This window comes from Desulfuromonas acetexigens (assembly GCF_900111775.1).
Taxonomy (GTDB): Bacteria; Desulfobacterota; Desulfuromonadia; order Desulfuromonadales; family Trichloromonadaceae; genus Trichloromonas; species Trichloromonas acetexigens.
Map to the genome: position 1 here is coordinate 1 of NZ_FOJJ01000009.1, position 57301 is coordinate 57301.

The window sequence follows — 57301 nt, forward strand, 5'->3', positions numbered from 1 at the left end:
CTGCTTTGCCAATTGGGAACTTACGACCCCTTGTTACCAAGACGCCGCTCCCTTGAGCTACCGGGGTGAACGGACAACTCCCCGGACGGGACTTAAACCCGTTAGATATTCAACTGTTACTGCGTACTGACAGATTTATTTTCAAGCCAAATTCCGCCACATAAACTTGCACCACCACCAATCCCTCGTCAAGTCGGGAATCCATGTAATATTCCCACTTTTTTCTCTTACCCCTTCCGCCACCACCGCTCCGGCACCGTCTCCTTCCACCCCAGTTTTTCAATCACCGCCGCGAAGCTGTCTTCGAGAGGCGCGGTGATGCGGAGCGGTTGGCCGGTTACGGGGTGGGGGAGGGTGATTTCGACGGCGGCGAGGAGCAGGCGGTGGCAGGCGTAGGTTTCACGGAAGAACCGGTTGTGTCGCCCTTCGCCATGCTTGGTGTCACCGATGAGGGGGTGGAAGAGGTGCTTGAAGTGGCGGCGCAGCTGGTGCTTGCGCCCGGTTTTCGGCCGCGCCTCGACCAGGCTGTAGCGGCTGCTGGGGTAGCGGCCGACGGGGCAGGGGAGTTCGACCGTGGCGAGGCGACGGAATTCGGTGACCGCCGGCTGCGGCCCCTTGTCGGGTCGGGCCAACCGGTCGCTGTGCCGGTCGAGTTCCTCGGTCAGGGGATAATCAATGACCCCCTCTTCTGGGGGAATCCCCCGGACCACGGCGAGATAGGTCTTCTCCACCGCTCCAGCGGCGAAGGCCTCGCCCATCCGTCGGGCGACATCGGGGTTGAGGGCGAGCAACAGCACCCCGGAGGTCGGCCGGGCGAGGCGATGGACCGGGTAGACCCATTGCCCCAGTTGATCGCGCACCAGCTGCAGGGCGAAGCGGGTTTCACGCCGGTCGATTTCGCTGCGATGGACGAGGAGACCGGACGGTTTGTTGACCGCCACCAGATGCTCATCCCGATAGAGAATTTCCAGCCTTTCTCCGGAATCGTCCGTTAGGGAGGGTGGGGTTCGGATCACTTTGTACCGATTTTCAGCGTTCATTATCGCCTGTCAAAGTTTCCGGAGGGGCCCGTCTATCGCCGGCAGACCTGCCGCTAGCAGACGTAAATAGAGGAGGGGGGCTTACGCTCAGCCGGCGAAGAGCTGGATGAAGATTTCGAAGAGCTTGCGGTCGAGGTCCGAGGTGAACTGCTGGTACATGATCTTGAAGGCGTCGAAGGTCGATTTGCGCTGGTGGTAGGGGCGGTCGGCGGTCAAGGCCTCGTAGACATCCGCCAGCCGGCAGATGCGGGCGTAAGGGTGGATGTCATCCCCGGTCAGGGCATTAGGGTAGCCCTTGCCGTCATCCCGCTCATGGTGCTGAAGGGCGATAATCTTCGCCTCTTCGGTGAGCAGCCCGCTTTCGGCGAGCATAATATGACCGTCGTCCGGATGTTTGTTGACGATTTGGCGTTCGCTTTCGGTCAAAGCTCCCGGCTTGTTGAGGATCTCGATGGGAATCCGGCATTTACCGAGATCGTGGAGGAAAAACCCGGGACCTAATGTTTCCATCTTTTTCATTGAGTCGCTACCGAAAAAGATTTTCGCCAGGGCGACGCCGTAAATCCCCACATTGGTGCAGTGGGTGTAGGTCGAATGGTCGTAGGCGGTGAGACGGATCAAGTGCCGGGTGGCGCTGTCGTCGGTCATGATCAGGCTGACCGTCGGCAGAATCGCCTCCTGGGCCTGACGAACGAAGGGAGCCCGGGGTTCATCGAAGGCCCAGCGGAGAATTTCCTGACAGGAGGCGTGGACCGCCTGGGCCTTCTTTTCTGAGCTGGTATGGGGATCGCGAACAACGGAAATCAGCGAATTTTTCAGGAAGTCGAAATAGACCGGGCTGTCTCCTTCCTGAATGTATAGGTAGTTCAGGCCATGGGTCAGCAGTCGTTCACGTACAACGCGATCGACGGGGAGACGGCGCTGGGAAAAGAGCACGAAACGGTTATGGCCCGTTCTGCGATAGAGATCGCACGGCGTGACCATCTCCGGGTCGAGACACCGCAGATCAACAGGGTACCATCCCTGTTCGCTCACCGGAGGAAGGGACGAATGTTCGGTGGAAGGGGTCAGGGGTGTCGGCTGTTCCTGCAATAGAGCCTCGCAAAGTTCAAGAGCTGGGATCTTTATACCGCTCAACATTTTACCTTACCCGATGAAAGAAAATCCAGCTTCCTCCGATTGCATAGCCCAATGGACCCGCGCACAAACAAAAAAACGGCGCTCACAGGGAACGCCGCTTGCCATACTTATATTCAGCGAAGCGTCTCAGACGTCGCCGACTTGGTGTAAAATCGAACCTTCGAACGGACGCCCCTCTTTCTGCGCCATACTCTGGATCAGCTGCTGACCGCCAAAAGCGGCGGTTTTTGTCACCAGGGTTTCCGCCAGCTCTCCATCCCGGGCCTTGAATGCTTCAAGCAGCTTGCGATGCTCCTGCACCGAGACTTCCATCCGCCCCGGCAAGCTCAGGGAAGCCATGCGCAGACGATTAAACTTGAGCAGAAGCTGGCTGATCAATTCCAACAGCTTATCATTCCCCGAGGCGCGAATAAACGCTTCATGAAAGTCGCTGTGAACCCGGAAAAAATTTTTGACATCCCCCTCGCGGGCGAGCTTTTCCAGGCGGTCATTGATCGTTTCCAGCCGCTCAATATCCCGGTCGCTAAGCTTGTCGGCGGCCATTCTCGCCGCATAACCTTCAAGCACGCTCTTGATGGCGTAGAACTCCTCCACATCCCGTTCCGACAGGGAAGCGACGACCGCGCCCTTGCGGGGGATAACGGTCAGGTAGCCTTCCGATTCCAACTGGCGGAAGGCTTCCCGGATCGGCGTGCGGCTGATGCCAAAACGCTCTGCTAATTCCGGCTCCGCAACCTTCTCCCCCGGCTTCAGGGAACCTTTAAGTATCGCTTCACGGATCGTTTCGAGAATCTTTTCCCGTAAAGTCAAATGACTGTCGACGAGTTTCTTTCGCACCGAAATACTCCCATCCCCCTGATGAGTTGTCCTTCATCCCCAGCGAATTGTATACAGTATACATTTTATGTCAAGTTTTTTCCGGGAAGAGGTTTGGTTTGTTATGTTTTTTCTCAGTCTTATCCATATCTTCTGAAAGAGTAAATTGTGGGGAGAGATTTATTGATAACCGAATCACTCGCAGAAGAGAGAGAAAGGTTACGACATGAATAAAAAAAGGCGACCCCGGAGAGTCGCCTTATTTCTAAGTTATCAACAAGTGCCTTTTTAACGTCCTTGCCGCCCGGCAACCTGAATACGGATCAGGGCACGCTCCAGAGCGGCCTGCATGACCAAGAAATCCTTATCCTCGGAAGAGAGCTTGCGCAGTGCTTCCTCCGCACGGCCCAAGGCGGCCCGGGCCCGTTCGAGATCAATCTCGTCCGCAGGCTCGGCGGTTTCTACCAGGACGGTCACCTTGTCGTCTTCAACTTCCACATAACCCCAGTTCACGGCCAGATGAAAGACTTCACCGCCACGACGGTACGACAGTTCGCCAATCTTAAGAGTCGTAAGCAGGGGAGTATGCCCGGGAAGAATGCCGAATTCGCCCAGCGTGCCGGGGGCCGTGACCTCATCGACTTCCTCGGAGAGGGCCTTTTTATAGGGGGTGACCAATTCGAGTCTGAGCTTTTCTGCCATTACGAACATCCTTTACCGGAGTGGCGGGGCTTGACGCCCCGCCGCAACAACATCTATCAGGCCGCCAGTTGCTTAGCCTTTTCCAGAGCTTCCTCGATGGTACCAACCATGTAGAAAGCCTGCTCGGGGATGTCGTCGTACTTACCGGCGACGATTTCCTGGAAGCCCTGGATGGTATCCTTGAGCTCCACGTACTTGCCCGGGGAGCCGGTAAAGACCTCGGCAACATGGAAGGGCTGCGAGAGGAAACGCTGAATCTTCCGAGCGCGGGAGACGACCAGCTTATCTTCCTCGGAGAGCTCGTCCATGCCGAGGATGGCAATGATATCCTGCAAGTCCTTGTAACGCTGGAGAACATACTGAACGTCGCGAGCGACCTTGTAATGTTCCTCACCGACCACCTGAGGATCGAGAATCCGGCTGGTGGAGTCAAGCGGGTCGACGGCGGGGTAAATACCCAGCTCGGCAATTTGACGGGAAAGAACGGTCGTGGCGTCGAGGTGGGCAAAGGCCGTGGCCGGCGCCGGGTCGGTCAAGTCGTCAGCAGGAACGTAGATCGCCTGAACCGAGGTAATCGAACCCTTGTTCGTCGTGGTGATCCGCTCCTGCAGCTCGCCCATCTCGGTGGAGAGGGTCGGCTGATAACCAACGGCCGAAGGAATACGGCCGAGCAGAGCCGAAACTTCCGAACCAGCTTGGGTAAAACGGAAGATGTTATCGATAAAGAGGAGCACGTCCTGGCCCTCTTCATCACGGAAATACTCGGCTACGGTCAGAGCCGAAAGGGCGACGCGGGCACGGGCTCCGGGGGGCTCGTTCATCTGGCCATAGATCAGGGCAGCCTTATCGAGAACGCCCGAATCCTTCATTTCGTGCCAGAGGTCGTTCCCTTCGCGGGTCCGCTCGCCAACGCCGGCAAAAACCGAGAAACCGCCGTGCTGTTTGGCGATGTTGTGAATCAGTTCCATAATCAGAACGGTCTTGCCTACGCCGGCGCCGCCGAAGAGGCCGATTTTACCGCCACGGGCGTAAGGAGCGAGGAGGTCAACGACCTTGATACCGGTCTCGAAGGCCTGAACGCTCACCGACTGATCAACAAACTCGGGAGTAGGACGATGAATTTCCCACTCGACTTCAGCGCCGACCGGGCCCGCTTCGTCCACCGGCTCGCCGATGACATTGAGAATACGGCCAAGGGTCTTGCGACCAACCGGCATAACGATCTGCTTACCGGTATCGAGAACCTCCTGCCCACGGACCAAACCGTCGGTGGAATCCATGGCGATGGCGCGCACCGTGTTCTCCCCGAGGTGCTGAGCGACTTCGACCACCAGATTCCACTCCTGGTCGCCAAGGGCGGGATTGGTTACCTTGAGGGCATAGTAGATTTCCGGAAGTTTGCCGGCTTCGAATTCCACGTCGATGACGGGACCGATAACCTGAGTAATTTTTCCTTTATTCATGATGAACCGTTCCTCCTTTATCACACCGGAGCCCGGTGCGAAAGATCGTTCGAATTAATTCTTGACCGATTCCGCTCCGGAAATAATCTCCATGAGCTCCTTGGTGATGGCTGCCTGCCGCGCGCGATTGTATTGCAGGGTCAACTTGCCGATCATTTCCTTGGCGTTCTTGCTGGCACTGTCCATAGCGCTCATGCGGGCGCCATGTTCCGATGCCACAGACTCAAGGAGAGCACGGAAGATCTGCACTTCGACGTTTTTTGGCAGCAACTGCTCCAGGACTGCGCCTCGATTCGGCTCATAAAGATACTGAGTCATCTGCGTCCCCTCGGCAACTTCGCGGGGAATGATCGGCAGCAACTGGGCGGTCGTGACCACCTGGGAAATGGCGCTACGAAAGGCATTGTAGATGAGGTAAACGGCGTCATATTGTTCTGTTACATAGCCGTCAACGATCTCTTGCCCAAGCAAGGATGCCGTTCCGAAGGAGGTGGCCCCGGAGATGTTTTCGTATACCTTACCGATATTGAGGCCTGGGCGATGCTTGAGATATTCCTTGCCCTTGCGGCCGATAACCATCAGGTCGTAGGCTTCGAAGCCGTCTTCGTTCTTACGGACAAAGCGCTCTGCGGTTTTGCAGATGTTCGCGTTGAAACCTCCACACAGCCCTCGATCCGCCGTCAGGATCACAACCAGTGCCCGCCGTTTGCCCCGGGAGAAAAGCAGGGGATGGGCTTCCGCTTCCTCTCTGGCAGCCAGACTGGAAAGGACTTCCAGCATCTTGTCAGCATAAGGCCGGGAGGCAACCACCGCATCCTGGGCGCGCCGCAGTTTCGCGGCCGAGACCATTTTCATGGCCTTGGTGATCTGCTGGGTATTTTTGACCGAGCCGATCCGTTTTTTTATGTCCTTCAGACTTGGCATCTGTCTAACCTTTGGCTGGCGATAATTTACGCTACAAACTGACCCTTAAATTCGTCGAGAGCCGCTTTGATACGTACGTCAAGGTCAGCATCGATGGCTTTCTTCTCGCCGAGGTCGGTGATCAGTTGGCCGTGATTGGCTTCGAGGAAGGTCAACAGTTCCTGCTCGTAACGCTGAATGTCGGTCGTCGGATACTCATCAACATAACCATTATTGGCAGCGTAAATCGCCAGAACCTGCTTCGCCACCGGCAGCGGTTGGTACTGCCCCTGCTTGAGAATCTCAACCAGACGGGCACCACGATTGAGCTGACGCTGGGTGGCGGCATCGAGGTCGGAACCAAACTGGGCAAAAGCGGCCATCTCACGATACTGAGCAAGGGCCAGACGCAGAGTACCGGCGACCTGTTTCATCGCTTTTACTTGGGCGCTGCCGCCGACACGGGAGACGGAGAGGCCGACGTTGATCGCCGGACGCACACCCGAGTAGAAGAGGTCGGTTTCCAGGAAGATCTGACCGTCAGTGATGGAGATAACGTTGGTCGGGATGTAGGCGGAAACGTCACCGGCCTGGGTCTCGATAATCGGCAGCGCGGTCAGAGAACCGGCGCCAAGCTCGTCGTTGAGCTTCGCGGCACGCTCCAGCAGACGGCTGTGCAGGTAGAAGACGTCACCGGGATAGGCTTCACGTCCCGGCGGACGACGCAGCAGCAGGGAAAGCTGGCGATAGGCCACCGCCTGCTTGGACAGGTCATCGTAGATGATCAGGGCATGACGACCGCTGTCGCGGAAAAATTCGCCCATGGTAACGCCGGTGTAAGGCGAGATGAACTGCAGCGGGGCAGGGTCGGAAGCAGTCGCGGCAACAACAATAGTGTAATCCATAGCGCCGTGCTTCTTGAGCTTGTCGACAACCTGGGCAACGGTCGATCGCTTCTGACCGATGGCGACATAAATACAAATGACGCCATTGCCTTTCTGGTTGATGATGGTGTCGATGGCGACGGCGGTCTTGCCGGTCTGACGGTCGCCGATGATCAGCTCGCGCTGCCCGCGGCCGATCGGCACCATGGCATCGATCGCCTTGAGACCGGTCTGCATCGGCTCATGGACCGATTTACGAGCGACGATGCCGGGAGCCTTGATCTCTACCTGACGGTAATCCTTGGATTTGATCTCGCCCTTGCCGTCGATGGCAATACCAATGCCGTTGACCACCCGGCCAATCAGGGCCTCACCAACGGGAACCTGAACGATACGCTCGGTTCTCTTGACGGTGTCCCCTTCCTTGATGTGATGGGCCTCACCGAGGATGGCTGCACCGACATTGTCTTCTTCCAGGTTGAGAACCATGCCCATGATGCCGCCGGGGAACTCCAGCAGCTCGCCGGCCATGGCCTTGTCCAGACCATGGATACGGGCAATACCGTCACCGACGGAGATAATGGTTCCGGTTTCGCTGACCTCGACTTCGCGACCGAAGTTTTCGATCTGCTTCTTGATAATCGCGCTGATTTCTTCTGCCTTGATTTCCATTATCCTTCTCACCCCTTCTTTAAGGTATCTTCAATCCGCTTAAGCTGGGTCTTAATACTTCCGTCGAATATTTTACCGCCAACCTGGGCCTGCAACCCGCCGATCAGCGCTGAGCGTACACTTACCGTCAGTTCCACCTGCTTGCCGGTCTTCTCTTCCAGACCGGAGGCAATGGCCTTGCGCTGGTTCTGGTTGAGCTTGGAAGCCGAAGTGATGTGCGCCCGCAGGATGCCGGAAATTTCATCGGCAAAGTCGCGGTACTGGGTTTCGATCTGCGGCAACAGACGCAGCCGACCTTTGGCTAACAGCAACCCGAGAAATTTACGCATTCCCTCCGACAGCTGGAGTTTGGCACCCAGGTCGGACAGAATCGCGTTCTTCTTTTCCACGGGGAAGGAAGGGCTGTCCAGGATCAGGCGAAGCTGTTTCTCCCGCACGAGGAGATCCTTGAAATCGGCCAGTTCCTTACCATAGCCCTCTACCATCTTCTGCTCGGACCCCAGGGTCACCAGGGCCTTGGCATACCTCTTGGTAATCGCGCTGACGCTCAATGTAGTTCTCCCACCTTCTTCATGTATTCATCAACGAGACGATTCTGGTCGTTGCTGTTGAAGTTCTTTTTCAGCAGCTCCTCCGCTACCTTCAGCGCCATGTCGCTGGCTTCCCGCTGCAACTCGATGCGGGCCTTGGCGACTTCAAGGGCGGCGGACTTCTTCGCTTCTTCCTCAATTTTGAGGGCCATTTCGCGGGCGTTGGCGAGGATGCGTTCCCGCTCCAGTTCCCCTTCGCGCTTAATAGCTGCATAGATGTCATCAATTTCCGCCGAAGCCTTGGTCAACTTGTCGTCGTACTCGGCGAACTTCGCTTCAGCCTTTTCCTGGGCAGCCTTGGCTTCGGCGAGAGATTTTTCGATCCCTTCCTTCCGCCCGGACAAACCCTTGCGTATCGGCTTGGTGACAAAGTAAGCCAGCAGTCCGAAGGTGACCGCGAAATTGAACAGGCGGTAGAGAAAATCCTTGAGCAGCACGCCGCTATCGACATGGTGCCCTTCACCTCCAGCGGCGAGCACCGTGCTGGCCGTCGCCACCATCAGGATACCGGCAAGGATGCCGGTCAGCTTCGTCTTCATGCGAACCCCCTTGACGTTCATTTACACCGCCCTCCCAAGAATCTTGGAGGCGATCTGCGAAGCCAGGGCATTCGCTTCCTTTTTCAGTATCTTACCAGCGGCATCGGCTTCACCGGCAACCCGGGTCTTGATCTCTTGAAGCTGTGCGGCAGCCTTGTTCTGTGCCTGCCCGAGTATCGTCGCCTCGTCGGCAGCTGCTGCTTTGCGCATTTCTGCCCGCTCTTCATTCCCTTTGACCTTGGCGGCCTGCAGCTGCTGCTGATACCGCTCCATCTTCTCATTGATCGAAGCTTCCAGCTCCTTGGCCCGGGCGTGAGAGCCATCAATGGTTTCACGGCGGCGATTGAGCATGCCGCGCAGCGGGCGGTAGAGAATGAAGTTCAGCGCCGCCATCAGGATGAAGAAGTTGGCGAACTGAAGCCAGATTGTCCAATCGACTTTGATCACTGCACACCCCTTGTTTTTAGCCTTGAGATAAAGAAGCCGGTTCGGAACTCAATCTATCGAACCGGTTGATTAAAAATCCAGCTTAGCCAGGAAGTAAAACAGGGCATTGCTATCACAGTAGATCCTGGACTGTCAAGCCCCTTTGCTGGGCCCCTGCGGCTTTTTTGGCTTTTTCTTAGATAGAAATGCCGGGAAGACCACAGCGCGGCAGGGATCAGGATCCGTTCGCGGCGTCAGTGGGGCTCATGGACAAAGTCCCATTGAGAACAACCCCTGCCTCCACCATCAAGACGGGGGTTTCAAGGGATCCGTCGATCTGGGCCGGCGCCCGCAGCTCCGCCTTGTTCAGCACCTTAATATTTCCCTGTAGTTTGCCACTGACGATCAGCGTTCCAACAGAGATTTCTCCTTGAATATCCGCCCCGGGGCCGATGATGAGGATGTCCCGTGATTGGATCTCGCCCCGAAAAACGCCGTCGATACGAACGATTTCATCGAACACCAACTTGCCTTCGAACTGGCTCCCCGGACCCAGGAAGGCTTTAATATCACTTTTTTCCACGGGATTTTCCTTACGCATACGTTCTCTGTCCTTCCCGATCTTCAACACAAAAAGCTCCTCAGGCGACCCCGAGAAATTCCAGCAACCGATTCAGCTCTTCCGGGGAGTAAAAGGCGATTTCAATCTTCCCTCCCTTGCCCCGAGTGTTGATTTTCACCTGGGTTCCCAAAGTCTTTTTCAGTTCGCTTTCAAGATGCTGCAACTGCGGATTACCCGGAGGCTTTTTCCGCGCCTTGACGGGAATGCCAAAACTTTTAATCTTTTTTACCAGGGCTTCCGTTTCACGTACCGACAGAGCTTTCTGCACGACTTGGTCTCGGGCTTCGAGCAAATCCTCATCATTTTCCAGGGAGAGCAGGGCGCGGGCATGGCCCATGCTCAACCGTGCGTGCATGACATCCTCCCGCACCCCTTCCGGAAGTCTCAGCAGACGCAGGGAATTGGCGACGGTAGAACGGTCCTTACCGACACGCCGAGCCATTTCCTCCTGGGAAAAATCGAAATTTTCCATCAGGTTACGGTAGGCTTCGGCCTCTTCAATGGGGTTCAGGTCTTCCCGTTGGATGTTTTCGATGAGCGCCATCTCCAGCGCCCAATCCTCGGAAACATCCTGAATAACAACGGGAATTTCCCGCAGACCAGCTTTTTGCGAGGCCCGCCAGCGGCGTTCACCAGCGATGATCTGGTAATGGTCGTCGACCTGGCGAACAACCAAAGGCTGAATCACACCTTTTTCCCGGATCGAGGCGACCAGTTCGGCCATCTTTTCATCATTGAAGGTTTTTCGGGGCTGTTGGCCATGCGGTCGTAATTCCTCGATTGGACAGAGGAAATACTTCCGCCCCTCCTGGGTAGCAGAATTCAAGAGGGCGCCGATGCCTTTTCCGAGCGCGGGTCGTTTTGCCATATCAATGTCCTGCTTCGATGATTTCCTTGGCCAGTTCCAGATAGGCCTGCGCCCCCCGCGAGGCGATGTCGTAGAGCAACACCGGCAGTCCGTGGCTCGGAGCCTCGGAAAGGCGTACATTGCGGGGAATGACCGAGGTGAAAACCTGATCGCCAAAATGGGTACGAATTTCTTCGCTGACCTGATGGGAAAGGTTGTTGCGGCCATCAAACATGGTCAGAAGGATGCCCAGAACCTTGAGTTCAGGATTGAGTTGCTTTTGAATCAGCCGGATGGTCTTCATCAACTGACTCAGCCCCTCCATGGCGTAGAACTCACACTGCAGGGGGATCAGCACCGAGTCGGCGGCGGTCAGAGCGTTGACGGTCAGCAGGCCGAGGGAAGGGGGGCAATCGATGATAATGTAATCGTACTCGGCGCTAATCTGGCCCAATACCTCGCGCAACTTCCCTTCGCGGGCAAAGGCCGAGACGAGTTCGATCTCCGCGCCGATCAGATCGGTATTAGAAGGCAGGATATCGAGATGTTCGAGGTTGGAGCGAACCCGTACCTCCTGAGCGGAAGCATCCCCGAGCAGGGCGTGGTAGACAGTCAATTCCTGGCTACACTTATCGATACCGACACCGCTGCAGGCATTGGCCTGGGGATCCATATCAACGAGCAGGGTCCGTTTTTCCGCGGCGGCGAGAGAAGCAGCCAGATTGACAGCAGTGGTCGTCTTGCCCACTCCCCCTTTCTGGTTAGCAACCGCGATGATTTGAGCCATAGAGTTTTCTCCTTGGGCTGGGCCAGAACGCAGAACTTACCATAACCCCCTTATTCAGCAAAGAAAAAACTGTTTTATAGCGATCACTTCGAGGCCATCAGAAGATATGGGACAGCATCAAACATTCGACACTATATATTGTAGCCTTTTCTGGAAAAACAATCTCTCTCCATGTCATTTCTAATCCGCGATCTTAAATCCGCCGAAAAAGAAGCAATTGCCGCTCTCCGGCTCCGAGCGGCAAAGAAAAACGATGCATCACATCGAACTCCAACCCGAGATCACGTAAGCGCGTCTCCTGCCCGCGTAGCTCGCGTTCCCCTTCGGGTCCCTTCATTGCAATCAGGCGTCCTCCTTCTGTGAGGCAGGGACGAGCGAGAAGGGCAAAATCCGCGATTGAGGCAAAAGCCCGGGAGATGACCACATCAAACCCATCGCCAAAGCCACTCCACCGGGGCAATTCCTCAACGCGCAGATGCAGGGAAACACAGAGGTCAAGCCCCAACTGGCGAACGACATGACGCTGGAAGTTGATTTTTTTACCCACGGCATCTACCGTCACCACTTCCCGTACGGGATCGACAATAGCCAAAGGCAGCCCTGGGAAACCTCCCCCCGAGCCAACATCGAGGAGGCGTTCTCCAGATTGCAAAAGAGGAAAAACAGAAAGGGAGTCTAGCAGATGCTTAACAATGACCTCCTCCAACGAACGGATAGAGGTCAGATTGACCTTTTCATTCCAACGCAGCAACTCCTTGCCGAGCCAGAGAAGCCGTTCGCACACCTCCGACGGAAGGTCCAGCTCAAGGTCTCGCAGACCATTCTTCAGCAGGGAAAGCTCATCAACCACGGCGCAACCAAACACTGAGGATCGCGATCGCCGCAGGGGTGATACCGGGAATCCGCGCCGCTTGTCCCAAGGTCTTCGGCCGCCCCCGATGAAGTTTTTCCCGGACCTCAGCGGTGATTCCGGGGATTTTCAAATAGTCGAATTCTTCGGGAATAGCAACCGATTCTGTCTTGCGATATCGCGCAACTTCATCCTCTTGCCGCTTGATATAGCCAGCGTACTTCGTGGCGATCTCCAATTGCTCCAACACCTCAGCGGACATTTCCGCCAACCGCCCATCGAGTTGAGCCAGAGATTGTATGGTTATTTCCGGGCGGCGCAACAATTCCCCGAAGGCGGCGCCGTTCTTCAGATCAGCCAATCCCAACCGCTCCATAGAGTCCCGGTCGGAAGACGTGATCCGAGCCTCCCGTAAAACCCCTTCTCCCCGGGCCACACCTTCCATTTTCTCGCAGTAGGTTTGCCAGCGCTCCTCACTGATCAGTCCCAGTGTTCGCCCTATCGGGGTCAATCGTTGGTCGGCATTATCCTCTCGCAACAAGAGCCGGTATTCCGCCCGCGAGGTAAACATTCGGTAGGGCTCATTGGTGCCGCAATTCACCAGATCATCGATCATCACCCCGGTATAGCCCTGATCGCGCCCAATAATCATTGGCGCTTCCCCTTTGATCTTTAACGCCGCGTTGACTCCGGCGACCAATCCCTGGGCTGCCGCCTCCTCATAACCGGAAGTCCCGTTGATCTGGCCGGCATGGAAGAGATTTTCGACCGCCTTCGTTTCCAAACTGGGATACAACTCCATCGGGTCAACAAAATCGTATTCGATGGCATAGCCAGGGCGCATCATCTCGACATGCTCGAGACCGGGTATGGAGCGCAGATAAGACTGCTGCACATCGGGGGGAAGGGAGGTCGAAACGCCATTGGGATAAATCTCCCCGCAATCAAGCCCCTCTGGTTCGAGAAAAACCTGATGACGATCCTTTTCCGGAAAACGCACCACCTTATCCTCAATAGAGGGGCAGTAACGCGCGCCTACGCCTTCAATCACTCCGCTGTAGAGAGGAGAGCGATCCAATCCACCGCGGATCAATTCGTGGGTCCGCTCATTGGTATAGGTGATGTAACAGGGAACCTGCTTCTGGGTTATTTTTTTATTCTGATAGGAGAAAGGCCGGGGCTCGGCATCACCGTGTTGCGCTTCCAACTGTGAGAAATCGATAGTTCGGCGGTCCAGTCGTGCCGGCGTTCCGGTTTTGAGACGACCGACGTTTAAACCGAGCGAACGGAGACAATCGGAAAGCCCCTCGGACGCCGGTTCACCCGCCCGTCCACCAGGATAATTATGCAAGCCGACATGAATCAGTCCCCGCATAAAGGTGCCGGTCGTTAATACCACCGCGTCCCCGCAGAAAATCAAACCTTCCCGAGTTTCTACTCCGGTTACACGATTATTTTCAACGATCAACCTCGTAACTACACCATGCTTCAAATCAAGCAATGGATAGCTTTCTACTCGCCCTTTCATTCGCGCAGCGTAAAGTCTGCGATCCGCCTGCGCCCGCGAAGAACGTACTGCCGGACCCTTCCGGGTATTCAGGATGCGAAACTGGATTCCCGTGGCATCGATATTCAGCCCCATCTCGCCCCCCAGAGCATCCACTTCCTTGACCAGATGACCCTTCCCCAGGCCTCCTATAGCCGGGTTACAGGACATCTGCCCCACTGCGTCGAGGCTCATATTCAACAGCAACGTCTTACACCCCAAACGCGCCGCCGCCAATGCCGCCTCACATCCTGCGTGACCGGCCCCAACAACAATGACCTGATATTTTCCAATTCCCGCCGCCATTTTATTCTCCTGCTGCAAGAGCATGTTTCACGTGAAACATTTTACTTTCCAATGCAAAATCTTGAGAAAATTCGGTCGAGTATATCATCTGGTGTCGTCTTTCCGAGGATCTCAGCAAGGGCATCTAGGGCTTCGCGCAGTTCCAAAGCAGGAAACTCAGGAGACAGTCCTTCGGATAGTGCGGATTGGAAGCGCATCAGCGATTCACGAGTTCTTAACAAAGAATCACGGTGACGTCGGTCGGAAAAAACCACTTCCTGCGCCAGGTCACCCTGGACTGACCCACCCAACAAAGTAACGATGGAATTACGCAAAAGAGAAAGACCATCACCGGAACGGCAAGAAAGAAAAACCGTAGGCAAAGCGGTCCAGTCATGGGGCAAGGAAGATTGGGGGAGGTCCGTCTTATTACAAACCAAAAGGGTTTTGTAATCACTGCAGGCCCTGAGGGCGAGCCGATCCTGTTCATCGAGAGGACGGCTACCATCGACCACCAATAAAATCAGGTCAGCGGATGCGACCTTGGCGCGGGCGCGGGCGATGCCCTCAACTTCGACGGGATCATCGCTATCCCGTACGCCGGCCGTATCGATCAGACGAAGAGGTATGCCACCAAGAACAAAATTTTCTTCTATAGTATCCCGGGTCGTTCCAGGAATATCGGTGACGATCGCTCGTGACTCACCAAGAAGAAGGTTCAGTAGAGAACTTTTACCGACATTCGGTTTTCCCAGAATGAGGACGGACAAGCCCTCCCGCATAATCCGGCCCATATCAAAATGTTCGAGAAAATCTTCAATCTGAGCGAGAAGGGAACGGGACTCTTCTTCAAGAAAAGAAAACTCAGCAAATTCGATATCCTCTTCCGGGAAATCGACAAGAGATTCGACATGGGACAAAAGATCGGCAAGACGATCCGACATCTCCGCAACGATACGGGAAATTCGCCCATCTAACTGGGCAAGGGCAACCCTGCCGGCCGACTCAGAGCGCGCACGGATTATATCAATCACCGCCTCCGCCTGAGAAAGATCGAGGCGCCCGTTGAGAAAAGACCGCTGGGTAAATTCACCCGGGCGGGCAAGACGAGCGCCGACTTCAAGAAAGGCATCAACGATCTGGCGAATAATCACCATACCGCCATGACAATGAACCTCAACCACGTCTTCGCGGGTAAAGGAATGAGGGGCGCGCATAACTACCGCCATCACTTCATCGATAATTTGTCCACCGGCTGCGCGAAGATGTCCGAGGTAAAGGCGATGAGAAAGGCGCTTTAGAGTTGGACGAACAGCACAAAAGAGTTGATCAAGATAAGCCTCGGCGGAAGGGCCAGATAAACGCACGATGCCAATCGCCCCTTCACCGGGAGCTGTCGCAACTGCAACAATCGTTTCAGCGGATCGCATCATCTTTGCTTCACAGGGATGGAGTAACAATTAAAGAAGAATTTCCGCAGTACAAACCCAAAGGCCCGGAAAATCCGGGCCTGGGTTGAAAAAAGAAAATTCAAAAAAACCTAAACAGAAGGTTTTTTATGAATAATATACTGCTGAAGAATCGTCAAAAGGTTATTCACCAACCAATAAAGAACCAGACCGGAAGGGAAGTTAAGGAACAGAAAAGTAAAGATGATCGGCATCAGCATGAAAATTTTGGCCTGGGTCGGATCCATGGTACTGGGGGTCAACTTCTGCTGGATAAACATAGTCGCCCCCATGATCAAAGGCGTGACATAATAAGGATCTTTCAGAGAAAGGTCAGTAATCCACAGAGCAAAAGGAGCCTGACGCAACTCAATAGCATCCATCAAAACTTTATAAAGAGCAAAAAAGACGGGAATCTGGACTACCATCGGAAGACAACCGCCCAAAGGATTGACCCGATGCGTCTTATATAATTCCATTAATTCTCGATTTTGTCGCTCTCGATCATTCTTGAATTTTTCTCGTATTTTCTGCATTTCTGGCTGTAATTTCTGCATATCCTTCATAGAAGCGTAGGACTTATGCGTTAAAGGCCAAAATAACAGTTTGATGATCAACGTCAGCAGGATAATTGAGACGCCATAATTACCGAAAAAAGAATAGAAGAATTTAAGTACATAGAGTAAAGGCTTGGCTATCGGAGTAAAAAAACCAAAGTCGATCGCCTTGGCTAAATCATAATTAACCTCATTGAGGATATCGAGATCACGAGGGCCAAAATAAAGAAGGAAATCTTGACTCAGGGTCTGTCCTACAGATAAATCACCGGACGTCGATTCGAAGATATTACGAACATTGCCGTTTACCTGATCAACTTGAACCTTGGCGACAGAATTGGAAAGTGGCACCACCGCTTGAATGAAATATTTACTCTCGAAGGCACTCCATTTCACTCCGTCAGCATACTGAAGAGGTTCTTTAAGCAAGTCATCGGGATCGTCTGTTTTAATGTCATCGTCAACAAAAGTAACCGGTCCGACAAAAGTAAAGCTGTCAGGTTTACTCTCTTTACTCCAGGGTGTAGACAGGGCAAGGCTGCTGCGGCCGCGCAACGGTTGTGACGAATTATTAATGATCACAACCTGAAGTTGAAAAGGATACTGATTTCCAGAAAACGAATAGATCTTTTCTAAACGCAGCCCATCAGCACGTTGGTGAAAAAAACGAATCCGTCCTTCTTCATCACCGGAAAGGGACAATGTATCACTGGATAAATCGAGATAAAAAAGAAGGTCTTCAGAAAAACCAAAGCCTTCCATACCTGAAGAAATCAGCGTTGGAGTGCCTTCAACCAAAGAAACTTGTGTAGCATCTGGCTCATTTTTCTCGCGATAGTCTTTTGTAACAAAGGAGATCAGAGTTGCGCCGCGGGAAGAAAAAACGGCGCGGTAAAGATCATTTTCAACAACAATCTCACGGGCAAGAGCGGTTTCACCAGGGCTAACAACTGGTGATTTGACCGGTGGCAGGAATGCAGTTTCGAGGGATTTTGAATCAGGGGGTTCTAATGCTTCAGTCGTGGAAGTTTCCTGCTGAACAGTTTCCGTATTGGGAGGAGCCGGGGTCATAAAAAAACTGAAACCGAACCAAACGGCCAGCATCAGCATCAACGCGATAAGGGTATTCTTGTTTTCCATGCCAGGACTCCACGATAGGAAAAATTACTCAACCGGATCGTAACCACCAGGATGATAGGGATGACAACGACAAAAACGTCGGATTGACAGAATTAAGCCTTTGCCTAATCCATATTTATCTATGGCCTGAAAAGCGTAATCAGAACAACTTGGATAAAAACGACAGGTAGGGGCCTTGAGAGGGGAGATAAAGCGGCGATAAATCGTAATCAAATTGAGAGTGAATTTTTTGAACATGAGTAGTCCGCCATATCAACCTGTCAACAGATGTTTGATTTCAGACTGAACTTCCTCATAAGTAAGAGAGGTAGAACCTTTTTTGGCAATTATAGAAAAATCTACAGGATGTTTTAAGACTGGATAATTCGTGCGAAAAACTTCCCGTAACAAACGCTTAACGCGATTACGTTGAACGGCCCCACCAACTTTGCGACTAGCGGTTATCCCTAGCCTGGTGGGGCCGAGCTTATTTTCCAAAATGATAACTATAAAATGATCCGTATGATATTTTTTCCCCCGATTCCAGGTATCATTGAATTCCTTCCGTCGTCTTAAGCGATAAACGGAAGGAAATTTGAGGGTTTCCAATATCGAATTTACCAAAAAATTATTTTACTGGGATACTGACGACCAACCGCTTACGACCCTTGGCCCGGCGACGTTTAATAACGATTCTTCCATTGGCAGTCTGCATACGTTTGCGGAAACCATGGGTACGTTTTCTTTTTACATTACTAGGCTGATAAGTGCGTTTCATATCTCTACTCCTTGATTGCTGATTCGTTCCACAAGAGGCGAATTATTAAACACAGAGAAGGGCTAAAGTCAAGAAAATAAAACATTCTAAATTGATTAGAAAACCGTCTCCAGCAACGCTTCCCACAACGAGAGTAAACCGGCCAGCCAAAAATGGGTTGCAAAAACGCTGCTGCTCTGTTACTTTTGAAACCTCTTGGAAAAAATTAAAATTTTTGTAAATTACTGTTTTGAAAGAAAAAAATAACATATCAACAGTTGTGAACAATTCTGTGGATATTTTCAAGAAAAGAAATCATGCCAAAGAATAAGTACTGGCAGGATTGCCTGTCCACGCTGGAAAAAAAAATATCACCACAAAATTTTTCGACCTGGATCAGACCTATCCGTTTAAAAGATATAACGGGAAATCTGGTACATCTCGTGGTGCCGAATAGATTTATCCGAGATTGGATTAACGAAAACTATCAGGAAATAATTGAAGACACAATAAGTCAGTTAATTAATGATAAGTGTCGGATCAAATTCGAGATATCAGCCACAAATACCATCCCGGAAAATGAAATTACTGAGAAAGATTCTATAGTTAAAGCCATTAAAAAAACAGATATTACTAGTGCCGAAACGGAGAAAAAAAACTCCGGTCTTTATTTGAACGATAAATACACATTTGAAGATTTTGTACCAGGTTCATCGAATCAATTTGCCTATGCAGCGGCTATGGCCGTCGCCAATAATCCGGCAACAACATATAACCCTCTGTTCATTTATGGCGGCGTTGGTCTGGGTAAAACCCATATCATAAACGCTATTGGAAATGAAATAATCAACAAAAATAATAATCTGAAAGTCTGCTACTATTCATCTGAAAAATTCATGAACGAATTAATAAACTGTCTTCGTTACGCGAAGATGGATGAGTTTCGTCAAAAATTTCGTTCTATGGATGTTTTATTAATAGATGACGTTCAATTTATTGCCGGCAAAGAAAGAACTCAAGAAGAATTTTTTCATACTTTCAATGCTTTATATGAATCTCACAAGCAAATTGTCGTAACATCAGATAAATTTCCAAAAGATATCCCAGGTTTAGAAGAAAGATTAAGATCTAGATTCGAATGGGGGCTTATCGCGGACATTCAGCCACCAGACATCGAAACAAAACAAGCCATACTAAAAATGAAAGCCGATCAGAACGGCATATACCTACCTGAAGATGTTACGCTATTTCTTGCTAATTCAATAAGCAGTAACGTAAGGGAGTTGGAAGGTTATCTCATTCGAATTGGGGCCTATGCAAGCTTAACTTCAACCCCAATAAATTTGAACATGGCCAAGGAAATTCTCAAAAATATATTGATTGAAAAAAACAAGGAAATTTCAATCGAAGAAATTCAAAAAAATGTAGCGGCCTATTTCTCAATAAAAGTATCGGATTTAAAATCGGCAAAACGTTTGAAAGCTTTAGTTATTCCACGACAGATAGCTATGTATATCTCCCGTCAACTGACTTCATGTTCATATCCTGAAATCGGAGATAAATTTGGTGGGAAAGATCATTCAACAATAATACACGCCATAAAAAAAATAGAGAGACAATTGGAAGAGGATTATCAGCTTAAAATAACAGTCGAAAATCTAAAAAATTCATTAACAAATTGAAATATATGGTCGTGGGTAACCCGTTTAAAATACTGTGCATAAATAAAGATTTTCGAGTTATCAACAATTCAGCAAGTAATTCAGCGTTTAAAAAAAGTTTTGATGCACAATATAAATATCCGAATTTAAAAGAAAAATATGAGTTATCCAGTAATCAACAGGCATCTATTACTAAGTACTATAAAAAATAAAAAAACATAAACAATAGATGTTTGTGAACGGGGGCCACTATGGAATTCAGTATTGAAAAAGAAATATTTTTTAAAGGATTATCCCGAGTACAAGGGATCGTAGAAAAAAGAAACACCATACCAATTCTTTCCAATGTATTAATTGAATCAAATGCTGAAGGAATATTTATAACAGCCACTGACCTTGAAGTTGGCATGAAAGCTTTCTATCCAGCAAAAATATTGAAGTCTGGAAAAATTACTATATCTGCAAAAAAACTCTACGAGATCACTAAAGAATTACCAGATAAGGAAATTTTTTTTAAAGCTAAAGAAAATAGTTGGGTTGAACTAAAATGTGGAAAATCTATATTCAATATCGTTGGATTAGCAGCAGACGAATTTCCATACTTCCCAGAACCTGAAAATGACAGGTTTATTACAATAAATAGTAATGTAATAAAAGAGATGATTGATAAAACATATTTTTCAATTTCCACAGATGAAACAAAATATAATTTAAATGGAATATTCTTCAAGTCGGAAGATTTGAATGACAACGAAAAAACTCTTTCTCTGATTGCAACAGATGGTCATAGACTTTCTATGATAAAAAAACCATTGATTAATCATCAAATAAGGGAACTTGAAAAAGGAGTTATTTTTCCTAAAAAAGGTATTTATGAACTAAAGAAAATTACAGAAGATGGAGAAGCTGATATTCAACTTGGTTTTATGGACAATAATGCTGTCATTAAAAAAGATTCAACATTTATTATCATGAGATTAGTTGATGGCGAATTTCCAGATTATAAAAGAGTGGTTCCGCAAAACAACGATCTTGTTATAACTATCAATAAAGATCTCTTCTATCACTCTCTTAAACGTATTTCTATCCTTTCAAATGAAAAATCTAAAGGGATAAAAATAACGATTAAAGAAAACCTTCTCGAATTATCTTCGTCAAATCAGGAATTTGGAGAAGCACGAGAAGAGTTGGATATCGAATATCAAGGTCCTGAAATTACCATCGGCTATAATGCCCGATATATCATGGACGTTTTACAAAACCAGGATTCAGATAAAATACAGATTTATATTAAAGATCATCTATCCCCAGGTTTAATAAAATCTTTCGATGATAACGATTATCTAGCGGTTATCATGCCTATGCGCCTTTAAACAAATATGCTCATAAAAAGCATCATTCTGTCTAACTTTAGAAATATCGTAAGATTAGATTGGTCACCTGATCGGCGATTAAATATTTTAATCGGCAAGAATGCACAAGGTAAAACCAGCATCCTGGAGTCAATTTACCTTGCATGTTATCTTAAAAGTTTTCGTTCAGCTAAAAATAATAATTTTATACTTCAAGGGGAAAAATCTGCTCTTATTGATATAAATCTATTCAGCTCTGGTGTTAACAGAAACATACGCTTACTTTTAGATAAAGAACGTAAAGAAGTTAGACTTAACGGGAAAAAGCCCGATTCTTATCAGGATTTTTTTTCTGGAATAGCTCCAGTATTATTTGCTCCGGAAGAAATTCAGTTGATTCGTGGAACACCGACTGGTCGCCGTACTCTTATAGATCGTGCTGTTTTTCAAGGAAATAATAGATTTATACAAGCAAGTATCGATTATAATCGATATTTACGTCAACGGAATAAACTTCTAAAAGATGAACGTCCAGCTGAAGAAATTATTCCGTGGACACAAGGATTGATTGAGACGGGAGTTCGAATACGCATTGAACGTATCCTCTATTTAGAGAGGCTTTCTCCCATTTTTAGAGAAGTATATGGGAATATTACTGATAACCTCGAAACAGCGGAAACTTCTTATCCTATAACTGAATCTGATGAATGTCTCTTGAAAGAACTCTTGTCTGAGGAGTTTTTTAGGACGCAGGATCGAGAAAAACAGTGGAAGCAGACATTGGCCGGTCCCCATCGCGATGATCCTATTTTTACTATCGACGGAAAGCCTTTAAGGCAATATGCCTCACAGGGCCAGCAGCGATCATTTATTCTAGCGTTTAAAATTGCGCAGATCATTGAATTGGAAAAACGTACTGGAGTGACTCCAGTCTTGCTCCTCGATGATTTGACCAGTGAACTTGATCAGCAACGACAAAAGTTTTTTTTTAATTTCATTCAACAACGGAGCGGACAAGTTTTTATTACAACTACGGATATTGATCCTCTGATTAGGAGAGGATTGACAGACGGGTCTTTTTACGCGATCGAGGATGGCGCGATCCATCCCGTGGCGCACTAAGGAAAGAAGCGCGGAAGAATGACACAGGATAAATCTTATCAAGCGGACAGTATCAAGGTTCTTGAAGGTCTGTCGGCGGTACGGAAACGCCCGGCCATGTATATCGGCTCTACCGGATCCATGGGACTACATCATCTGGTATATGAGGTTGTCGATAATTCCATCGATGAAGCGTTGGCCGGTTATTGTAACGAAGTTTTTGTAGTCATCCACGTCGATGGCTCGGTAACAGTCGAAGACAACGGACGCGGCATACCAGTCGATATGCACACTGCCCAGAACAAATCAGCGGCGGAAGTGGTTATGACGGTCCTTCATGCCGGGGGCAAGTTCGACAGCGATTCCTATAAGGTTTCCGGCGGTCTGCATGGGGTTGGTGTTTCTGTAGTCAATGCTTTGTCCGCTCGTCTCGATCTGGAAATCCGCCGTAACGATCATGTCTATCGACAAAGCTACGAACGAGGAGTGCCCTTGGCGCCCCTTGCCATGGAGGGTGAAACCAGCAAACGAGGAACCCGAATCACCTTCTGGCCGGATGGCGAAATTTTCGAAACGACGGAATTTTCTTTCGAGATCCTTTCACAGCGATTGCGGGAATTGGCTTTTCTTAATGCCGGAGTACGCATTCACATTCAGGATGAACGTAGTGAAAAGCATCATGATTTTCACTACGAGGGGGGTATCGCTTCCTTCGTTGAATATCTCAATCGGGCGAAAACCCCGATCCATCCTAAACCGATCTATTTCACTGGGGCCAGGGAAGGGGTGGAGATCGAAGTGGCCATCCAGTACAACGACGGCTACGATGAGAAGGTTTTTTCCTTTGCCAACAACATCAATACCCATGAAGGCGGAACCCATCTGATCGGTTTCAAGGCGGCGTTGACCCGAACGATGAACACCTATGCCGGCGCCAACAACCTGCTCAAGAACATCAAAACCTCGGTCTCGGGGGATGACTTGCGGGAAGGGATGACGGCGGTTATTTCCGTCAAGGTTCCTGAGCCCCAGTTTGAGGGGCAGACCAAGACCAAACTCGGTAATTCGGAAATCAAGGGCTTCGTTGAAAGCCTGATGAATGAAAAACTGGCAGTTTACCTGGAAGAAAACCCCAGTGTCGCCAAACGCATTCTCGAAAAGGGGATTGAGGCGGCCCGGGCCCGGGAAGCGGCCCGTAAGGCCCGGGATCTGACACGGCGTAAGGGCGCTCTGGAAGGTTTATCCCTGCCGGGAAAATTGGCGGACTGCCAGGAAAAAGACCCGGCCCTCTGCGAAATCTACCTGGTCGAGGGCGATTCCGCCGGCGGCAGCGCCAAACAGGGACGGGATCGTCGTTATCAGGCGATTCTTCCGCTGAAAGGCAAGATCCTCAACGTTGAGAAGGCGCGCTTCGATAAGATGCTCACCTCCAATGAAATACGCACCCTGATCACCGCTATGGGTACGGGTATCGGTAAGGAAGATTTCGACATCGCCAAGTTGCGTTACCATCGCATCATCATCATGACCGACGCCGACGTCGACGGTTCCCACATCCGCACCCTGCTCTTGACCTTCTTTTTTCGGCAGATGCATGAGATCGTCGAACGTGGCCATCTCTATATCGCCCAGCCGCCGCTCTATAAAGCCAAGCGCGGCAAGAAGGAGATTTACCTGAAGGACGAGGCGGCGCTCCTTGAATACCTGCTCAACGAAGGGGTCGAAGGGATTTCCGTACAGATGGAGAAGAGCGGCAAGGTGATCCGCGGTAAACAGATCATCCCGACCCTGCGCAATATCATCGATTACAACAATCTCTTCGAAAAAATCACCCATAAGGGGGTCAATCGCGAAGTTTTGCGGATTTTCGTCAATGGCAAGGTACAAAACGGCTTTGCCGACATGACCGATCTTGCACCTTTGGCGGAAAAACTTAAAGCGATCGAGCCCCGGGCCCAGTTTCAGGTTCTCCATGAGCCGGCGCGGTTGCTTTTCACCCTCGGCAACGTGCGGGCGCGAATCGACCAGAACATCCTGGAAATCCTCTCTTCCCACGAGTACAAGCTGCTGTTACAGGCGTACCGTCTGGTCGAGGACATTTGCAAGGATGAACGGGCCTTTATCGCCTCGGAAGGCAAGGAAGAAGGGATGGTCGGCGATCGTCAGGAATTGCTCGATTTCTTCTTCGAGCGGGCCAAGAAGGGACAATATATCCAGCGCTACAAAGGGTTGGGGGAGATGAATCCGGAGCAACTCTGGGAGACGACCATGGACCCGGATAAACGGATGCTGTTGCAGGTGAAGATCGAGGATGCCATCGCCGCCGACGATATATTCACCGTGCTCATGGGGGATCAGGTGGAACCCCGTCGGGAATTCATCGAGAACAACGCCCTGAACGTTTCCAATCTCGACATTTAGGTACCTAACCCGAGACCGCCGATTCGGTATCAGACTTAAAGCGGTCGGGTTTTCGGAGGAACATCCATGGATTCGCAGCAGAACCAGAACAAAATGCCGGTCAATATCGAAGACGAGATGCGTAAATCCTACATGGATTACGCCATGAGCGTCATCGTCGGCCGGGCTCTGCCCGATGTGCGCGACGGCCTCAAACCAGTGCATCGTCGGGTACTTTTCGCCATGAGCGAACTGAGCAATGACTGGAACAAGCCCTATAAAAAGTCGGCCCGTGTCGTCGGTGACGTCATCGGTAAATACCATCCTCACGGCGATAGCGCTGTATACGACACCATTGTGCGTATGGCTCAGAGCTTCTCCATGCGCCATCCCCTGGTGGACGGTCAGGGCAACTTCGGCTCCATCGACGGCGACTCGGCGGCGGCCATGCGTTATACCGAGGTGCGCATGGACCGGCTGGCCCATGAGCTGCTGACGGATATCGACAAAGAAACCGTCGATTTCGGCCCCAACTACGACGACTCGTTGCAGGAACCGCTGGTTCTGCCCTGCAAGTTTCCCAATCTGCTGGTCAATGGCTCGGAGGGGATCGCCGTCGGTATGGCGACGAAAATTCCGCCCCATAACCTGGGGGAGGTAATCGATGCTTTGATCGCCGTAATCGACAATCCGGCCCTGGATTTCGATGATCTGCTGCGACTGGTTCCCGGGCCCGATTTTCCCACCGGGGGCTTCATTCTCGGCCGCGACGGCATCCGCGAGGCCTACGCCAGCGGCCGGGGGATTATCCAGACCCGTGCCCGCGCTTTGGTCGAGAAGGATCGCCGTACCGGCAGAGAGAGCATCATCGTCAATGAGATCCCCTATCAGGTCAACAAGGCCAAGCTGATCGAGAAGATCGCGGAACTGGTCAAGGAAAAGAAGATCGAAGGGATCTCCGACCTGCGCGACGAGTCGGACCGCGACGGTATGCGCATCGTCATCGAGCTGAAGAAAGAATCGATCCCCGAGGTCATCCTCAATCAGCTCTACAAGATGACGCAGATGCAGTCCTCCTTTGGCATCATTATGCTCGCGATCGTTAACGGACAGCCGCGGGTTCTTGCCCTGCGCGAGGTGCTGGACCGTTTTATCGAGCACCGCAAGGAGATCATCACCCGACGCTGCATCTTTGAGTTGAAAAAGGCGGAGGCTCGCGCCCATATCCTTGAAGGCCTCAAAATTGCCCTGGAAAACCTTGACGAGGTGATTCAGATCATTAAGAGCAGCACCAACCCAGCCGAAGCCAAGGAGCGTTTGATGACGCGCTTTGGTTTCTCCACCCTCCAGGCCCAGGCGATTCTCGATATGCGTCTGCACCGCCTCACCGGTCTCGAGCGGGATAAAATCATCGCTGAGTACAACGAAATTCTCGCTCTGATCCAGCGTCTCAAGGAAATCCTTGCCAGCGAGGTGGAAATTCTCAATATCATCAAGCAGGAACTGATTGAGATCAAGGAACGTTTCGCCAATCCCCGGCGCACTGAGATCATCGCCAAGACTGGTGACCTCTCCCTCGAAGACCTGATCGTCGAGGAAGACATGGTGGTGACCGTTTCCCACACGGGTTATATCAAACGTAACGCCGTCTCCCTCTACCGCGCCCAACGCCGGGGGGGGAAGGGCAAGACCGGCATGCGCCCCAAAGAGGAAGATTTCGTCGAGCATCTTTTCATCGCTTCGACTCACGCCTACATCCTGGTCTTTACCGATCTGGGCAAGGTCTACTGGCTCAAGGTGCATGAAATTCCCCAGGGCGGTCGAGCCACCCGCGGCAAGGCCATCGTCAACCTGCTCCAGCTCTCCAGCGAGGAAAATGTCACCTCGATCCTGCCGGTCAAAGAGTTTGTCGAGGACAAGTTTATTGTCACCGCTACTCGTAATGGCGTGGTCAAGAAAACCGAGCTGATGGCCTACTCCAATCCTCGCGCCGGCGGCATCATCGCCCTGACCATTGACGAGGGCGATCGCCTGGTTTCCACCCGCCTCACCGACGGCACCATGGACATCCTTTTGGCCAGCAACCATGGCAAATCGATCCGCTTCCCCGAAAGTGACGTGCGTTCCATGGGCCGTACCTCCCGGGGGGTCCGGGGGATGATGCTTGAAGCAGGGGACAGCATCATCGGCATGGAAGTGGTCACTGACGCCACTGCCGCAACCTTGGTCACGGTGACGGAAAACGGCTACGGCAAACGCACCGATCTCGACGAGTATCGGGTGCAGAGCCGTGGGGGCAAGGGGATCATCACCATCAAGACGACCGAGCGCAACGGCCAAGTGGTCGATATCAAGTTGGTCAATGACGAGTCGGATCTCATGTTCATCACCGACCGGGGCAAGGTGCTGCGCACCGGCGTTTCCATGCTTTCGATCATCGGCCGTAACACCCAAGGGGTGCGGTTGATGGTTCTGGAAAGTGGGGAGCGGATCGTCGCTGTTGCCCGCCTGGCCGAGAAGGATGAGGAAAATGGAGATTCGGAAGCTGAAGAAGAAGCTTTTGAAGGAGGAGCAGAGGCACCGGAGGAGGAAATCTAAGGCTTACCGTCTGCTGCGCCGGGCGATTCCGGCGCTGCTGATCCTGCTGCTGGCAGGGGGAGCCTGGGAACTCTATCGGCGGGAAGGAAGGGATTTGAAATACTACGCCCGGGCCGAAGAGCAGCAGTTGGCAGGGCGTTACCAGGAGGCGGCGCGGCTCTACAAAAAGCTCCAGCGCCGCCATCCCGCCTCACCGAAAGCGGACGAGGCTCTCTATCGGCTAGGCCAGATCCGGCAACTCCAGTTCAAAAGTTATCCGGAAGCGATTCTCGCTTACCTGTCGCTGGAAAAGGACTACCCCCATTCCCCGCTGGCGGGGGAAGCCCTGCGCCAGGTGGCCGATCTCTACAAAAATCAGCTCCTCGACTATCCCCGGGCGATTGTCATCTATCAGAAACTCCTCGACCGGGGGACGACGGAGGCCGATGCCGTCCAGTATCAGATCGCCGACTGCTACTTTCGGCTCAACAACTTCGAGCAGGCTCGGATCGAATTCGAAAATCTGCTGAAAAATTATCCGGAAACTTCGTTGGGCGCCGAAGTGAGCTATCGTTTGGCGGTCAACCTGGCCCTGCAAGGGGAGGGTAAAAAAGCCATAGAACTCTTCACTCAGGTAGAGGAACGGTGGCCGGAAAGTCCCTATGCCGTTGAGGCGCGTTTCGGTCGGGCCGGGGTGCTGGAGGACCGGGATGACCTCGGCGGGGCATTGCGTCTGCTCGAGGGGTTGCGCGGCAGCTATCCCAACGGCGAAATTCTCAAACAGAGGATTTCTCAGGTGAAGACCAGAATCAAAAAAAAGACCCAGGGATTGTAGGATTTATGGATATCGCGGTTATCGGTGCCGGCAGCTGGGGAACGACCCTGGCGAACCTGCTGGCGAAGAAGAAGCATAAGGTCACCCTCTGGATCTATGAGCGGGATCTCGCCGCGCGCATCGTCACCAGCCGGGAAAACGACCTCTATCTCCCCGGTTTTCCCCTTTCCCCCCAGCTCCGCTTCACCGCCGATCTGGAAGAGGCGGTGCGCGGTCGACAACTGATCCTCCTCGTCCCTCCGTCCCAGGTCATGCGTCAGGTCGTTTCTGGGATTTCCGGCTGGATCGGGGAGGAGACGCTGCTCGTTTCCGCCTCCAAGGGGATTGAGAACGATTCTCTGCAGACTATGGCGGAAGTCATCGGCGAGTGTCTGGGGTCAAAGAACCGAAAGCGCCTGACCTTTCTGTCTGGCCCCTCCTTCGCCCGTGAGGTGGCGGCGGAAATGCCGACTGCCGTCGTCGCCGCTTCCAGTGACGGACAGGCGGCGGCGACGACCCAGGAGGTCTTCAGCACCCCCTATTTTCGCGTCTATACCAACGACGACGTGATGGGGGTGGAACTGGGCGGGGCATTGAAAAACGTCATCGCCCTGGCGGCGGGAGTTTCCGACGGCCTTGGCTTCGGTTATAATACCCGAGCGGCGTTGATCACTCGGGGTCTGGCGGAAATGAACCGTATGGGTCTCGCCCTGGGTGCCAATCCGGCCACCTTCGCCGGTCTGGCGGGGATGGGCGATCTGGTCCTGACTTGCACCGGCGACCTCTCCCGCAACCGCACTGTCGGTATGGAGCTGGGGCGGGGGCGGACCCTGGCGGAGATCCTCGCCGGGATGAAGATGGTGGCCGAGGGGGTGAAAACCACGCTCTCCGCCTATCAACTGGCCTGCCGCCTCGGCGTCGATATGCCGATCACCGAGCAAATGTACCGGATCCTGTACGAGAATAAGGATCCGCGCCAGGCCGTCACTGACCTGATGCTGCGCGGCCTCAAAGCCGAAGCGGCCTGAACCGACCACTACGGAGGAGTTCCCCATGATTCAGCGTTTCATTGGCGTCGGCCTGTTCTTTCTGCTTTTTTCCACGACCGCTTTGGCCGGGGAAGTCGCTCTTATCCAGACCAGCCTCGGCGACATCAAGGTCGAACTGAACCGGGAAAAAGCGCCGCTGTCGGTGGCGAATTTTGTCGCCTACGCCGAGCAGGGGTTTTATAAAGACACCGTTTTTCACCGGGTCATCAAAGACTTCATGATCCAGGGCGGGGGCTTCACCGCCGACATGAAGCGCAAAGAGACCCTTCCCTCGATCAAGAATGAAGCCACCAACGGCTTGAAAAACCTGCGCGGCACCATCGCCATGGCCCGTACAAATGTTGTCGATAGCGCCACCAGCCAATTCTTCATCAACCACAAAGACAACGATTTTCTCGATCACCGCGGCGTGTCGCCGGCAACCTACGGTTATGCCGTCTTCGGGCGGGTCGTCCAGGGGATGGAAGTGGTCGACGCCATCGCCGCGAAAAAGACCGGCGGCAACGGTCTGTTCAAGGATATGCCAGTTGAGCCGGTGATCATTCGCGACGTGAAGGTTATGCAAGAAGGACAGTAGCCTATCGGCCCAGGATTCGAAAGCTGTTTGCCGACGGGAAAGTCGTCGGCCCCGGGGAGCGAAACGTGACCGCCATCCGCATCATGACATACAGCGTAGGGGAGTGTCGGGGCGCGGACGGCCGGGTCGAGCCCGAGCGGATCGTCACGGTGGTCAAGGAAACGACACCGGATGTCCTGGCGGTGCAGGACCTTGCCACCACAACACTCCCCGATCAGCTCGATTATCTCGCCCGGCGACTCGGCATGCGCGCCTATAGCGCCCCCCAGGCTCCCGGCTGCGCTTGGCTCGCCTATGCCCCGCTCAAAGGGGTTCAGGGCTACGATCTGGGGCAGGGCGGCTGCCTGCTCCGTGCCGATCTCGATATCGACGGAAAACGCCTGCATCTGCTCAACCTGCGCCTGACTGCGGAGCGTTCCGCGCGACAACGGCAGATCGCCACCTTGGTCGGCCCCGACCTCCTCGGCGACCGCTCCCTGACCTGCGCCACGTTGCTCCTCGGCGATTTTGCCGATACCTTTTGGGGCGCCGGCAACCTCGCCCTCAACCTCCATCTGAAAAAGGCCGTTCGCTCCTTCTGGCGCGGCACCTATCCCGCCTTTCTACCTCTCATTGACCGTGATCGTGCCTATTATCGCGGTCATCTGCAGATCCTCGACAGCCGCATACCGCGAAACGCCGCCGCGCGTCAAGCCTGTCGGCATCTGCCGTTGATCGTCACCGTCGAGGTCACCGACCCGCGCACCTTCCTGCGGACGGAAAAACTCAAACGGAGCCGGATGGAAGTCGCCCCAGGCTGACAAGGTTATGCACACTTGTGGATAAGGCTGTTGAAAAGAACCCGCGAAAGGGGATGAGCCGACGCCGGGCCCTGCTTCTTCTGGAGCGTCTTGAAGCGCTCTATCCCGACGCGCATTGTGCCCTGTTCTACCGCAATCCCCTGGAGTTGCTTATCGCCACCATCCTATCGGCGCAATGTACCGATGTCCGGGTCAACCAGGTCACCCCCGCCCTCTTTGCCCGCTACCCCGATGCCCAGGCCCTGGCGGCAGCTGATCCCGCCGAACTGGAAGATCTCATCCGCTCCACCGGCTTCTTCCGCAACAAGGCGAAAAACATCATCGGCTGTGCCCAGGCTCTGGTTACTGACCACGGCGGCGAAGTGCCGCGCCGGATGGAAGATCTGGTCGCCCTCCCGGGGGTCGGACGCAAGACCGCCAATGTTGTTCTTGGCAATATCTTCGCGATCCCCGGAATGGTCGTCGATACCCACGTCAAGCGACTGGCCGGGCGCTTCGGCTGGACTCGGGAAAGCGATCCGGTGCGCATCGAGAAGGATCTCTGCCAACTCCTCCCCGAGGAGCGCTGGACCCAAACCAGCCATGTCCTCATCCTCCACGGCCGGGCCCTGTGTAAGGCGCCCATTCCCCATTGCAGTCTCTGTCCGGTGCTCGATCTCTGTCCGCGCCAGGGGATCACCCGTTCCCACTGAACCACGCCTATTTCACGTGAAACAAAACGGCCCATGCGTGTAACGCGCATGGGCCGTTGATCGTTTTTACGGGGAATGATTCCTCTTTGGGGTCAATCCGTTTTCTCCTCGTTCTCGCTCCCCTCGTCCGGCAAGGTCGGAATCAAGGTGATGCTCTGGTCGTCCTCGTGAGGCTTGTCGGTAATCTGCTTGGTCGAGTTGTCGAGACTGATCGATTTGCCCTCGCGGTCGAAGACCGAATTGTCGTCGAGGATGACGAGACCCAGGCGTTCGGCCACATCCCGCCGATATTGATACTGGTGGTTGAGCTTCTCCCGGCGCAGGCGATAACTGAGGTACATCCAGACCATGGCGAAGACCGCCGCGACCCCCAGGAGGACGCCGAGGGAGGCGAGGAGATAGAAGGCCGCCCGTTCCCCGGCATGGCCGATAAAAATCAGAATATCGTCGATCTTGTAGATGATTCCGGCGGCCAGCACCAGCATGAGCAGACCGAGCAGGAAGGGGACCTGGCGGGTGATATTGAGGGCCACCTGCAACTTGGAGGGGGAGGAAAGATCGCCGCCGAAACCGGCCGCCAAGTCTTTGCTGGTTGAATGGGAGTAGTCGTAAAGGTACTTGTTGAAAAAGAGGATAACGACCCCAAACATGAAGGTGATGGCCACCGGCGCGATGAACGAGGCGAAAATATAGGGGCGCCAGGGGAAGGCCGCGTCGGGGGAAGAGAGATGGATGACGAAACAGACGAAGAAAATGAGGCCTTCGATCACCATTAGGATGATCAGGTAGTTGAGGATGAAACTTTTAAGTTCGGTTTTGTCAAACAGATTGGCGATACCTTTGAGTTTTTCGTCGGAAGTGCCGCTCATGGAAAAGTCCTTTGGTCAGTTTGAATGAGGCATCGCTCGGTGACGCGAGCGGGACCGGCAGGCGAGCCAGCTTGGTCGAGTGGATAAGTGAGGGTTATGTAAACGTAAATGAAGGGGCATATTAGCAGTCTTTTTTTTAATAATCAAACGATGAGAAGGGCGGGGGAGGATTCCCGACAGCCTCCCGCACCGGCGAGAGGAAAAATTGACAGGAATGGGTCAAGGGGGTATCTTACCGGGGCTTTTTATGAGATGTAGCCCACCCCGAGGAGAGAAAGGAAAGCAAAAATGTTACCAGCGGCCAAAGGCGATATCGTGACCGTTCAGTATACGGGCAAGTTGAGCAACGGCGAGATCTTCGACGCCTCCCCTGACGACCGGCCCTTGCAGTTTGTCATCGGCAAGAAAGAAGTGATCCCCGGCTTCGAGTCGGCCGTGACCGGCATGGTGACGGGAGAAAAACGTACCGTGACGATTCCCGCCGCCGATGCCTATGGTCAGAAACTTCCGGAACGGGTTGAGGAGATCGACCGGGCGCGACTTCCGGAAAAGCTCAATCCCCGCGTCGGCGATCGTCTGGAGATCACCGGTCACGACAACAGCCGGAGAATTGTAGAGGTTATCGCGGTCAGCGATCAAACCCTGATCCTCGATGGGAACCATCCCTTGGCGGGCCAGGACCTGACCTTCGACATCGCCATGATGGAAGTGGTTAAACAGCCGAAACTTTTCTAGCTGACGGATCAATCCGCCGCAGTCCCGGCCCCGCCCGATAAGGTGCGGGGCTTTTTTTTCGCCCATTTCAGCGGCGGTAGGGCTTGAGGACGATGGTGCCGATATCGAGCAGGGTCTGTTCGGGGATGGCGGGACAGCCCTGGTTCCCTTCCGGGATGCCGTAAGGTTCGCCGGGGAGGGGTTGCCCCCGGGTCTGGGTCCGGGCGGCCAGGCACCAATGGCCCGCCGTGGGCAGATAGAGGGTGAAGCGACCATCCTCCCGGGCGGGAAGGGAGGTGTGGTCGGGCATGCGATGGCGGTTGCCATCGCGGTAGGCGAGAACGAAAGCGCCGCCGGCGGGGTGCCCTTGGGCGTCGAGTAGACGTCCGGTGACGCCGGTCGTTCCCTCGGTCAGGGTGGTGTCGCCGAGAATCGGGCGCTGGGCAAGGCTGTGCAGGCGGAAGTCGACCCGAATCCGTTCTCCGTCCCTGACTCGTACTGGATTTTTCTCCGGCAGCGCCCAGGCATCCCCCGGTCGGGGCGGCCCACTGTCGCCGCCGGCTCGCCGCGAGCGGGCAACCAGGTAAAAATCGCCGGGGCCGCAGTCGAGAAAATAATCTCCCTGGGCATCGACCGGTGCGGCGAAGTCGGCCGGGCCGCGCAGATTGCTCGCGGCATTGCGGTAGGCGTAAACCGTCGCCGCCGGGTCGGGTGCGCCAGCGGCAGCGCTGATCCGGCCATAGACGCCGGTTTCCGGACCCGGTGCCGGGACAGTTGGGGGCGGCGCGGAAGAAAGGCAGGCGCTGATAGCCAAGGGCAACAGCAGGACCGGTAAGCGCTGCCGGAGACTCATGGCAGTTCGGCGAAGCCGTCACCGGCCACGGTCAGAAGCCATAAGGACTGCCGGGTGTCGCCGTTGGCGGCGATGGTGAAGGGGCGGGTGGCGCCAGAGAAATTGTCCACCCGGGAGAGGGTATCGCGCAGGCTCTGTCGGTCTTGGACCTGGGGGTGAACCAGCAGCTGCAAGAGGAGGCTGGCGACATCGTAACCCTGGGCTTCGAGAATACTGGGGGGAACGCCGTAGCGGGCGCTGTAGGCCTCCACAAAACGGCGAACATTGGTGGCGCCGGCATCGGCAAAAAAGCCGTCGGCGAAAATCGCCCCTTGCAGATATTGACCGGAAGAGCGGAGGAGTTCCGGAGATTTCCAGCCCGAAATCCCAAGCAGTTGCACGTCCTGCAGGCCGTAGTAGCTGAGTTGGGGAGCGATCAGGCTGATTTTTTCCGGATAATCGGGAAGAAAGAGGGCCTCGAAAGGGGAGGGATCGTTGGTTGTAGAGGCGTTTTTGTTGGGATCTTCCCCTTTGAGCAGGCGTAGGGGGATTCGGAAGTCGGTGAGATTTTCTCCGTAGCCTTCGGTAGCAACGATTTGGCCACCCCGCCGGAGCACGCCATTGACGAAGAGCCCCGCCAATGTCTTGCCCTGTGAGGATTCGGGATAGAGGACGGCGAAACGTCTGAGTCCCCGGCGTTCCATCGCCTGGCTCAGCAGCGCCTCGACCTGGGCTTGCGGAGTGAGGGAGTGGCGGAAAATGAAGTCGCCGATCTCGGGAATGCCCTCTTTCGGGGTCAGGGCGAAGAGCGGGATGCGCAACAGTTGGGCCTGGCGAGCGCAGACGGTGGCGGCGCCGCCGGTAATCGGCCCGGCGATGGCCAGGATGGTCGGGTCGGCAGCCAGTTCGCGGACGGCACGGCTGCTTTCCTCGGGTGTGGCGCCTGAATCACGAACCACCAGACGACAACCGGGCCGGCTCTGGTTGTGTTCTTCCAGGGCGAATTCCATTCCTTGCCGGATCAGTTGGGCGAAAGGGGCGTGGCGTCCCTCAAGGGGGAGCAGTACCCCGAGGGCGCGCCCGGAGGAGATCGTCGTTGTCGCAGGGAGCGGATTGACGGCAGCCACCGGCGCGGAGGAAGCAGGCGATGAGGCGGAAATGGTCGCGGGATCGCCGCCACCGAGGGCCAGCCACAGGGACTCGGCCTCATGCCGGTAGGGAAAGGGGACGGCGTTCTGCAATACCGGCGCCAGCAGGTTTTTCGCCTGTTCCGTGAGCCCCTGCCGGAAGGCGCGGTTGGCTTGCTCGGTGCGGGCGTCCTGTCCCAGCGGCGTCCCCTGAAACATGAAGACGGCTTCGGCGAGATCGCCGTTGGAGAGGCGTTTCAGGATGTCGTGGGCCTGAGCGAGCAGACTTTCGTCGCGCCCTTCGCCATGGCGCTGGATCGCCGCGAGCGCTTCCAGGTTCTGGCCGAGGGCCGTCTGGATCTCGGCCAGGGCCGCTCCGCGTTGGAGCTGATCGGTGGGCGACAGCTGCGCCGGGTTACTCTTGAGCAGGCGGGCGAGGGCCGGGTCCTTTTGTCCGGTCGCCGCCAGGGCCAGTCCTTCGATGAGCAGGGCTTCGGCTCCCTTTTGCTCTTCGGGAATGCGGCCGGTGTAGAGCAGGGCCTCGGCCGGGCTTCCCTGCTCCTGGAAGACGCGGGCCAGGTAGAGGTAGGCGGTGGGCAGGTCGGGATCCTGAAAATTACGGATAACGAAGCCGCGCAGTAGAGAGAGGGCTTGCTGGCGATCTCCGGCTTCATAGGCGGAAATCCCCTGTTTCAGGGCGGGATCGCCGTTCGTCGTCGCGAAGGCGGAAAAAGCCGTCATCAAGATCAGCAAAGCGGTAATGAACCAGACGGCGCGGCGACCTGCCATGAGCCCCTCCCGGGAAAATCCCTCAATCAAATAGATTCTTGACCTTATCGAAAAAGCTCTTGCCCATGGGATGCATGTCCTCGCCGCTTTCCCGGGCGAACTCTTCCAGCAGTTCCTTTTGTCTGGCGCTCAGCTTGGTCGGAGTCTCGACCCGCAGAACCACCAGCTGATCCCCCCGGCCGTAGCCTTGCAGGCTGGGGATGCCCTTGCCGGAAAGGTTGAGCACCTTGCCCGACTGGGTGCCGGCCGGAACCTTGATTTTCAGCTTGCCGTCGAGGGTCGGCACCTCGATTTCGCAGCCCAGGGCCGCCTGCACGAAGGAAATGGGCGTTTCACAGATGACATCCTGCCCCTCGCGCTTGAAGATCGGGTGGTCTTTGACCGTGATGACCACGTAGAGATCTCCCGGAGGACCGCCCTGAGAACCGATTTCCCCTTCGGCGCTGAGCTTGAGGCGGCTGCCGGTTTCGACCCCCGGCGGAATCTTCAGGGAGATGGTCTTCTTGCCCTTAGTCTTGCCGGTGCCGCGACATTCCGGGCAGGGGCTTTCAATGATCCGCCCCTCGCCGCCGCAGGTAGGGCAGGGGCGGGTGAGGGAGAAGAACCCCTGCTGATAACGGACCTGACCGGCGCCCTGGCAGGTGGAGCAGGTTTTCGGGCTGGTCCCCTTCTTGGCGCCGGAGCCGCCGCAGGCTTCGCAGGTCTGATGGCGGGGGATCTGGACCTTGGTCTCCAGGCCGAAAGCAGCCTCCTCGAAGGAGATGCTGAGGTTGTAGCGCAGATCGTCGCCGCGCCGTCCCCGGCCGCGCCGGGAGCCGCCACCGCCGAAGATATCGCCAAAAATGTCGCCGAAAATATCTTCGAAGGGACTGCCGCCGAAACCGAACCCCTCGGAAGAGAAACCACCACCGCCCCCCAGGCCGGCATGGCCGAATTGGTCGTAAGTCGCCCGTTTCTGGGCGTCGGAGAGGACCGCGTAGGCTTCGGTCAACTCTTTGAAGTGTTCCTCGGCCTGCTTGTCGCCGGGGTTCTTGTCCGGATGGTACTGCAGGGCGAGACGCCGGTAGGCCTTCTTGATCTCGGTTTCGCCGGCGTTGCGATTGACGCCGAGCACTTCGTAATAGTCGCGTTTGCCGTTAGCCAAGGGACGATCCTTCTTTCATAAAAAATGCGTGTAGGGGCGCAGCATGCTGCGCCCCTACCTCGTACCGGAAAATCGAAAAATCCCGATTATTTCTTGTTCTCGTCGACGTCTTCGAACTCGGCGTCGACGACGTTGTCATCGCCTTCTTTGCCGGCGTTCTCCGGGGTCGCGCCTTCACCGGCGCCTTCGGCCTGGGCCTTGGCATAAATGGCCTCGGCCAGCTTATGGGAGGCCTGGGCGAGCGCCTCGGTCTTCTGCTGGATCTCCTCGGTGTTGTCGCCTTCCATGGCCTTCTTGAGATCTTCCAGGGCGCTGTTGATCTTGCCCTTGGTTTCGGCATCGACCTTGTCGCCGTGTTCCTGCAGCGATTTCTCGGTGCTGTAGGCCAGGCTGTCGGCCTGGTTGCGGGCCTCGATCAATTCGCGTTTTTTCTTGTCTTCGCCGGCATGAGACTCGGCGTCCTTGACCATCTTCTCGATTTCTTCATCGGAGAGGCCGCTGGAGGCGGTGATGCGGATCGACTGCTCCTTGCCGGTGCCGAGATCCTTGGCCGAGACGTGGAGAATACCGTTGGCGTCGATGTCGAAGGTGACCTCGATCTGCGGCACGCCGCGGGGCGCGGCGGGGATGCCGACCAGCTCGAAGCGGCCGATGGTCTTGTTGTCGGCAGCCATTTCCCGCTCGCCCTGGAGCACGTGTACTGACACGGCCGGCTGGTTGTCAGCGGCGGTGGAGAAGATCTGGCTCTTCTTGCAGGGGATGGTCGTGTTCTTCTCGATCAGCTTGGTCATGACCCCGCCCAGGGTCTCGATGCCGAGGGAGAGGGGGGTGACGTCGAGGAGCAGGACGTCCTTGACTTCCCCTTTGAGCACGCCCCCCTGGATGGCGGCGCCGATAGCAACGACCTCGTCGGGATTGACCCCCTTGTTGGGCGTCTTGCCGAAGATCTCCTGAACCCGCTTCTGCACCGCCGGCATGCGAGTCATGCCGCCGACCAGGATGACTTCGTCGATATCCGAGGCTGACAGACCGGCATCCTTGATGGCGATTTTGCAGGGCTCGACCAGCTTGTTGAGCAGGTCTTCACAGAGGCTTTCCAGCTTGGCGCGGGTCAGCTTGATGAGCAGGTGTTTCGGCCCGTTGGCGTCGGCGGTGATGAAGGGGAGGTTGACCTCTGTCTCCATCGAGCCGGAGAGTTCGCACTTGGCCTTTTCCGCCGCTTCCTTGAGGCGTTGCAGGGCCATCTTGTCGCTGCGCAGGTCGATCCCCTGCTCCTTCTTGAACTCGTTGGCGACATAGTCGATGATGCGCTGATCGAAGTCCTCGCCGCCAAGGAAGGTGTCGCCATTGGTCGACTTGACCTCGAAGACGCCGTCCCCCAGTTCGAGGATGGAGACATCGAAGGTACCGCCGCCGAGGTCGAAGACCGCGATCTTCTCTTCCGCCTTCTTGTCCAGGCCGTAGGCGAGGGAGGCGGCGGTCGGCTCGTTGATGATACGCAACACGTTGAGCCCGGCGATCTTGCCGGCATCCTTGGTCGCCTGGCGCTGGGAGTCGTTGAAGTAGGCAGGGACGGTGATGACCGCGTCGGTCACTTCCTCACCGAGATAGTCTTCCGCCGTCTGCTTCATCTTCTGCAGGATCATCGCCGAGATTTCCGGCGGGCTGTAATTCTTGCCCCGGGCCTCGACCCAGGCGTCGCCGTTGTCCGCCTTGAGAATCTTGAAGGGGCTGATCTGGATGTCTTTCTGCACCGCCTCCGAATCGAACTTGCGGCCGATCAGACGTTTGATGGCGTAGAGGGTGTTTTCCGGATTGGTGACCGCCTGCCGCTTGGCCTGCTGCCCCACCAGGCGCTCGCCGTTTTCGGCGAAGCCGACCATCGACGGCGTGGTGCGGGCCCCTTCCGAGTTGGCGATGACGACCGGCTCGCCGCCTTCCATGACCGCCACGCACGAGTTGGTGGTCCCGAGGTCGATACCGATGACTTTACCCATAATGATTTCCTCCTTGTGTTGAGCCCTTTTAACGGGTGATTTTTTGTGGATTGAGCAGGACGGCTAGGCGGCGGGCGCCTTGGCCACCATGACCAGGGTGGGGCGCAGCAGCCGGCCGTTGAGCTGGTAGCCCTTCTGCAGCTCTTTCACCACGGTATTCGCCGGATGTTCGGCGCTTTCCAGCTGTCCCATTGCTTCGTGCCAGGCCGGATCGAAGGGCGCGCCTTCCGCCTGGATCGGGGTGACGCCAAATTTTTCCAGGCTTTTAGCAAAGAGACCGAGGGTCATCTCCACCCCCTGACGCAAACTTTCCTCCCCCGCGCCGCCTTCCTGGCGGGCGTGTTCGAGAGCCCGTTCCAGGTTGTCCAGCACCGGCAGCAGTTCCTTGAGGATATTTTCGTTGGCAAAGCGGGCCAGATCTTCCTTTTCCTTCTGGGCGCGGCGGCGGAAATTCTCCAGGTCGGCCCGTTCGCGCAGATAAAGGTCCCAGTTCTTCCGTGCCTCTTCCTGCGCCGCCGCCAGCTGCTCCTCCAGCGCCGGAGCGCCTTCACCAGCCTCGGCCGCGCCCGTTTCCTCGGTCTCCTCGGCGGGCGCTTCTTCGCTTATGGGTTGGGGCTGCTCTTTAAGGTGTTCGGATTTTTTTGCCACGATATGCGTTCTCCTGTGTCTGACTATTCTAATTCGGTTTCAAGTATTTGGCTGACCAGGCGCGCAGTGTAGTCGACCACGGGGATCACCTGGGAATAGTTCATGCGGCTGGGGCCGATCACCCCGAGGGTGCCGATCGTTCCCCGACTGCTCGAATAGTTGGCGGTAATCAGGCTGCATCCCTCGATTTCCCGGTATTCGGATTCGCTGCCGATGAAAATCTGCACGCCCCGCGCCTGCTGGCTTTTGTCGAGCAGTTCGACCAGCAGGCTCTTCTGCTCGAAGGCCCGAAAGAGCCGCTTCATCCGCTCCAGATCCTTGAATTCGGCCTGCTCCAGGATGTTGGCAGCCCCTTCGATATAGACCTGGCCGCCCAGCTCGTCGCTTAACGCCTCCTGGGAGAGCTCCAGGGCGCGGCTCAGCAGCTTGTCGTAAACAGCCTTCTCCTCGGCCATTTCCCGCACGATTTTGGCTTTGATCTCCTGGATGCTCAGGCCGCTGAGGGTCTGGTTGAGATAGCTGGAAATATGCTCCAGTTCCGACTGGGAAAGCGAGAGGTCGGTTTCGATGACCTTGTTCTGGACCAGGCCGGAGTGGGAGACGAAGATGACCAGCAGCCGCCCCTGGGAGAGCTTGAGAAACTCGATATGGCGGAAGACCGTGCAGTTGAAGCGGGGCGTCATCACCACTCCGGTATAGCTGGAAATGGCCGAAAGTACCTTGCCCGCCTCCCGCAGCCGCTCTTCGACGCGCAGACCGTCGATGCGGTAAAATTGTTCGATGCGGCTTTTCTGTTGCAAGTCGAGTTGCCCGACCTGCAGCAGGGTGTCGACGTAAAAACGGTAGCCCTTTTCCGTGGGGACTCGCCCCGCCGAGGTATGAGGGGAGACGATGTAGCCCATCTCTTCGAGATCGGCCATGACGTTGCGCACCGTCGCCGGCGACAGGCCGAGGTGGTGGCGGCGGGTCACCGCCCGCGAACCGATCGGTTCGGCGGTGCCGATGTAATCCTCGACGATCGCTTCGAGAATGCGCCGACTACGCTCGTTGAGTTCATCGCTCATGGTTTATCCGGCCCCAAAAAACTCAAGCCGGAAAGCCCCGGCCGTCGTTGCCTTAGCACTCATCACTTCCGAGTGCTAACGTGGCACAACATAACAATGCCCCTATTCTTTGTCAAGGGCAAAGCCCCCCATTACAGGGCATTTTCTCCCGTGAAAAAGGGGTATGGGTCAGGCTAGAGAAAGGGGAGGATCAGGTGATCGAAGAGCAGCCAGCCGGAGAGGTCGAAGGTCCAGCGGCCGTTTTCATGGTGTAGATGGCTGCCGGCGCGGGCGATGGCCGGAGCAAAGTGTTCGCCGAGAGACTCTCCGAAGCGCACGGAGAAATCCCGGTCGGCAACGCCTTCAGCGGTACGCAGGCCGAGGTAAAGGGTTTCGGCCATGGCCCCGGTGCGGTCAAAGCTTTCCAACTCCAGCAGGGGATCCTGTCCCACCTCCAAGGCTTGCCGGTAGGCGGCAAGTTCGCCGGGGACCGCCAGGCGCCGTCCCCAGCCGGCGGGATCGAAGGCATGGGCGCCGGCGCCGAGGGCCAGACACCCCCGGCGGCGCCAGTAGCGGAGGTTGTGGCGGCATTTCCGGCCGGGGCGGGCGTAATTGGAGATTTCGTAGTGACCAAAGCCTGCTTCGGCAAGGTGTTCATGGAGGAGGACAAACTGCCGGGCGTAGCTCTGTTCGTCGGGAAGGGCTAGTTCTCCCCGGCGCTGGAAGGCATGGAAAGGGGTGTCTTCCTCCACGCTCAGGCCGTAGCAGGAGAGGTGCTCCGGTTCGAGGGCGAGAAAGGCAACAAGTTCCCGCTCCAGATCGGCCGGGCTTTGCCCGGAGCGGGCATAAATCAGATCGAGGCCGAGATTGTCGAAGCCCGCCGCGCGACTCCAGGCCACCGCCTGGCGGATTTCGGCGGCGCTGTGGATGCGGCCAAGCTGGGCCAGAGCCCGATCGTCGAGGGATTGGGCGCCGAGGGAGAGGCGGTTGATCCCGACGGCACGGTAGCCGGCGAGGGATTGGGGGGAGAGGGTGCCGGGGTTGGCTTCGAGACTGATTTCACAATCGGCAACGAAGCCGAAGTGGGCGGCGGCGGCCTGGAGAATCCGGCCGATCTGCGGCGGCGCCAGCAGTGATGGGGTGCCGCCGCCGAAAAAGACCGTCGTCAGCGGCCCCGACCAGGTTCCGGCGGCCGCGGCCAGTTCCAGCTGTTTGAGCAGCAGGTCGACATACTCCGCCAGCACTGCCGGGGAATGACGGTCGGTAGAGAAAAAATCGCAATAGGGGCACTTGCGGGCGCAGAAGGGAATGTGCAGGTAGAGGGAGGTCATGAGCAAAAAGGGCGGCCGGGATGAGCGGCCGCCCTGTTCGAGGTCACCAGAAGAAGATGAAGGACATCACCGAGAGGCAAAGGACCGCGAGCAGCACCCCGATCCCCACCGGGTAGGCGCCGAGCCGGCTGCGGCGCTCGATGGCCGCGTCGATGGCGGACAGATTTCGATCGCCTCCTGTCGGTCCGGTAAAAAGGTGTACAGCCGTTTTTTGGATGTTGGCTCCAGGATCCGAAAAAAAGGCCGCCATTCGTGCGGGCAAGCGGTGAGAAAATGTGCGATCGGCCCAACTGTTGAGCCCGTTGAAGATGGTGGCGGCGGTGTTATGAAAGAGCCGGCCGCCCTTGCGATAGAACCAGTCGGTATCCAGGGAGATCGTTTCCGTGCGTTTAAGCAAAGGCAGTAGCAGAAAAAAAGCCAGGGCCGAAAACATCAGCAATTGTAGCTGGTTGAGGGTGTGCTCGAAGGTATAGGCCTGGAAATCCACCGGGTATGGGAGGATGTCGTACAGCGGTTGTGGATAGAGGCCGAGGAAGATACAGATAAAGGCGAGAAGGGCCATAGCGACGAGCATGTGCTTGGGTGGTTCACCGGGGCGCAGTCCGTTGTCTTTGGCGAAAAAGACGAAATAGGGGAACTTGATGCCGGCGTGGAGAAAAACCCCGGCTGAGGCGAGTTCGAGAACCAGCCAGACCCAGAAGAAACCTTCGTGAACCCCCGCTTCAATGATCATCGGCTTGCTGGTATACCCGGAAAAGCCCGGGAAGCTGGAAATGGCCAGGGCGCCAATGGTGCCGAAGATCATGGTCAGCGGCATAGTCTTGTAGAGCCCACCTAGGTCGGTGCATTTGCTCTTAGTGGTCATGTAGAGTACCGCTCCGGCACTCATCCAGAGCAGCGCTTTGTAGATGATGTGACAGAAGGCGTGCGCCACCGCGCCGCTGATCGCCATGGCGGTGCCGATGCCGATGCCGCAGATCATGAAGCCGACCTGATTGATGATGGAGTAGGCAAGGATGCGCCGCATGTCATTTTCGAGGATCGCATAGACGATTCCGTAGAGCGCCATGAAACAGCCGACGACCATCAGGATTTCCCAGCCGGCGAAGCCGCGAATCAGGGTGTAGACGGCGGTTTTGGTAGTGTAGGCGGTCATGATGACCCCGCCGGTGACGGTGGCCTCGGGGTAGGCGTCGGAAAGCCAGGAACTGATCGGCGGCGCGGCAGCGTTGACCAAAAAGCCGATCAGAATCAGGTAGGTCGGCAGCCCGCGCAGGTCGAAGCTGTCGAAAGCCACCGAGCCCGTGGCCTGCACTTGGAGCAGGATGCCGGCGAGCAGGCAGAGTCCGCCGAAGATATGCACCATGACATAACGGAAAGCCGCTCCATAGGCCCGTTCGGTATTGCGTGCCAAAACCAGGAAAGTGGAAGTGACGGCCATGACCTCCCAGAAGAGGTAGAGGGTGATCAGATCGCCGGCAAAAACTGCACCGATACTGGCACCGATGTAGGCCAGGGCGGCCGCGTGCTCATAGCGCGTTTTCAGGTGTAGGGCGAAGAGAAAGCAGGCCAGGGCATTGATGGTAAAGACGTAGCCGAAAGCCTTGCTCAGTTTGTCGACCCGCAGCAGATGAAGGTCGAAACCAAGCAGCTGATAAGACCAAGCCAGCCCGAAGTCGAGCTGGGTGACGGCCCAGAACGCCGCGGCCGGAGCCAGTAGGATCAGAACCCGCCGTCCGAATAGAGGCAAGAGCCAGATCAGCAGCGCGGCGGCGAAGAAGAAGAGCGAAGGGTGCAGGCTAGCGCTCATAGTAATCCTCCTTGCGCTTGAGCAGATACCCGAGCCCTTTGGAAACCAGGATGATCGCTACGCAGGCGATAAAGCCGAAGAGGGCATAGAATCCCGGCCAGCCTTCCATCGATGAAAAGAGGGTGTGCTTGTGCAGAAAGAAGTCAGGCAACACCAGCAAGGCCAGAACGACATAAAAACCGATCCGCAGCCGTTTAATGTTGCGCGGGTGGTCGAACCAGTCCCATTCCTTCGGTTGTTTCTTGTCTGGAAGCATACCGTGACCTCAGGGAAACAGGGCGAGATGAGCCAGCCCATAAAAGATATCGGAGTAAAAGAAGAGCGCGAGCGATGCCAGGGCCGTAACTGACAGGGGCAGCAGGCAGAATATCGGTGCTTCTTGAATACCGGTCGCTTCTTCCCCTTCGGGGGCCTTGGCGAAAAATCCCCGGTAAACGATGGGGAAGAAATAGGCGGCATTGAGCAGGGAACTGATGAGCAGTACCAGCAAAAGGAGCAAGTGATCCCCCTCGACCGCGCCGATAACAAGATTCCACTTGCTGATGAAGCCCCCCATCGGCGGCATGCCGATGATGCTCATCGAGCCGAGAAAAAAGGCCAGATAGGTGATCGGCATTTTGCGGCCGAGACCATCCATCTGGCTGATGTATTTTTTGTGATGGGCCACGTAGATCGCCCCGGCGCAGAAGAAGAGGGTGATCTTGCCGAAGGCGTGCATGGCGATGTGCAGGATGCCGCCGGTCATCCCCGCCGCCGTCAGCATGCCGGCGCCGAGAATCATGTAGGAGAGTTGGCCGATGGTCGAATAGGCCAGCCGCCGCTTGAGGTTGTCCTGGGTCAGAGCGACCAGCGAGGCCACGAGGATGGTGATCGAGGCGATGGTGGTGATAACCACCCCGAGATTCAGATCGCGCAGCAGGTCGGGGCCGAAAATGTCGAAAATCACCCGCATAATGGAGAAAACCCCGACCTTGACCACGGCCACGCCGTGGAGGAAGGAACTGACCGGGGTCGGTGCCACCATCGCCGCCGGCAGCCAGCCGTGGAAGGGCATGATCCCGGCCTTGGCGAAACCGAAGATGAAGAGGACCAGAAGCAGCGTGACGGTACTCGGCGAGGCGCAGCCGGTGAGGATGCCGCCCTGGGTGAAGTCGAGGGTTCCGGCCAGCTGATAGGTGATGAGCATCGCCGGCAGGGCCAGGCCGATGGAGGTGCCGAGGATGTAGGTGAGGTATTTGCGTCCCGAGGCGCGGGCCTCGTCGTTCTGTTCATGGGTGACCAGCGGGTAGGTCGAGAGGGAGAGCATCTCGTAAAAGAGATACATGGTCAGCAGGTTGGCCGAGAAGGCCACGCCGATCGTCGCCGAGATCGCCACTGCGAAGGAAGCGAAGTAGCGGGTCTGGTCATGCTCCCCGAGGCTGCGCATGTAGCCGATGGAATAGAGGGAGGTGAAGATCCAGAGGAAAGAAGCGACCAGGGCGAAAAAGAGCCCCATGCCGTCGACCCGCAGCTGAATCGGCACGCCCGGGATGACTTCCGCCAGGGTCAGTTCGAAGCCGCCCCCCTGCATGACGGTGGGAATCATCGCGGCAACGATCATGAACTTGGCGACCGCCGCCATCAGGGTACTGCCTTCGCGCAGGTTGGGCGCCCGGTCGTTGAAGGCCATGATCGGCAAGGTCGCCAGCAGGGAGACGAGAATCGCGACCAGAGGCCAGATGGAATATGAATACGCCATAGTCTCTCTTTATTCCCGAGGGATGGAAGAATGAACAGGGTGAATATCGGTCATGGCCGAGATCTCAGAATCCCGCCGGGATGGCCAGGCGGATGATGTTGGTCACGAGTGGTCCCGAACCGAAACCGACGGCGATCAGGGCGATGGCCGAGAGCACCAGGGAATTCAGCAACAAAGCCGGCGCTTCTTGACGGGGAAGCACCTCGTGCCCGTGGGCCTCTTTGCGGAAAAAGGCGATCTCGATAATGCGGAAAAAGATCACGGCGTTGACCAGACTGCTGAAGATCAAGGCCACGACATAGCCCCATTGACCCGCTTCGATGCCGCCGAGGAGCAGATACCACTTGCTGAAAAAGCCGCAGGTGGGGGGGATGCCGATCATGGCGAAGGCGCCGACGGTGAAGGCCGCCATGGTCACCGGCATCTTCCGGTAGAGCCCGGTGAGATCCTCGAAGCGCAGGCTGCCGGTGCGGTAGTGGATGGCCGCTGCCGCCAGGAAAAGGCAGAGGGTCATCAGCGCGTCGTTGACGATATGCAGGATGGCGCCGGTCATCCCCTGGGCGTTGGCCAACCAGACCCCGCCGACCATGTAGCCGACCTCGGCGACGATGATATAGGTCAGCATCCGCCTTAAATCCCTCTGGGCCAGGGCCAGAGAGGAGGCGCAGATGATCGCCGCCGCCGCGACCCAGACGATCGCCGCCTGCACCCCGGCATGCTGGAAAAAGGTATAGCTGGGGGTGAAGACCGCGAAGATGACCCGGATCATCAGGTAAACGGTGACCTTGGTCATGAGCGGCGCGATGAGCAGGCCGGCGCCGGTGGGGGCGAGGGAATAGGCGTTGGGCAGCCAGTTGTGCAAGGGGAAGAAGGCCATCTTTACCCACAGTCCGACCATGATGAAGCCGAACGCCGTGGCCAGGGCGGCGGGGGCGTCGAGACCGGCGATGCGCGAGGCGATGTCGGCCATGTTCAAGGTGCCGGTGAGGATATAGAGATAGCCGACGCCGAGCAGATAGAAACAGGCGCCGATGGAGCCCATGATGATGTAGTTGAAACTCGCCAGCGGAGCGCGCCCCTTGCCCATGGCGATGAGGCCGTAGGTGGTGATGGAGGTGATTTCCAGCAGCACGTAGAGGTTGAAGGCGTCCCCGGTCAGCACCAGCCCGAAAAGGCCGGCGATGAGAATGAGATAGAGGGTGAAGAAGAGATGTTCCCGCCCCGGCAGTTCCCGTTCCACGCATTTGAAGGCGGCGAGGGTGGCGATCAGGGCAACCAGGCTGATCAGCACCATCATCAAGGCGCTGAGGTGGTCGATCACCAGTTCGATGCCGAAGGGGGGACGCCAGTTCCCCACCGTGTAGCGATAGGCGCCATGGCGCAGCACGTTGAGCAGGGTCACCCCGGAGAAGGCCGTGGAAAAGGCCAGGGCGAGTGTGACCAGCGGCGCGATCCAATTGCGCGACAGACGGCCGAGCAGATTGACGAAAAAGGCGGTCAAAAGCGGCGCGGCCAGGGCGTAGAGATGGAGGTTGCTGGTGGTCATTCGCTGATCCTCTCCAGGATTTCATCCTCTTCGAGGGTGCCGTATTCCCGGTGGATGCGCTGCAACACCGCCAAGGCCACACCGGTGACGCTGACCGAAACGACGATGGCGGTGAGCATCAGCACGTGCGGGAGGGGGTTGACGATCTGGGTGGGATCGATCCCTTCGGCCAGCACCTTGTATTTGTCGAGAATCGGGATGCCGCCCCCGCGTTTGACCCCGGTGGAGACAAAAAAGAGGATGATCGCCGTCTGGAAGATGTTCATCCCCAGCAGCTTCTTGACCAGGTTGCGCTTGCCGATCATGGCATAGAAGCCGATCATCATCAGCACGACGTAGATCCAGTAGTTGTATTTGGCGACGACTTCCTGAAGTATTCCGTCCATATCAGAGCCCCTCGTCCATTTCGCCGCCCGAGGAAATATCCCAGAAGAGCGACACCATGATGCTCATGACCGCCAGGCCGACGCCGACCTCGACCAGAAAGATTCCGAAGGAGCGCCATTCGATGGGACCCATCGGGATCAGCTTGTCGAGGGCGCTGTAGTCGAGGAAGAGCCCGCCCATGACCGCACAGAGGGCAGCGACGCCGGTGAAGATCAGCGCGCCGGTATTGGCCAGCACGGCGTTGGCCCCTTCGGAGAAGTGGCGGATCGAGGTCTTCAGGTCATAGGCCAAAGCCAGCAGGATGAAGGAGGCGCCGAGCGCCACCCCCCCCTGGAAGCCGCCCCCCGGGCTGTAATGGCCGTGCACGATGACGTACAGGCCGAAGAGCTGCACGAAGGGGACCAGCAGGCGCACGCTGGTCTTGATGATCGGGCTGTCCCCCAGGTGCTGACCGGTGGCCCGTTCCATGCGTCGTTTCATGGCTTGTTCCTCCGCAGCACGCTGGCGACGGCCATGCCGGCGCAGAAGATGACGACCGTTTCGAACATGGTGTCGTACCCCCGGTAATCCCCGAGCACTGCCGTGACGACGTTCGGCACATGCGTCTCCGCCACCGCATTCTCAATGTAATAGGGAGAAAGGTGGCGGTTGGCCGGAGACTGGGGATCGCCCCAGGTGGGAAAGTCCCGGGTGCCGTAGAGCAGCAGGATGCCGGTGATGACCGTGGCGATAAGGGCGAGCGCTTTCAATCCTTGCTCCTTCGGTTGGTGCGCAGAATGGCGGCGATGAAGAGGACGGTGCTGATGCCGGCGCCGACGGTCGCTTCGGTGAAGGCCACGTCCACGGCCCCCATCTCCGCCCAGAGCAGGCACATGAGAAAGCTGTAGACGCCGAAGATGATCGTCGCCGAGAGCAGGTCCTTGACGGTGATGGTGGCCAGGGCGCAAACGACCACCAAGAGCAGAATGAGGAGATCAAGCTGCCAGATCATGGGGTGTTCTTCTCCTTGGTCCAGGGTTTGACGCCGATCAGCAGCGCGGCGTCGGTGATGGCGTGGGTGGCGGTGGGGCTGGAGATGAAGACGAAAGCGGCGATGAAGAGAATCTTGATGCTCACCAGCACCGTCGCCAGGGAGAGATCCCCCAGGTTATAGACCGCAATGCCGACCAGAACCAGAACCGCAGCCAGGGAGTCGCATTTGCCGGCGGCCTGGACGCGGGTGTAGAAATCGGGAAAACGCAGGATGCCGAGGGTGCCGACGATGAAAAAAAAGAGCCCGGCGGAAATCAGGACGATGCTGACGATATTGAGGATCATGGCGACCTAACCCCTTACTGATGGTCTTCCAGATGAATGCTTCTGCGATGCAAAAAGAATTTGGCCGAACCGAGGGTGGCGATAAAGTTGAGCATGGCGTAGGCGATGGCGATATCGACGAACATCCCCACGTTGTCGAAAAGCAGACCGATCAGCAAGAGCAGTGCCGTGGTCTTGGTGCCGATCACGTTGCCGCCGAGCATCCGATCGAGGATGGTGGGGCCGGCCAGCACCCGGTAGAGGGAGAGGAACATCAGCAGTATCAAGGCGATGGCTACGGCAAGGAAGAACTGTTCCATTATTTTCCTCCTTCCAGGGCGGCGGCGATGCGCCGCTCCATGGCGCTGCCCGCTAGCGACTGGGCGCCGCTCTCGGTCAGGGCATAGACGAGCAGTTCATCCTCTTCGATATCGACGGTGACGGTGCCGGGGGTCAGGGTGATGGACTGGGCCAGGGTGACCTTGGAGATGGGGCGCTTCAGGTTTGTTTTGAAACGGACCAGCTGCGGATCGATCAGATCGAGCATGCGCGGATGCAGAACGATATAGGTGACCTGCAGATTGGAGATGAGGATTTCCCAGAAGAGCCAGGGCAGGTAGAAGAGGATGCCGAAAAAGCCTCGCCCCCAGCTTTTCGGATCGCCGTAGAGGAGCAGGCTGTGGCTGAAGTGGGCGATCAGCAGGCAGGAAACGACCCCGAGGGAGAGGTGAAAGGCATCGAACATGCCCGACATGACCACCCAGAAGGCGAACATGACAAAAAAGGTGACGACCTTGGCCATGGGCAACCCTTTGCGTCGTGATGGTTGGCGAAACGGGAAGAACGGACCAAACCGATTGAAAAAACATCGGTTTAGGATTTATTGTAGAGCGGTGCACGGATGCACTTTGGTTTTGCCAATAATAAAACGCCAGTCCTGTTTAGCAGTTTTAAATCTTAGGGTCAAGGAAATCCGGTGTCCGATTGAGGTTGTCAAGGCCTCGGGCTTTCTCTATAATTGCCCAGCGTCGTTGGAGATTATCCTATCGCTTTGGATTTTTAATAAAAATAGAACGCAATTCTAAAAAATTAAATGGACCGGAAAGGACAGGGGACATGGAACGCAGGATACACGCGGCAGCCGTCCAATTCAACATCGCTCTCGGCGAGGTGGAGACCAACCTCGAACGCGCCCTGGCCGCCCTTCGCCGGGTGCGCGAGCAAGGCGCCGAGCTCGCGGTGCTGCCGGAGATGTGGAGCACCGGCTACGACTATAAACGCCTTCCCGAACTGGCCCGGGAAACCCCCCGGGTACTGGAGGCGTTGCGGGATCTCGCCCGGGAGTTGGGGATGGTCCTGGTCGGCAGCCTGCCGGAAGGGCAGGGGGACCGGGTCTACAACACCGCCTATGTTGTTGATCAGGGGAAGGTTGTCGACAAATACCGCAAACTGCACCTCTTTTCCAACATGGGCGAAGACCGCTTCCTCGCCGCCGGCGACCGCACCCTGGTGGTGCCGACCTCGGTCGGGCGCCTCGGCGTCGCCATCTGCTACGATCTGCGTTTCCCCGAGCTCTTCCGCAAACTGGCGCTGGAAGGGGCGGAAATCCTCTGTCTCAGCGCCGAATGGCCGAAACCCCGGCAGGATCACTGGCGCACCCTGCTGCGCGCCCGCGCCATCGAAAACCAGTTCTTCGTCATCGCCGCCAACTGCTGCGGCATCCAGGGCAAGCTCGACTTTTTCGGCATGAGCCTGCTTATCGCCCCCCGGGGGGAAATCCTCGGCGAGGCCGGAGAGAGCGACACCGAACTGGTCGCCGCTTTCGATTTCGAGGAGATGGTCAACTACCGCACGCAGATCCGTTGTTACCAGGATCGTCGCCCGGAGGTCTACGGCACCCTGCCCTGATCATTCTTCCAGGCGCTGGGCCTGTCGGCGGAAGGGTTCGGGAATTTCTTCCAGCGAGGCGGCAAAGTGCAGGCCGCCGTCGGCATCGGCGTAAAGATATTTATATTTCGGTTCTTCGGCGGCGCTTACGGGCGCCGCTTTTTTTGGCGCAAGCGCTTTGGGCTGGGGCTGGGCAACCTCTTTTTCCGCCGCCTCGATGACCGCTTCGACACTCACCGGCCCCTCCTCGGGTAGCTGACGCAGCAACCGGGCGCGAAAGTCGAGGTAAAAGGCGCGCACCGCCGCCACGGCCGGTTGGCTTGCGGGGACGCGCACGAAATACTGGTCGATGCCGAGCAGCAGCAGGATCAGGAAGACGGCCCAGAAGATCGTTTTAAAGAGGTGTTTCATGGAGAGACTCGTTAATTAAGGGTGACGATGGGCATGGCCGTGTTCGTGGTCATGCTCGTGGTCCGCGACCCGGGGCCGATGGCGCAGGGGCTGAAGGGTATCGCCGTTGGCGCAGCTGTGACACTGCCCCTGCAGGGTAGTGCGGGTGATGTGGAAGTCGTGGTCGAGCATCGCCTCGATGCGACCGATCACTTCCCCCTGGCGCGGCAGGTAGTCGGGATGCAGGTCGATATGCGCCGACAGGGCGGTGATGTGCGAGCAGATCGACCAGACGTGCAGCTGATGGACATCGTTCACCCCTTCCTGATCCTTGATCCGCGTCACCACCTGGTTAAGGTCGATGTGCGCCGGCACCCCTTCCAGCAGAATATGCCCGGCCTCGCGCAGAATGCGCAGCGCTCCCCCACCGATGATCAGGGCGATGCCGGCGGAAATCAGAGCATCGACCACATACCAGCCGGTCTGCAGCATGATCAGGCCGCCGACGATGACCCCGACCGAGGCGAGAGCGTCGCCGAGCACATGCAAAAAGGCGCTGCGCACGTTGAGGTCGTGATGGGCGTGGCCGTGCAGGAAGCGGGCGGCGATCAGGTTCATGACCAGGCCGATGACGGCGATGACGAACATCTCCCGGCTCTTCACCGGCTCGGGGTGCTGAAAACGGCCCCAGGCCTCGTGCAGGATGCCGACGGCGATGATCAGCAGGCTCAGACCGTTGATCAGCGACGCGAGGATTTCCGCCCGGTGCCAGCCGTAGGTACGGCGGTCGCTGACTGGTCGGGCGGCGAGGCGGATCGCCGCCAGCGACAGGGCGAGGGCGAAGAGATCCATGAAAACATGGGCGGCGTCGGAGAGCAGCGCCAGGGAGTTGGTCCAGAAGCCGCCGATCACCTCGGCGACCAGGGTCACGGAGGTCAAGGCGATGGCGAGGAGAAACCCTCGGGAAATGTTGTGGTCGAGGAGGTCGTCGTCGTGCATGCGGAATCCTTTCCATGGACGGCGACCATCTTAGGCCCGGGCGCCGGGGCAAGGCAAGCCGTAAAAGCGTCGTCAAGGAGACGATTAACCCTTGCCGCCCGCGCGGCTTTTCGTTAGGATTGGCCAGCTTTAATAAAATATCAAGGAGGGACCATGCTGGCCAAGGTATTGTCGGGGGCGCTGATCGGCATCGACGCCTATCCCGTAGATGTGGAAGTCGATATCGCCCAGGGATTGCCCCAGTTCGCCACCGTCGGCTTGCCGGAAGGGGCGGTCAAGGAGAGCAAGGACCGGGTCAAATCGGCGATCAAGAACAGCGGTTACGAATTCCCCGGCCGCAAGATCACCATCAACCTCGCCCCCGCCGACATCAAAAAAGACGGCGCCGCCTTCGACCTGCCCATGGCCGTCGGCCTGCTCACCGCCACCGGCGCCCTCAAGCCGGGACGGCCCGGGCGCTATGTGCTGATGGGGGAACTCTCCCTCGACGGTCGGGTCAAGCCGGTGCGCGGCGCCCTGCCGGTGGCCCTCGCCGCCAAGGACTGGGACGTCGCCGGGCTGATCCTCCCCGAGGAGAACGCCCGCGAAGGAGCGATCGTCGACGCCCTGCCGGTTTACGGCGTGCATGATCTCGGCGAAGTGATCGATTTTCTCGCCGGCGCCGCCGAACTGGAACCCTGCCAGGTCGATGTTGCCGAGCTCTTTCGCGAGGGCGTTTGCGGCGCCGAGGATTTCGCCGAGGTGCGCGGCCAGGAGCACGTCAAACGCGCCCTCGAAGTCGCCGCCGCTGGCGGCCACAACGTGCTGATGATCGGTCCTCCCGGCAGCGGCAAGACCATGCTCGCCCGGCGCATTCCCGGCATCCTCCCTGCGCCCGACTTCGCCGAGGCCCTGGAAACGACGAAGATCCACTCCATCAGCGGATTGCTTCCCCGCCGCGACGCCCTGGTCGCCGCTCGCCCCTTCCGGGCGCCGCACCACACGATCTCCGACGCCGGTCTCATCGGCGGCGGCGCCTATCCCCGCCCCGGCGAAGTCAGCCTCGCTCACAACGGCGTCCTTTTTTTGGATGAGCTCCCCGAGTTCAAAAAAAATGTGTTGGAAATGCTGCGCCAACCCCTCGAAGACGGTCAGGTCTGCATCAGCCGCGCCGCCACCAGCCTTACCTATCCCGCCAATTTCATGCTGGTGGCGGCAATGAATCCCTGCCACTGCGGTTTCCTCGGCGACAGCCTGCGCGAATGCACCTGCACCCCGCCGATGCTGCAACGCTACCGCTCCCGCCTCTCCGGGCCGCTGCTCGACCGCATCGACCTGCATGTCGAGGTGCCCCGGGTGCCGCACAAGGATTTGGCTGATCCCGTCGACGGCGAATCCTCCGCCGCCATCCGCGCCCGGGTCGAAGCCGCCCGGCAGCTGCAGCGCGAGCGACTGGAAACCTTCGGCCTGCATGCCAACAGCCAGATGCAGGCCCGCCACATCCGCAAGTTCTGTGCGGTGGACGAGGCCGGACACAAACTGCTGGAGATGGTCACCGACCGCCTCGGCCTCTCGGCCCGCAGCTACTCGCGCATCCTCAAAGTCGCCCGCACCATCGCCGACCTCGCCGGCAGCGAGCGCATCGAACAAGCCCATCTGGCCGAAGCCATCCAGTATCGAGGTCTTGATCGCAAGTCCGCCTGAATCTCCTTGGTCAACCATCGTTCCCCGCCCCCCCGACCCGCCGGCTTCTGCGCCTGCGCCCGCGCTTCAGTTACCACAGCGAACTGAATTTACGAAGCCTTCGCGGAAGTTTGTCGGAGTCTGGCCTACGGATAGAGCATGGACCCGAAAGAACAACGCCGAAATTCGCCCCCCATACAGGAGTAATCCGAGTTGGGGATGCGGGACTCAAGGATTCAGGCTCAAGTAGGCAAGTTCAAATAAAATAGCAAATAATGTCTCATATGTAATCCTTATCTAACAAATATGACTCATATTTGAGTCGTTTTACTTGACAGGATGACCTTGATCCAGCATAGTTCTTACAGAACAAAGGCATGACTGAACGACCGTCACCAAAAACCCGGATTGAGATAAGCGATGAAGCAGGCACGGCCTTTTTCGAAATACACCATTGAAGCGGTCAAGCTGCTCGGCAAACAGATCCAGCTTGGACGCAAGCAACGCCGCTGGTCGGAAGCTGAGCTGGCTGAGCGTGCCGGGATAGCCAGGGCTACCTTGCAGCGGATTGAAAAAGGCGACATGGCCTGCAAGATCGGTCTGGTCTTTGAAGTCGCGACGCTGGTCGGGATCAAACTGTTTGATGCGGATAGCGAAGCACTAAGAGGGCGAATCCGTGAGGCCGACGAGCGGATCGCCCTGCTTCCCAAGCATATTCACCCCAGCAGAAAACCGGTCGATGATGAGTTCTAAGCCGGAAAAATACACCGAAGCCTACGTCTGGATCTGGTTGTCGGGCGAGGTCGAGCCGGTCGTCGCCGGAAAACTGACGGCGGAAGGGGACACGCTGGTTTTCAACTACGGCAAACGCTATCTCGAACGAGACCACGCCATCGCCATCTATGACCGTGAACTCCCTTTACGACCAGGGGCGCTCCCCCTGCCGAAGGGGCTGACCATCCCCGGCTGCATCCGTGATGGAGCTCCGGACGCCTGGGGTCGGCGGGTGCTGCTGAACCGGTTGCTCGGTCGCAAAGGGAAAAACACGGATGTCTCTCAATTTGACGAATTGACCTACCTGCTCGAATCCGGCTCCGATCGAATCGGCGCACTCGATTTTCAACTCTCACCGGTCGAATATGTACCTCGATCCCCGGTCAATGCCTCTCTTGAAGAGTTACTGCGCTCCGCTGAGAGGGTTGAAAAAGGCGTCCCTCTAAACGCAGACCTTGACGAAGCCCTGCATCATGGCAGCTCGATTGGCGGGGCACGCCCCAAGGCTCTCCTCGAACATCAGGCCAAGAAATATATCGCCAAGTTTTCTTCGACCACAGACCTCTACAGTGTCGTCAAGGCGGAATTTATTGCCATGCGTCTGGCTAAACTGAGTGGACTCCATGCCGCTGAGGTGGAGATGACCTCGGCCTTGGGCAAGGATGTCTTGCTGATTGAGCGCTTTGACCGCGTCTGGTCGAAAAAGGGCTGGCAACGATGCCCCATGCTTTCGGCCCTCACCCTGCTTGGTCTGGACGAAATGATGGCCCGCTACGCCAGCTACCAGGATCTGGCTGAAATCGTCCGGCATAAATTCACCGATGTACAGGTAACGCTGAAGGAGCTCTTCGCCCGCATCGTCTTCAATATCCTCGTCGGCAACACCGACGACCATGCCCGGAATCATGCGGCTTTCTGGAATGGCGAGACCCTTTCCCTGACTCCGGCCTATGATATCTGCCCGCAAGGACGCAGCGGCAACGAGGCGACTCAAGCCATGTTGATCGGCGGCGACAATCGCATGAGCCGCGTCTCTTCATGCCTTGACGCCGCGCATCACTATCTTTTGTCACCAGCTGATGCCCGCGAGATTGTCAGCCACCAACTCACGATGATTGGTAATTGCTGGAATGATGTCTGCCAGAAGGCCGATCTCAACGAAACCGATCGCAGATTGTTCTGGGGTCGACAGTTTCTCAACCCCTTTGCTTTCGATGATCTGTCAGGAGAGAACGCCTCCCTCAAGACGCTTGCTGACGAAATCCGCAAAAAAAACGCTTTATGATGCAGGGTGCTTGACTGGATCAGGGCCAGTCGAAACTGGTATCACCCTTTATCATAGGCCGCAGCTACTCCCACATCCTCACGGGCGCCTGGACCTTCTCCAATCTGGTTGGAAGTTCTTCGGTCCGCCAGAACCCTCCGGCCGAAGCCTGGGGTCACGGGGACCCGATCGCCAGTCCGCGTGAATCTCCTGTGTCAGCTTCTGTCCCCCCCCGCAGTAGAAAAAATCGTATTTTTCGCGACAAAAACTGTCGCTCGCTCATGCCATGATGGAGTCAACCCCAACCAAGGAGGAGACCCATGGCACGCTCGGTTTCGGAAACGGCACGGATTCTTGCGGATCTATACGATGAGAGCTTCGGCGGCGACGAGAGTGAACGGTATCGCATCGGCTGGTCGGAGTTGCGCGGTATCGCCGGGGTGAGGCGGCTCGATGAGGATTTTCTGCGGGGGATCAATGACGCCTTGCTGGAAAACGGCTACCTGCTCGTTACCTGCGATAATTTTCTGGTGGTGAGCTGTGAACAAAATTTCACCGGGACGCGGCGGCTGCCTCAGCGGCTGGTGGAGAAGTACATCTACGAAGAGGATGATAATTCGGAAGATGCTGACGACTTTGAGTTAGAGGATGAAGACGACGAAGAGGATGAGCTGATCTGAATATTATCGATGATGGCGACTCATGAAAAGATCCACCTCCGGTCAGTCCAAAACGGAAGCCCGGTGGTGGATCTTAGCGAAAGGAGGCCTAGTTGGTTTCAACAGAGCAAGTCACTGTGCAGACTCGTCCCCGCATACTGACGGTGGGGATCGGCTCATTCGGCAGAATGGTCGGCCGGCAGATCAAGCGCAACGTGAAGAATGCTCCCTGCATTTTTCCTGATCTATACGGCGACCTCCAATTGGATTCGCCGGAGATAAAAAACCGGATCGACCGAGCGGACGTTATTTTTCTGGTACTGGACGTTCGGGATTCAATATCCTTCACTTCCGCCAAGCGCCTAATTGAAGAGGTGATCCCAGAAAACGCTCTGAAGGCGATCCTGACTTGGGATTTAGCCGAAGACCGGGCGGGAGAACCTCATGTACGCTTACTGCGCAATGATTATGCTCTGCCTTGCGCCTGCCTCGTTGTTTCTCCTCTCAGTCTTGGCACTTCGCCAGACGATCTTCTGGAAAAGTTCGGCATCGAGATGATTGCCACTTGGCTTATCTGTCGTTTTGTGGATAAGTTTCTCCAACGGCGGAGTAACAGTTGTGACCTATATAACTACTTCGCAAACCTCAATACTTCTTTGACCAAAGGCTTTATCATCCGTCTTGACGACTGGATTACTGAAACAACAAGGTGACAGAAGTTCTTCTATTGAAAGCGTAGTGCTTGGCGCGACAGAGCAATTTTCCTGTTCGTTCTACAGCAGACTAAAGAACTTTTATATTTTCTTTTTAGAGCCAACTATTCCTTGTATCGTAACAAATCTGCAACGATCTTTCTTCCAATTAACTTCCATATCGCCTGGGAGTGTCCATGTAGAAGAAATCAATTGGTAATTTTTCCTCTTATCCAATAGGTTATATATGTTATCTAAGACATCGTTGCAATTGTATGTATCGTCACCATTATTGTGATAGCCGTGAATTATTATAATACCAAGATATACATCATAAAACCCGTCCCAATTTGGGGAAATTTTTTTTATTACACTTATCTGATCAACAAGATTTCGTATGCCATTCTCAATGGATTTATTTAATTCATATTTTGATCTTTTATTCAGACAGTACCATCCCTTCTTTACTTCTATAAAATAATTAATTTTTTTACTCAACTTTCGCAGCAGTATGACAGGGCCTAAAGCCCTGAAATCAAAATGATCTTTCAAAAGACATGGGCCGGAAGTAGCGTTGCTCGTCGTAACAAGGCCGGTATCTGGGCCATGAAGTCCTCCAGCATCCCCCTTAGCGAGGCGGTCGGGAGTTCGGCGAAAGTCTTCAACACCTGCTCCAGATGGCTCAAG

59 protein-coding genes are annotated in these 57301 nt (G+C 55.9%); 17 read left to right on the forward strand and 42 right to left on the reverse strand.

Annotated elements, in window-relative coordinates:
* Window positions 1-227: 227 nt before the first annotated feature.
* The 20 genes from truC to rpmH all read right to left on the reverse strand — a co-directional run bounded on the left by truC (window position 228) and on the right by rpmH (window position 18014).
* Window positions 228-971 carry a tRNA pseudouridine(65) synthase TruC gene (gene truC, locus BQ4888_RS05850; protein WP_092055060.1) on the reverse strand — a complete coding sequence of 248 codons (744 nt, stop codon included), beginning with the start codon at window positions 969-971 and terminating at the stop codon, window positions 228-230.
* Window positions 972-1127: 156 nt separating this feature from the next.
* Window positions 1128-2132, reverse strand: a complete 1005-nt coding sequence (locus tag BQ4888_RS05855; RefSeq protein WP_170232972.1) for an HD-GYP domain-containing protein — start codon at window positions 2130-2132, stop codon at window positions 1128-1130.
* A gap of 174 nt (window positions 2133-2306) precedes the next feature.
* Window positions 2307-3017, reverse strand: coding sequence for a GntR family transcriptional regulator (locus tag BQ4888_RS05860; RefSeq protein ID WP_092054911.1), 711 nt, complete (start codon window positions 3015-3017; stop codon window positions 2307-2309).
* 267 nt (window positions 3018-3284) lie between these two features.
* Entirely contained in the window at window positions 3285-3698 is a 414-nt protein-coding gene (locus BQ4888_RS05865; protein WP_092054914.1) for a F0F1 ATP synthase subunit epsilon, read from the reverse strand.
* Window positions 3699-3754: 56 nt separating this feature from the next.
* A complete protein-coding gene (gene atpD, locus BQ4888_RS05870) occupies window positions 3755-5161 on the reverse strand; it encodes a F0F1 ATP synthase subunit beta (protein WP_092054916.1) in 1407 nt (468 codons plus the stop codon).
* A gap of 54 nt (window positions 5162-5215) precedes the next feature.
* Complete coding sequence (gene atpG / locus BQ4888_RS05875) at window positions 5216-6085, reverse strand: ATP synthase F1 subunit gamma (RefSeq protein WP_092054919.1); 870 nt, start codon at window positions 6083-6085, stop codon at window positions 5216-5218.
* A gap of 26 nt (window positions 6086-6111) precedes the next feature.
* On the reverse strand, window positions 6112-7620 hold the full coding sequence (gene atpA, locus BQ4888_RS05880; RefSeq protein ID WP_092054922.1) for a F0F1 ATP synthase subunit alpha: 1509 nt from the start codon (window positions 7618-7620) through the stop codon (window positions 6112-6114).
* Window positions 7621-7628: 8 nt separating this feature from the next.
* Complete coding sequence (gene atpH, locus BQ4888_RS05885; RefSeq protein WP_092054925.1) at window positions 7629-8171, reverse strand: ATP synthase F1 subunit delta; 543 nt, start codon at window positions 8169-8171, stop codon at window positions 7629-7631.
* Complete coding sequence (locus tag BQ4888_RS05890; protein ID WP_240746425.1) at window positions 8168-8749, reverse strand: F0F1 ATP synthase subunit B; 582 nt, start codon at window positions 8747-8749, stop codon at window positions 8168-8170. The genes atpH and BQ4888_RS05890 overlap by 4 nt, the downstream gene beginning before the upstream one ends.
* Window positions 8750-8770: 21 nt before the next feature.
* The gene (locus BQ4888_RS05895; protein ID WP_092054927.1) at window positions 8771-9196 is read right to left on the reverse strand and encodes a F0F1 ATP synthase subunit B; all 426 of its coding nucleotides are present in this window, start codon (window positions 9194-9196) and stop codon (window positions 8771-8773) included.
* 214 nt (window positions 9197-9410) lie between these two features.
* Window positions 9411-9776, reverse strand: a complete 366-nt coding sequence (locus BQ4888_RS05900) for a bactofilin family protein (protein ID WP_092055072.1) — start codon at window positions 9774-9776, stop codon at window positions 9411-9413.
* A gap of 40 nt (window positions 9777-9816) precedes the next feature.
* A complete protein-coding gene (locus BQ4888_RS05905) occupies window positions 9817-10665 on the reverse strand; it encodes a ParB/RepB/Spo0J family partition protein (RefSeq protein WP_092054930.1) in 849 nt (282 codons plus the stop codon).
* Between the two features lies 1 nt (window position 10666).
* Window positions 10667-11431 carry a ParA family protein gene (locus BQ4888_RS05910; RefSeq protein ID WP_092054933.1) on the reverse strand — a complete coding sequence of 255 codons (765 nt, stop codon included), beginning with the start codon at window positions 11429-11431 and terminating at the stop codon, window positions 10667-10669.
* A gap of 193 nt (window positions 11432-11624) precedes the next feature.
* Window positions 11625-12281: a 16S rRNA (guanine(527)-N(7))-methyltransferase RsmG gene (gene rsmG / locus BQ4888_RS05915; RefSeq protein WP_170232973.1), complete on the reverse strand. Its 657-nt coding sequence runs from the start codon at window positions 12279-12281 to the stop codon at window positions 11625-11627.
* The gene (gene mnmG / locus BQ4888_RS05920; RefSeq protein ID WP_092054938.1) at window positions 12274-14133 is read right to left on the reverse strand and encodes a tRNA uridine-5-carboxymethylaminomethyl(34) synthesis enzyme MnmG; all 1860 of its coding nucleotides are present in this window, start codon (window positions 14131-14133) and stop codon (window positions 12274-12276) included. The genes rsmG and mnmG overlap by 8 nt, the downstream gene beginning before the upstream one ends.
* A 41-nt stretch (window positions 14134-14174) precedes the next feature.
* Complete coding sequence (mnmE, locus tag BQ4888_RS05925; RefSeq protein WP_092054941.1) at window positions 14175-15545, reverse strand: tRNA uridine-5-carboxymethylaminomethyl(34) synthesis GTPase MnmE; 1371 nt, start codon at window positions 15543-15545, stop codon at window positions 14175-14177.
* Between the two features lie 107 nt (window positions 15546-15652).
* Window positions 15653-17257, reverse strand: a complete 1605-nt coding sequence (gene yidC, locus BQ4888_RS05930; RefSeq protein WP_092054944.1) for a membrane protein insertase YidC — start codon at window positions 17255-17257, stop codon at window positions 15653-15655.
* Between the two features lie 24 nt (window positions 17258-17281).
* A complete protein-coding gene (gene yidD, locus BQ4888_RS05935; protein ID WP_092054947.1) occupies window positions 17282-17494 on the reverse strand; it encodes a membrane protein insertion efficiency factor YidD in 213 nt (70 codons plus the stop codon).
* A gap of 15 nt (window positions 17495-17509) precedes the next feature.
* Entirely contained in the window at window positions 17510-17860 is a 351-nt protein-coding gene (rnpA, locus tag BQ4888_RS17960; protein WP_092054950.1) for a ribonuclease P protein component, read from the reverse strand.
* A gap of 4 nt (window positions 17861-17864) precedes the next feature.
* On the reverse strand, window positions 17865-18014 hold the full coding sequence (gene rpmH / locus BQ4888_RS05945; RefSeq protein WP_092054952.1) for a 50S ribosomal protein L34: 150 nt from the start codon (window positions 18012-18014) through the stop codon (window positions 17865-17867).
* Window positions 18015-18310: 296 nt separating this feature from the next.
* Between rpmH and dnaA the strand changes: the two genes are divergently transcribed.
* From dnaA to nth, 10 genes are all read left to right on the forward strand, one after another.
* The gene (gene dnaA / locus BQ4888_RS05950; protein WP_092054955.1) at window positions 18311-19675 is read left to right on the forward strand and encodes a chromosomal replication initiator protein DnaA; all 1365 of its coding nucleotides are present in this window, start codon (window positions 18311-18313) and stop codon (window positions 19673-19675) included.
* 230 nt (window positions 19676-19905) lie between these two features.
* On the forward strand, window positions 19906-21027 hold the full coding sequence (gene dnaN, locus BQ4888_RS05955) for a DNA polymerase III subunit beta (RefSeq protein WP_092054958.1): 1122 nt from the start codon (window positions 19906-19908) through the stop codon (window positions 21025-21027).
* 6 nt (window positions 21028-21033) lie between these two features.
* The gene (gene recF / locus BQ4888_RS05960; RefSeq protein ID WP_092054959.1) at window positions 21034-22128 is read left to right on the forward strand and encodes a DNA replication/repair protein RecF; all 1095 of its coding nucleotides are present in this window, start codon (window positions 21034-21036) and stop codon (window positions 22126-22128) included.
* Window positions 22129-22146: 18 nt separating this feature from the next.
* The gene (gene gyrB / locus BQ4888_RS05965; RefSeq protein WP_092054962.1) at window positions 22147-24528 is read left to right on the forward strand and encodes a DNA topoisomerase (ATP-hydrolyzing) subunit B; all 2382 of its coding nucleotides are present in this window, start codon (window positions 22147-22149) and stop codon (window positions 24526-24528) included.
* A 66-nt stretch (window positions 24529-24594) separates the two neighbouring features.
* A complete protein-coding gene (gene gyrA, locus BQ4888_RS05970) occupies window positions 24595-27105 on the forward strand; it encodes a DNA gyrase subunit A (RefSeq protein ID WP_092054965.1) in 2511 nt (836 codons plus the stop codon).
* A complete protein-coding gene (locus tag BQ4888_RS05975) occupies window positions 27038-27919 on the forward strand; it encodes an outer membrane protein assembly factor BamD (protein WP_170232975.1) in 882 nt (293 codons plus the stop codon). The genes gyrA and BQ4888_RS05975 overlap by 68 nt, the downstream gene beginning before the upstream one ends.
* A gap of 5 nt (window positions 27920-27924) precedes the next feature.
* Window positions 27925-28926, forward strand: coding sequence for an NAD(P)H-dependent glycerol-3-phosphate dehydrogenase (locus BQ4888_RS05980; RefSeq protein ID WP_092054970.1), 1002 nt, complete (start codon window positions 27925-27927; stop codon window positions 28924-28926).
* Window positions 28927-28951: 25 nt separating this feature from the next.
* Window positions 28952-29524, forward strand: a complete 573-nt coding sequence (locus BQ4888_RS05985) for a peptidylprolyl isomerase (RefSeq protein WP_092054973.1) — start codon at window positions 28952-28954, stop codon at window positions 29522-29524.
* 65 nt (window positions 29525-29589) lie between these two features.
* On the forward strand, window positions 29590-30324 hold the full coding sequence (locus BQ4888_RS05990) for an endonuclease/exonuclease/phosphatase family protein (protein ID WP_092054976.1): 735 nt from the start codon (window positions 29590-29592) through the stop codon (window positions 30322-30324).
* A gap of 53 nt (window positions 30325-30377) precedes the next feature.
* Window positions 30378-31016, forward strand: a complete 639-nt coding sequence (nth, locus tag BQ4888_RS05995) for an endonuclease III (protein WP_092054979.1) — start codon at window positions 30378-30380, stop codon at window positions 31014-31016.
* Between the two features lie 92 nt (window positions 31017-31108).
* Here the strand turns inward: nth and BQ4888_RS06000 are convergent, their stop codons facing one another.
* Window positions 31109-31885, reverse strand: coding sequence for a hypothetical protein (locus BQ4888_RS06000; RefSeq protein ID WP_092054982.1), 777 nt, complete (start codon window positions 31883-31885; stop codon window positions 31109-31111).
* 288 nt (window positions 31886-32173) lie between these two features.
* Between BQ4888_RS06000 and BQ4888_RS06005 the strand changes: the two genes are divergently transcribed.
* Window positions 32174-32620, forward strand: a complete 447-nt coding sequence (locus BQ4888_RS06005; protein ID WP_092054984.1) for an FKBP-type peptidyl-prolyl cis-trans isomerase — start codon at window positions 32174-32176, stop codon at window positions 32618-32620.
* A gap of 67 nt (window positions 32621-32687) precedes the next feature.
* Here the strand turns inward: BQ4888_RS06005 and BQ4888_RS06010 are convergent, their stop codons facing one another.
* The 18 genes from BQ4888_RS06010 to BQ4888_RS06090 form a co-directional block, all read right to left on the reverse strand.
* Entirely contained in the window at window positions 32688-33452 is a 765-nt protein-coding gene (locus tag BQ4888_RS06010) for a hypothetical protein (protein WP_092054987.1), read from the reverse strand.
* Window positions 33449-35347, reverse strand: coding sequence for a penicillin-binding protein activator (locus tag BQ4888_RS06015; protein ID WP_092054991.1), 1899 nt, complete (start codon window positions 35345-35347; stop codon window positions 33449-33451). The genes BQ4888_RS06010 and BQ4888_RS06015 overlap by 4 nt, the downstream gene beginning before the upstream one ends.
* 22 nt (window positions 35348-35369) lie before the next feature.
* Window positions 35370-36491 (reverse strand): molecular chaperone DnaJ, encoded by a 1122-nt coding sequence (dnaJ, locus tag BQ4888_RS06020; protein WP_092054994.1) that lies wholly within the window; start codon window positions 36489-36491, stop codon window positions 35370-35372.
* Between the two features lie 86 nt (window positions 36492-36577).
* Entirely contained in the window at window positions 36578-38488 is a 1911-nt protein-coding gene (gene dnaK, locus BQ4888_RS06025; RefSeq protein WP_092054996.1) for a molecular chaperone DnaK, read from the reverse strand.
* 63 nt (window positions 38489-38551) lie between these two features.
* Window positions 38552-39136 (reverse strand): nucleotide exchange factor GrpE, encoded by a 585-nt coding sequence (gene grpE / locus BQ4888_RS06030; protein ID WP_092055001.1) that lies wholly within the window; start codon window positions 39134-39136, stop codon window positions 38552-38554.
* Between the two features lie 23 nt (window positions 39137-39159).
* Window positions 39160-40200, reverse strand: a complete 1041-nt coding sequence (hrcA, locus tag BQ4888_RS06035) for a heat-inducible transcriptional repressor HrcA (RefSeq protein WP_092055003.1) — start codon at window positions 40198-40200, stop codon at window positions 39160-39162.
* Window positions 40201-40373: 173 nt separating this feature from the next.
* A complete protein-coding gene (hemW, locus tag BQ4888_RS06040; RefSeq protein WP_092055007.1) occupies window positions 40374-41510 on the reverse strand; it encodes a radical SAM family heme chaperone HemW in 1137 nt (378 codons plus the stop codon).
* A 43-nt stretch (window positions 41511-41553) separates the two neighbouring features.
* A complete protein-coding gene (locus BQ4888_RS06045) occupies window positions 41554-43320 on the reverse strand; it encodes a Na(+)/H(+) antiporter subunit D (RefSeq protein ID WP_092055010.1) in 1767 nt (588 codons plus the stop codon).
* The gene (locus tag BQ4888_RS06050) at window positions 43310-43576 is read right to left on the reverse strand and encodes a hypothetical protein (RefSeq protein ID WP_092055014.1); all 267 of its coding nucleotides are present in this window, start codon (window positions 43574-43576) and stop codon (window positions 43310-43312) included. The genes BQ4888_RS06045 and BQ4888_RS06050 overlap by 11 nt, the downstream gene beginning before the upstream one ends.
* 9 nt (window positions 43577-43585) lie before the next feature.
* Window positions 43586-45058 carry a monovalent cation/H+ antiporter subunit D family protein gene (locus BQ4888_RS06055; protein ID WP_092055018.1) on the reverse strand — a complete coding sequence of 491 codons (1473 nt, stop codon included), beginning with the start codon at window positions 45056-45058 and terminating at the stop codon, window positions 43586-43588.
* Between the two features lie 64 nt (window positions 45059-45122).
* On the reverse strand, window positions 45123-46604 hold the full coding sequence (locus BQ4888_RS06060; protein ID WP_092055020.1) for a monovalent cation/H+ antiporter subunit D family protein: 1482 nt from the start codon (window positions 46602-46604) through the stop codon (window positions 45123-45125).
* Window positions 46601-46990 carry a cation:proton antiporter subunit C gene (locus tag BQ4888_RS06065; RefSeq protein ID WP_092055024.1) on the reverse strand — a complete coding sequence of 130 codons (390 nt, stop codon included), beginning with the start codon at window positions 46988-46990 and terminating at the stop codon, window positions 46601-46603. The genes BQ4888_RS06060 and BQ4888_RS06065 overlap by 4 nt, the downstream gene beginning before the upstream one ends.
* Before the next feature lies 1 nt (window position 46991).
* Window positions 46992-47471, reverse strand: coding sequence for an MnhB domain-containing protein (locus BQ4888_RS17685; protein ID WP_205748051.1), 480 nt, complete (start codon window positions 47469-47471; stop codon window positions 46992-46994).
* On the reverse strand, window positions 47468-47740 hold the full coding sequence (gene mbhE, locus BQ4888_RS17690; protein WP_205748052.1) for a hydrogen gas-evolving membrane-bound hydrogenase subunit E: 273 nt from the start codon (window positions 47738-47740) through the stop codon (window positions 47468-47470). The genes BQ4888_RS17685 and mbhE overlap by 4 nt, the downstream gene beginning before the upstream one ends.
* Window positions 47737-47982, reverse strand: a complete 246-nt coding sequence (locus tag BQ4888_RS06075) for a Na(+)/H(+) antiporter subunit B (RefSeq protein ID WP_092055026.1) — start codon at window positions 47980-47982, stop codon at window positions 47737-47739. The genes mbhE and BQ4888_RS06075 overlap by 4 nt, the downstream gene beginning before the upstream one ends.
* Complete coding sequence (gene mnhG / locus BQ4888_RS06080) at window positions 47979-48308, reverse strand: monovalent cation/H(+) antiporter subunit G (protein ID WP_092055029.1); 330 nt, start codon at window positions 48306-48308, stop codon at window positions 47979-47981. Before mnhG ends, BQ4888_RS06075 begins: the two co-directional genes overlap by 4 nt.
* Window positions 48309-48322: 14 nt before the next feature.
* A complete protein-coding gene (locus BQ4888_RS06085; RefSeq protein WP_092055032.1) occupies window positions 48323-48607 on the reverse strand; it encodes an MrpF/PhaF family protein in 285 nt (94 codons plus the stop codon).
* The gene (locus tag BQ4888_RS06090) at window positions 48607-49089 is read right to left on the reverse strand and encodes a Na+/H+ antiporter subunit E (RefSeq protein WP_092055036.1); all 483 of its coding nucleotides are present in this window, start codon (window positions 49087-49089) and stop codon (window positions 48607-48609) included. Before BQ4888_RS06090 ends, BQ4888_RS06085 begins: the two co-directional genes overlap by 1 nt.
* A gap of 314 nt (window positions 49090-49403) precedes the next feature.
* On the opposite strand from BQ4888_RS06090, the gene BQ4888_RS06095 reads away from it, so the two are divergent.
* Complete coding sequence (locus tag BQ4888_RS06095; RefSeq protein WP_092055040.1) at window positions 49404-50195, forward strand: carbon-nitrogen family hydrolase; 792 nt, start codon at window positions 49404-49406, stop codon at window positions 50193-50195.
* On the opposite strand, the gene BQ4888_RS06100 is transcribed toward BQ4888_RS06095, so the two are convergent.
* Window positions 50196-50585, reverse strand: a complete 390-nt coding sequence (locus tag BQ4888_RS06100; protein WP_092055041.1) for a hypothetical protein — start codon at window positions 50583-50585, stop codon at window positions 50196-50198.
* Between the two features lie 15 nt (window positions 50586-50600).
* A complete protein-coding gene (locus BQ4888_RS06105; RefSeq protein ID WP_092055047.1) occupies window positions 50601-51563 on the reverse strand; it encodes a cation diffusion facilitator family transporter in 963 nt (320 codons plus the stop codon).
* A 153-nt stretch (window positions 51564-51716) separates the two neighbouring features.
* Here BQ4888_RS06105 and BQ4888_RS06110 point away from each other — a divergent pair, with 153 nt between their 5' ends.
* The 5 genes from BQ4888_RS06110 to BQ4888_RS06130 all read left to right on the forward strand — a co-directional run bounded on the left by BQ4888_RS06110 (window position 51717) and on the right by BQ4888_RS06130 (window position 56635).
* Window positions 51717-53246, forward strand: coding sequence for a YifB family Mg chelatase-like AAA ATPase (locus BQ4888_RS06110; RefSeq protein ID WP_092055050.1), 1530 nt, complete (start codon window positions 51717-51719; stop codon window positions 53244-53246).
* A gap of 399 nt (window positions 53247-53645) precedes the next feature.
* A complete protein-coding gene (locus tag BQ4888_RS06115; RefSeq protein ID WP_092055052.1) occupies window positions 53646-53978 on the forward strand; it encodes a helix-turn-helix transcriptional regulator in 333 nt (110 codons plus the stop codon).
* Complete coding sequence (locus tag BQ4888_RS06120; RefSeq protein ID WP_092055076.1) at window positions 53968-55284, forward strand: type II toxin-antitoxin system HipA family toxin; 1317 nt, start codon at window positions 53968-53970, stop codon at window positions 55282-55284. Before BQ4888_RS06115 ends, BQ4888_RS06120 begins: the two co-directional genes overlap by 11 nt.
* Before the next feature lie 299 nt (window positions 55285-55583).
* Window positions 55584-55943 (forward strand): hypothetical protein, encoded by a 360-nt coding sequence (locus BQ4888_RS06125; RefSeq protein ID WP_092055056.1) that lies wholly within the window; start codon window positions 55584-55586, stop codon window positions 55941-55943.
* A gap of 92 nt (window positions 55944-56035) precedes the next feature.
* Complete coding sequence (locus tag BQ4888_RS06130) at window positions 56036-56635, forward strand: hypothetical protein (protein ID WP_092055057.1); 600 nt, start codon at window positions 56036-56038, stop codon at window positions 56633-56635.
* 81 nt (window positions 56636-56716) lie between these two features.
* On the opposite strand, the gene BQ4888_RS17500 is transcribed toward BQ4888_RS06130, so the two are convergent.
* Window positions 56717-57301, reverse strand: a 585-nt coding sequence (locus tag BQ4888_RS17500) for a hypothetical protein (protein ID WP_170232978.1), incomplete at its 5' end; no start/stop codon positions are given.

Coding starts and splice junctions, on each gene's coding strand:
- BQ4888_RS06060 (WP_092055020.1), bottom strand. CDS start 46,604: ATGACCACCAGCAACCTCCATCTCTACGCCCTGGCCGCGCCGCTTTTG.
- BQ4888_RS05865 (WP_092054914.1), bottom strand. CDS start 3,698: ATGGCAGAAAAGCTCAGACTCGAATTGGTCACCCCCTATAAAAAGGCC.
- BQ4888_RS06065 (WP_092055024.1), bottom strand. CDS start 46,990: ATGGACGGAATACTTCAGGAAGTCGTCGCCAAATACAACTACTGGATC.
- dnaN (WP_092054958.1), top strand. CDS start 19,906: ATGGAATTCAGTATTGAAAAAGAAATATTTTTTAAAGGATTATCCCGA.
- BQ4888_RS06105 (WP_092055047.1), bottom strand. CDS start 51,563: ATGCACGACGACGACCTCCTCGACCACAACATTTCCCGAGGGTTTCTC.
- BQ4888_RS05900 (WP_092055072.1), bottom strand. CDS start 9,776: ATGCGTAAGGAAAATCCCGTGGAAAAAAGTGATATTAAAGCCTTCCTG.
- BQ4888_RS06045 (WP_092055010.1), bottom strand. CDS start 43,320: ATGAGCGCTAGCCTGCACCCTTCGCTCTTCTTCTTCGCCGCCGCGCTG.
- nth (WP_092054979.1), top strand. CDS start 30,378: ATGAGCCGACGCCGGGCCCTGCTTCTTCTGGAGCGTCTTGAAGCGCTC.
- BQ4888_RS06120 (WP_092055076.1), top strand. CDS start 53,968: ATGAGTTCTAAGCCGGAAAAATACACCGAAGCCTACGTCTGGATCTGG.
- BQ4888_RS06095 (WP_092055040.1), top strand. CDS start 49,404: ATGGAACGCAGGATACACGCGGCAGCCGTCCAATTCAACATCGCTCTC.
- mnmG (WP_092054938.1), bottom strand. CDS start 14,133: ATGGCGGCGGGAATTGGAAAATATCAGGTCATTGTTGTTGGGGCCGGT.
- BQ4888_RS06115 (WP_092055052.1), top strand. CDS start 53,646: ATGAAGCAGGCACGGCCTTTTTCGAAATACACCATTGAAGCGGTCAAG.
- mnhG (WP_092055029.1), bottom strand. CDS start 48,308: ATGATCCTCAATATCGTCAGCATCGTCCTGATTTCCGCCGGGCTCTTT.
- BQ4888_RS06015 (WP_092054991.1), bottom strand. CDS start 35,347: ATGGCAGGTCGCCGCGCCGTCTGGTTCATTACCGCTTTGCTGATCTTG.
- dnaA (WP_092054955.1), top strand. CDS start 18,311: ATGCCAAAGAATAAGTACTGGCAGGATTGCCTGTCCACGCTGGAAAAA.
- rpmH (WP_092054952.1), bottom strand. CDS start 18,014: ATGAAACGCACTTATCAGCCTAGTAATGTAAAAAGAAAACGTACCCAT.
- hemW (WP_092055007.1), bottom strand. CDS start 41,510: ATGACCTCCCTCTACCTGCACATTCCCTTCTGCGCCCGCAAGTGCCCC.
- BQ4888_RS06075 (WP_092055026.1), bottom strand. CDS start 47,982: ATGATCTGGCAGCTTGATCTCCTCATTCTGCTCTTGGTGGTCGTTTGC.
- gyrA (WP_092054965.1), top strand. CDS start 24,595: ATGGATTCGCAGCAGAACCAGAACAAAATGCCGGTCAATATCGAAGAC.
- dnaK (WP_092054996.1), bottom strand. CDS start 38,488: ATGGGTAAAGTCATCGGTATCGACCTCGGGACCACCAACTCGTGCGTG.
- BQ4888_RS06055 (WP_092055018.1), bottom strand. CDS start 45,058: ATGGCGTATTCATATTCCATCTGGCCTCTGGTCGCGATTCTCGTCTCC.
- mnmE (WP_092054941.1), bottom strand. CDS start 15,545: ATGATGCGATCCGCTGAAACGATTGTTGCAGTTGCGACAGCTCCCGGT.
- BQ4888_RS17685 (WP_205748051.1), bottom strand. CDS start 47,471: ATGAAACGACGCATGGAACGGGCCACCGGTCAGCACCTGGGGGACAGC.
- BQ4888_RS05905 (WP_092054930.1), bottom strand. CDS start 10,665: ATGGCAAAACGACCCGCGCTCGGAAAAGGCATCGGCGCCCTCTTGAAT.
- yidC (WP_092054944.1), bottom strand. CDS start 17,257: ATGGAAAACAAGAATACCCTTATCGCGTTGATGCTGATGCTGGCCGTT.
- BQ4888_RS05890 (WP_240746425.1), bottom strand. CDS start 8,749: ATGAAGACGAAGCTGACCGGCATCCTTGCCGGTATCCTGATGGTGGCG.
- BQ4888_RS05980 (WP_092054970.1), top strand. CDS start 27,925: ATGGATATCGCGGTTATCGGTGCCGGCAGCTGGGGAACGACCCTGGCG.
- BQ4888_RS05910 (WP_092054933.1), bottom strand. CDS start 11,431: ATGGCTCAAATCATCGCGGTTGCTAACCAGAAAGGGGGAGTGGGCAAG.
- BQ4888_RS05985 (WP_092054973.1), top strand. CDS start 28,952: ATGATTCAGCGTTTCATTGGCGTCGGCCTGTTCTTTCTGCTTTTTTCC.
- yidD (WP_092054947.1), bottom strand. CDS start 17,494: ATGTTCAAAAAATTCACTCTCAATTTGATTACGATTTATCGCCGCTTT.
- BQ4888_RS05975 (WP_170232975.1), top strand. CDS start 27,038: ATGGAGATTCGGAAGCTGAAGAAGAAGCTTTTGAAGGAGGAGCAGAGG.
- BQ4888_RS06125 (WP_092055056.1), top strand. CDS start 55,584: ATGGCACGCTCGGTTTCGGAAACGGCACGGATTCTTGCGGATCTATAC.
- BQ4888_RS06005 (WP_092054984.1), top strand. CDS start 32,174: ATGTTACCAGCGGCCAAAGGCGATATCGTGACCGTTCAGTATACGGGC.
- hrcA (WP_092055003.1), bottom strand. CDS start 40,200: ATGAGCGATGAACTCAACGAGCGTAGTCGGCGCATTCTCGAAGCGATC.
- atpG (WP_092054919.1), bottom strand. CDS start 6,085: ATGCCAAGTCTGAAGGACATAAAAAAACGGATCGGCTCGGTCAAAAAT.
- atpA (WP_092054922.1), bottom strand. CDS start 7,620: ATGGAAATCAAGGCAGAAGAAATCAGCGCGATTATCAAGAAGCAGATC.
- BQ4888_RS06000 (WP_092054982.1), bottom strand. CDS start 31,885: ATGAGCGGCACTTCCGACGAAAAACTCAAAGGTATCGCCAATCTGTTT.
- BQ4888_RS06110 (WP_092055050.1), top strand. CDS start 51,717: ATGCTGGCCAAGGTATTGTCGGGGGCGCTGATCGGCATCGACGCCTAT.
- recF (WP_092054959.1), top strand. CDS start 21,034: ATGCTCATAAAAAGCATCATTCTGTCTAACTTTAGAAATATCGTAAGA.
- BQ4888_RS06100 (WP_092055041.1), bottom strand. CDS start 50,585: ATGAAACACCTCTTTAAAACGATCTTCTGGGCCGTCTTCCTGATCCTG.
- BQ4888_RS06050 (WP_092055014.1), bottom strand. CDS start 43,576: ATGCTTCCAGACAAGAAACAACCGAAGGAATGGGACTGGTTCGACCAC.
- BQ4888_RS06010 (WP_092054987.1), bottom strand. CDS start 33,452: ATGAGTCTCCGGCAGCGCTTACCGGTCCTGCTGTTGCCCTTGGCTATC.
- gyrB (WP_092054962.1), top strand. CDS start 22,147: ATGACACAGGATAAATCTTATCAAGCGGACAGTATCAAGGTTCTTGAA.
- BQ4888_RS06085 (WP_092055032.1), bottom strand. CDS start 48,607: ATGGAACAGTTCTTCCTTGCCGTAGCCATCGCCTTGATACTGCTGATG.
- atpD (WP_092054916.1), bottom strand. CDS start 5,161: ATGAATAAAGGAAAAATTACTCAGGTTATCGGTCCCGTCATCGACGTG.
- BQ4888_RS06090 (WP_092055036.1), bottom strand. CDS start 49,089: ATGGCCAAGGTCGTCACCTTTTTTGTCATGTTCGCCTTCTGGGTGGTC.